Here is a 57,671-nt window from a genome sequence, read left to right as displayed (position 1 = left end):
CGGTCACGTTGCTGTAGTCCAGCGTCTGTCCCTGCGTGAGCGGGGGCAGCAGTCCGGCCACGTCATCGCCTTCGGCCTCGTCGTCGTGCGACTCGCGGTACACGCGCAGGAAGCCGTCAAACTTCACGACTTCGCCCACGGCGGTAAATTCTTCGCCGGTGTTGCTAAGGCCGATGGTCACCGTCGTCTTTTCCAGTTCGGCTTCGGCCATCTGCGAGGCCAGCGTGCGTTTCCATATCAGGTCGTAGAGGCGGCGTTCCTGGGCGGTGGCCTCTATCTTGACGTGCTCCATGTAGGTGGGGCGGATGGCTTCGTGAGCCTCCTGTGCACCCTTGGTCTTGGTGGTGAAGTGGCGCGAGTGCAGGTAGCGTTCACCCATCTTGGCGGTGATGGTCTCGCGGGCGGCGTTGATGGCCAGTTCGGAGAGGTTCACCGAGTCGGTACGCATGTAGGTGATGTGTCCCGATTCGTAGAGGCTCTGTGCCACCATCATCGTCTGTGCCACGGAGAAGCCCAGCTTGCGGGCGGCCTCCTGCTGGAGGGTCGAGGTGGTGAAGGGGGCGGCGGGGCTTTTCTTCAGCGGGCGCGTGGCGACGTCGCGGATGGTGAAGGTGGCGTCCTTGCAGCTTTCCAGGAAGCGGCGTGCCTCTTCCTTGGTCTTGAAGCGGTGCTCCAGTTCGGCCTTCATCTCCACCGGCTTGCCGTTGGCGTCGGGTACGGGGAAGACGGCTGTCACGCGGTAGGCCGCTTCGCTGTGGAAGGCCTGTATCTCGCGTTCGCGCTCGGCGATGAGGCGTACGGCCACCGACTGTACGCGGCCGGCCGAGAGGGCGGGCTTCACCTTGCGCCACAGCACGGGTGACAGCTCAAAGCCCACGATGCGGTCCAGGATGCGGCGTGCCTGCTGGGCGTCCACCAGGTTCAGGTCGATCTGGCGCGGATGCTCGATGGCGCGCAGGATAGCGTTCTTGGTGATTTCGTGGAAGACGATGCGCCGCGTGTGTTCAGGCTTCAGTCCCAGCACCTCGTACAGGTGCCAGGCGATGGCCTCTCCCTCGCGGTCCTCATCGGATGCGAGCCAGACGGTTTCGGCTTTGGCCGCTTCTTCCTTCAGGTGGGCGACGAGCTTCTTCTTGTCTGCCGGAATTTCGTATTGCGGCTCGAAGTGGTTGTTGATGTCGATGCTGAAATCTTTTTTCCGTAAGTCCCGGATGTGACCGTAGCTGGAGAGCACTTCGTAGTCCTTCCCCAGGAACTTCTCGATGGTCTTGGCTTTGGCCGGTGACTCGACTATGACTAAATTCTTCTGCATAAGTTCTTGCTTTGTTGCGGACATGCCCCGCGGATTTTGCCCGCAAAAGTAGGAAAAAACAATTTCTCCACCTTCAATTAATATAAGAAAAAAAACTAAAAACGGAAACTGACGCCTCCCAGGAAGTTGAACCCTTGGGTGGGACAGCCTTCGTAATATTGGTAATTCTTGTTCAGCAGATTGTTGAGGCGGGCATACACCAGGATGTTGCGGAACAGCTCGTAGTGGGCCGACACGTAGAGGTCGCTGACGGCGTCGGCACGTTCGCCTTCCACCTTCGTGCGTCCGATGTGGCGGTAGCCCAGCGAGAAGCGCAGGGCCGACAGAGGCTGTACGTCTATCCGTGCATCGGTTTCGAGGGCGGGTTTGAAGCCCAGTATCGTGCTTTCGGCATAGGCGGCGTTTTCTTCGGTCGGGGTGCTCCAGTTGCGGTAGATGGCCGAGGCATGGAAGCCGAACAGCTGCTTGTAGTCGTAGTCCACTGTACCGCCCACGTAGACATTGCGGGCATCGGCCTGGCCGAGAATCAGGCGCGACAGCGGGGAAGTGCCTCCTGTGATGATGTCGGGCGCGATGAAGAGGTCCCCCTTCAGGTCCTGATACCCACCATACACGTGGAACCAAAGCTCGTCGGCAGGGCTGGCCTTGAAGCCGATGGCGGCGTTCAGCTGTTCGTAGGTGGCGTCGAGCTGGTTGAAGAGCTGTCCGTAGGGGTTGTAGCTTTCCAGCTGGCGGAAATCATTCTGCCGCTTGCCGCCGGTGGCCTGGGCGTAGAGCAGGTAGCTGTCCGAGAAGTTGTACTGCACCTGCACGTCGGGGGCGGCGCGGAACTGCTTGCCGAAGCCGAAGGCCATGTCGACGTGTGCGCCCAGCGTCAGCTGCCAGTCGTCGTTGTGGAAGCGGTAGGCCGGGTTCAGTCCGACGGATGTACAGTTGTCGAATTGGGCTTTCCGGTAGAAGGCATTGTCCATGTAGAAGCCGATGCGGATGAGCTGCTCGTCGGAGATGTCGCCGCTCACTTCGGCCTTGGTGCGTACCAGGTTCTCGCCGGCATCGGCGGCCACGGGGTCGTGCTGGCGCTGGTAGAGCAGCAGGTTGGTCTCCAGGGCATAGTCCAGCACGAGGTCCTTGTTGCGGTTCCGGAGGCCGAGGTGCACGTCGCCGGCGGTGAACTTCTGTTTGCTGTCCTCCCATCCGGGCATGAAGTTGAAGTTGCTCAGTCCGAAGTGTCCGCCCAGGTCGAAGTCCAGGTTGCGGAAGCGGTGCTGGTAGTCCACGCCCGCACGGGTGCGGTAGTAGCGCGACTTCCACTTCTCCAGCCCTTCGCCCCTGTCGAGCTTGCCGTTCATGCCGTCCATGCCCAGGTGCAGGTTCAGGCGGTCGTTGTCCGTCAGGGTGAACTGGTAGGCGGCTTGCAGGTCCAGGTTATTGTTGTTGCCATAGCCCAGGCGTGCATAGCCGGCGGGTGTCTTGGACAGGGTTTCCCGCCCGGTATAGGGCTGCATGAGGCCGGCAGGGATGCGGGTGGCGGGTGTCAGCTTTTCGTCGTAGGCCACGGCTTTCTTGCTGACCGTGGGCGGTTCGACGCGGGGCAGCACGTTGACCTTCGCCGCATCCAGGATGTCGGGGTTGTATTCCTGCTCCACCACCACGGTGCGGGTCAGGGTCGTGTCCTTCTTCTGTTCCTGTGCCTGCAGGGCTACGGGCAGGGCGGCCAGGCACATGCCTCCCAAGAGATATTGTATTGCTTTCATCTTTCCAAGGGGTTTATTTCAGTTTTTCCAATCGTTCTTCAATCATACCGGCAATGTCGTCGTCGGCCTGGTAGTTCTGCTGCAGGCTGAGGAGGTACTGGCGGGCGTCGAGCTTCTTGTCCATCGCCACATAGACGTCGGACAGGAGGACGAAGCTGCGGGCCAGCCAGTAGGCGTGCGGGGTACTCTGCTCGATGAACTGGAGCACTTCCTTCTCGGCCGCCGCATAGTCGCCGCTGTCGTAGAGGTGCTGGGCCAGCAGGTATTTGGCCTCGGCGCCGTAAAGGGTACGGGTGTCTTCGGACAGGGGCTTCAGGTCGGCCACGGCCTTCTGCCAGGCTTTCTGGTTGAGGTAGGCCTTGGCCCGGTAGTAGAGGGCTTCGTTCTTCAGCTCGGGCGACAACTTGGCCTCGTCGAGCAGGGCGGTGGCGGCGTGGATGGTCTCCACGTCGTCCTTCAGCAGCACGGCGCAGCGCAGTACGCCGGTGGCGCCCAGCTGGCGGCGGCTGTCGTTGGTGGCACGGGCCTGCAGCAGCTTGTAGTCGGCCAGGGCCTGGTCGTACTGCTGACGGTTGAAGAGGATTTCGGCGTGCATGGGCAGGGCTTCTTCGGCATAGGGGCTGTCGGGATATTCCAGCAGCTTGCCCGCATGGAGCAGCACGGCCTCGTCGTCTTTCTGTTCCTTGCCGATGAGGCACAGGTAGTAGTGGGCATTCAGGCGGAAGGCGCCTTCGGGATAGCTCTGCAGGTAGCGTTCGAAGCTGGTCTTGGCCGGCTGGATGTCGCCTTTCATGTAGACCTTCTCGGCGGCGATGTAGGTCAGCGAGTCCTGTTCGCTGGCTTCGAAGCGGATTTGTCCGGGCATCTGGGCGGCCAGGGCGGCAAACTCGTCCACGCGGTTGGCGTCGACGTAGATGGACTTCAGGTCGCGCATGGCCAGGCGGGCTTCCTCACTGCCGGGATAGCGGGTGATGACGTGCTTGTAGGCCTCGATGGCGCGGTTGTAGTCTTCGCTCTGGTAGTAGAGCAGGCCGATTTCGGCAGCTGCCTTGCGGGCTACCGGGCTGTCGGGATACTTGGACAGCAGTTCGCTGAAGGTGGCGATGGCGTTGGCGGTCTCCTGATTCTGCACATACGAGCGTCCCTTCTCGTAGAGGCCGTTGACGGCATAGGGCGAGTTGGGGTACTTCTGTGCCAGGCGGTTGAGCAGGTCTACCTTGATGCTGTAGTTCTTCTGCAGGCCGGCCACCAGGGCCATCTGATAATAGGAATAGTCGCCCGAGGCGGTGCCCATGCTTTCGGCGCGTGAGTAGTAGCGGTTGGCTTCGTCAAAGCGGCGTGCATGGAGGCAGCAGTCGCCCAGGCGGTTGCAGGCGTCGGCCAGGGCGGCGGGGTTCTCACCTTTCTCCAGCTGGATGTAGCTGCCGAAGCGGCTCTCGGCGGTGGTATAGTCTTTCTGGTGGAAGGCGATGTAGCCCAGGTTGTAGTAGGCCAGCGCATACATCTCGCTGCTGCGGTCGGGCGATGACTTCAGGTAGCGGTTGAAGTCGTCGGCCGCCTGCCGCATGCGGCCCAGGCGGTAGTAGGACTCGCCGCGCCAGTAGGCTGCCTCGCCCTGCTCCTGCTGCAGTTCGCGCCCGAAGCGGGTGCTGTACTGGAGCGATTGGCTGAAGTAGTCGATGGCCGTCGGGAAGTCGGCGTTGGCAAAGGCCTGCGTGCCCAGCTGGAACAGGATGCGTACCTTGGCCTTCTGGATGGCCGGTGTGGGCGACTGGATGCGGTTGATGGACTTCAGGGCGGCATCGTAGCTGCGGGTTTCCATGTAGACCTCCACCAGATAGTCGCTCACGCGGTCGGCGTATTGCGAGTGGGGGTAGTCGTTGAGGAACTTCTCGAACACGGTGACCGATTCGCCGAAGGCGGAGTAGGACGTCTCGTGGATGCACAGGGCGTAGTTGTAGGCGGCCTGTTCCCGGACGGCGGCATCGGCGCTGGAGGCGGCGGCCTGTTCGAAGGCCATGCGGGCCTTGTTCTTGTCGGCCATCTTCAGGTAGGCCATACCCATGTGCAGCCAGGCGTTCTGCGACAGGGCGTCGTCGGTCGTGGTGACGTCGCCCAGCAGTTCGGGCACGCGGCTATAGACTCCGCAGTGGTAGCACGACAGGCCGTACATGTACTGGGCGTCGCGCCGGGGCTTCTCGTCGCGGAGGCTGCCCGTATAGGCTGCGAAGCTGTCCATGGCCTTCTGGTAGCGGCCCGTGTAGTAGTCGGCGGAACCTTCGATGCGGTGCATCTCGGCTGCGTAGGGGGCATCGGGATGGGCCGACAGGTAGTTCTGCGCTACAATCTCGGCCTTGTCGTACTGCTGCTTCAGCAGGTAGATCTCGGCGATGTAGTAGGGGGCCAGCGTTTCGTATTTGGCGTTGCCCTGTGAGGCGAGGAAGCCTTTCAGAGCCTCGTCGTAGCGTCCCTGCGTGTAGCGGATGTAGGCCAGGTAGTAGGTGCAGTCGGCTTCGTAGCGCGGGCTGGTGCTGCGCAGGGTTTCGAACCAGATGGCGGCTTCCTGCACATTGCCCGTCTTCAGGTAGCAGGTGGCCTTGCGGTAGGTCATGTCGTCGCGCTCGTCATTGGCCAGCTTTTCCAGGTCGGCGGAGTTGAACATGGCCAGGGCGTTGTCGTAGTCCTGCCGGAAGAAGTAGTTGGAAGCCACGAGGGCGGAGATGCGGTTGGCATGGGGCGTGTCGGGATGTTCTTCCAGGAAGGCCAGCAGCAGCTCGTTGCTCCGGGGGTCGCGCGTCTCGTAGGCGGCGCACACCAGCATGTATTCGGCTTCCTGGCGGTCGCCGGCCTGGGGGGCCAGGTTGCGGTCGGCATCGGTCAGGCGGATGTAGGACTGCAGGGGGGCGATGGCGGCGGAGTAGGCCCGCTGCTCGAACAGGTTCTTCCCTTCACGGAAGAGTTGTTGCGGCGTAGTGCCTTGCCCGTGTGTCTGCGCCGCGGCCAGCAGCGGGGCGCAGCAGAGGGCTGTGCATAATATGCGTGAAAAGCGGTGTTTCATTGTCTCTCACAAATAGAAGTTAATATATCAGGGCCCCTGTTGCGGGGCCTTCTTATACAAAAGTACGTTTTTTGCCCGTCAAATGTTGGCTTCGTTGAGCTTTTTTAGTATCTCATGGCCTGTTTTCCAGGAAAATCTGCAGGCCGCGGCGGATGGAGCCGAGCCCGAATTCCTCGGGACGGATGTCCTTCAGCGGCACGAAGAAGAGGTCGGCGGCGTCGTCCATGGCGGTGTAGTGGAGCGTGTCCTCGACCTCGCAGCGGAAGAACATGTCGAGCGTATGGACCGTGAAGCCGGAGTACACGTAGAGGTTGGGCAGGGAGAAGAGGTAGTGCGTGCGTACGACGTGGAGCCCCGTCTCTTCCCGCACCTCGCGGGCCACTCCCTCTTCCCCCGTTTCGTACAGGTCGACGAAGCCTCCGGGCAGGTCGAGCGTACCTTTGGCGGGTTCTTTGGCCCGGCGGCACACCAGCAGCTCGTCCCGGCTGTTGACGATGAAGGCTACCGTGGCCGAGGAGGGATTGAAATAGTAGACAAACCCGCAGTCGGCACATTGTTTGGACTTTTCGTTGTGTATCCCGAAGCGGGGAGAGCCGCACTTGGGGCAATACTTGAATTGGGAAAGGGGATGATCTGCCATTGAATATCAGTCTTTAAGTTCCATATCGGACACAAAGGTAAACAATTCGCAAAATCTTCTTCCATTTTCTTTGGTAAATGTAAGCGAAACCCGTACTTTTGATTGTTTTTTAGCAGAACAGGACGGAATGTATCCGCCGGAAGGAGGTATGGAAACATGGAAAACATGGAATCATTGGTCGCGGACGTGTGCCGGGTGGCACGCGAAGCCGGACATTTTTTGAAGGAAGAACGGAAGAATTTCAGCCGGGACGCCGTGCAGGCCAAGCGTGCCCACGACTATGTGTCCTACGTCGACCGCGAGTCGGAGCGGCGGGTGGTGGAAGCGTTGAGGCAGCTGTTGCCGGAGGCGGGGTTCATCACCGAGGAAGGCTCGGCCGGCTGGCAGGGTGAACGGTATAGCTGGGTGGTCGACCCGCTGGACGGCACCACGAACTACATCCACGACGTGGCGCCCTACTGTGTGAGCATTGCCTTGCGGAGCCGCGACGAACTGTTGCTGGGAGTGGTCTACGAGCCGGTGCGCGACGAGTGTTTCTATGCCTGGAAGGGCGGTGGCGCCTACGTGAACGGCGTGCGGATGCACGTTTCCGACGTACCTTCGCTCGACGAGGCCTACCTGGTGGTGGAGCTGCCTTACGATGCCGAACGCTATGCCCGCACGGGCGAGCACCTCATCCACCGGCTGTATGGCCGGGTGGCGGCCATCCGTATGAACGGTTCGGCGGCTCTGGCGCTCTGTTATGTGGCTGCCGGACGTTACGATGCCTGGCTGGAGGCGTTCATCGGCCGCTGGGATTTCTCGGCGGCGGCGCTGATGGTGCAGGAGGCCGGCGGGCAGGTGACCGATTTCTATGGCAGTCCGTCTTTTCTGGAAGGACATCACATCGTGGCGACCAATGGTGCCCTGCACGGTCCGTTGTTGGAGATACTCCGGGAGGCGCTTCCCGCAGGCATGTAAGGAGGGAGGCGTGAGATGACGAGACATTCAATCGGCCTTTGGTTCCGTTCGGCGGCCCGGCTGCTGTTTCCGCGGCGGTGCGTCGTGTGCGGAGCCCGTCTGGTGGAAGGCGAAGAGGGCATCTGCCTCCGCTGCAACATGGACATGCCCCGCACGAACTGGCATCTGTTGCCCGACAATCCGGTGGAGAAGGAGTTCTGGGGCAAGATACCGCTGGAGCGTGCCACTTCCTTTTTTCTGTATCACAAGGGCAGCGACTTCAGGCACGTGCTCCACCTGCTCAAGTACGGCGGGCGGAAGGACATCGGGCGTATTATGGGACGTTTCATGGCCCAGGAGCTGCAGGACAGCGGCTTCTTCGAGGGTATCGACCGCATTGTCCCCATCCCGCTGCATCCGCTCAAGCGCAAGGAGCGCGGCTATAACCAGAGTGAATGCCTGGCCCGGGGACTGTCGGCGGTGACGGGCATCCCGGTGGACACTTCGGGCGTGAAGCGGGTGGTGCATACGCAGAACCAGACCCGCAAGTCGGCCTACGAGCGGTGGGAGAACGTGGCGGGCATTTTCCGGGTGGAGCACCCCGAACACTATGCGGGGCAGCACATCCTGCTGGTGGACGATGTGCTGACTACCGGTTCCACCATCACGGCCTGTGCCGATGCCTTTGCCGGTGTCGAGGGCCTGCGCATCAGTGTGCTGACGCTGGCCAAGGCGGGGGTATGACCTGCTTCTTTCTTCCTTTCTGACGAAGTGCTTCCTTGCCTTCCGACACAGTGCTTCATGAGGTCGTCACACAGTGCTTCGTCAGGGTGTCATGCAGTGCTTCGTCAGGGGGTGACGCAGTGCTTCGTCAGGGAGCCATGGAATATAACATGAAGCAGAGTGGGAAAAGTTTGGCTCATGCTATATGGGATGGAAACGTACAAAAACAAAAAAGTCCGCTGTTGCGGACTTCTGCTCTTCGTCTTGGACTTGAACCAAGGACCCTCTGATTAACAGTCAGATGCTCTAACCGACTGAGCTAACGAAGAATGTTGCATTTGAAGGAGCTCTTCGTCTTGGACTTGAACCAAGGACCCTCTGATTAACAGTCAGATGCTCTAACCGACTGAGCTAACGAAGAGTGTTGTTTTTTCTCAAATGCGGTGCAAAATTAATAGGATATTTTGAAATATGCAATATCTTTGCAGAAAAAAATATCGAAATGGACAAAATAATAGGATTAGGCAACGCTTTGGTCGATGTTTTGGCTACTTTTGAGAGCGATGAGGTCCTTCAGCAGATGGGACTTCCGCGCGGCAGCATGACGCTCATCGACGAAGAACGCCTGCATCTCATTACAGCATATTTCAAGGACTTGAAGACGCACAAGGCGGCCGGAGGCTCGGCGGGCAATGCCATCGGGGCCCTGGCCAGTCTGGGCGCGAGTACGGGATTTGTCGGTAAAATCGGCAACGACGCCTACGGCGATTTCCTGAAGCGGACCCTGAAGCGGAAAGGCATACACGACTGTCTGCTGGTATCCCCTTCTCTGCCCACGGGGGTGGCTTCCACCTTCGTGTCGCGGAACGACGGCGAACGGACCTTTGCCACATATCTCGGGGCGGCCGCCTCGCTGAAGGCCGAAGACCTGTCGCTGGAAGTGTTCAAGGGATACTCCTACCTGTTTGTCGAAGGCTATCTGGTGCAGGACCACGACATGATTCTGCATGCCGTCGAGCTGGCCAAGGAAGCCGGCCTGCAGGTTTGTCTGGACATGGCCAGTTATAATATAGTGGAAGAAGACCGAGACTTCTTCACCTTGCTGCTGACCAAGTATGTGGACATCGTCTTTGCCAACGAAGAGGAGGCCCGTGCGTTCACAGGAAAGGAACCTGACGAAGCACTGGCGGAGTTGTCGCGCCTGTGCAGCATTGCCGTCGTCAAGCTGGGCGCACGGGGCTCGCTGGTGCGCAAGGGCACGCAGACGCTCTGTGTAGAGCCGGTGGCGGTGCGCAAGGTGGCCGACACGACGGGGGCAGGCGACTATTTTGCCGCCGGATTCCTGTACGGACTGGTGTCCGGCTGTTCGCTGGAGAAGTGTGCGCGCATCGCGTCCATCCTTTCCGCGGCAGTCATCCGCGTGGTGGGGGCCGAACTGTCGGCCGCCCGCTGGAAGCAGGTCAGGGAAGAGATAGAGAAATTATAAACCATGAATATTGAATGACAGATACAGATATGAAAAGATTGTGTAAAGTACGTTGGATAGCCCTGTTGCTGCTGGTGGTGGCCGGCGCGGCATTCGTGGGCTTCAAGAACAGTGACGACCGCAGCTTCCGGCTGGCCAAGAACATCGACATCTTCAGCTCGATTGTGAAGGAGCTGGACATGCTCTATGTCGATACCATCGATGCCGACAAGACCATCCGCGAGGGCATCGATGCCATGCTCTACTCGCTCGACCCCTATACGGCCTATTACCCCGAGGACGACCAGAGCGAGCTGGAGCAGATGCTCAAGAACTCGTATGGCGGCATCGGTTCCGTCATCACCTGGAACACGAAGCTGAAGCGCTCCATGATCGGCGAGCCCTACGAAGGCATGCCGGCTGCCAAGGCCGGACTGAAGGCGGGCGACATCCTGATGGCCATCGACGGACAGGACCTGGCCGGGAAGAACAACCAGGAGATCAGCGAGATGCTCCGCGGACAGGCGGGCACCAGCTTCAAGCTGACGGTGCAGCGTCCGGGCGTGGAGAAACCGCTCGACTTCGAGCTGGTGCGCCGTGCCATCGAGCTGCCCATCATACCTTATTATACGAAGCTGGAGAACAACGTGGGCTACATCAACCTCAGTACCTTCTCCGGCAAGCCGGCGCGCGAGTTCAAGCAGGCCTTCCTCGACCTGAAGAAGCAGGGCATCACCTCGCTCGTCATCGACCTGCGCAACAACGGCGGCGGTCTGCTGGACGAGGCAGTGGACATTGCCAACTACTTCCTGCCGCGCGGCAAGACGCTGGTCACCACGCGGGGAAAAATCGCGCAGACCAATCTCTCCTACAAGACCTTGCGCGAGCCCATCGACCTGGACATCCCGCTGGCCGTACTGGTGAACAGCTCGACGGCCTCGGCCTCGGAAATCCTGGCCGGATCGTTGCAGGACCTGGACCGGGCGGTGATTGTCGGTACCCGTACCTATGGCAAGGGACTGGTGCAGACCACCCGCGACCTGCCCTACGGCGGACAGATGAAGATCACAACCTCCAAATACTACATCCCCAGCGGCCGTTGCGTGCAGGCCATCGACTACAAGCACCGCAATGCGGACGGCAGTGTGGGCCGCATCCCCGACAGCCTGACGACCGTCTTCCATACGGCGGCCGGACGCGAGGTGCGCGACGGGGGCGGTGTGACGCCCGACGTGCAGGTGGAGCAGGAGAAGCTGCCCAACATCCTGTTCTATCTGGTGAACGACAACCTGATATTCGACTATGCCACCCAGTATTGCCTGAAGCACAAGACCATTGCCGACGCGCAGCACTTCGAGCTGACCGATGCCGACTATGCCGACTTCAAGGAGATGGTGCGGAAGGCCGACTTCAAGTACGACCAGCAGACGGAGAAGATGTTGAAGAGCCTGAAGGAGATGGCCGAGTTCGAAGGCTACCTGAAAGATGCCTCCGGCGAGTTCGAGGCCTTGGAGAAGAAGCTCCAGCATAACCTGGACCACGACCTGGATTATTTCTCGAAAGACATCAAGAACATGATATCCATCGAGATCCTGAAGCGTTACTATTACCAGAAAGGCAGCATCATCCAGCAGCTGAAGGACGACCCCGACCTGAAGGAAGCGCTGAAGGTGCTGGGCGATACGGACAAGTATCACGCCCTGCTCCGTCCGAAGGCTGCGGCCGACTCGGTGGCAGTGAAGTAGGATTGTACGTAGTCGGACTCCACATGTCGTTTGATGTTACGATCCCAGCATTCTACATAGTTTTCTATGGTACTTTAGTAGAAATCAGTTTTTCTTTTGGATGTGAAAAGATTACTTTTGTTAAAGCACTGTTTTGTTCATTGCAAAGCAGTGCTTTCTTTTGTCGAAAGCAGTGTTTCCCAACAATCGTTTGGGTAGGGGAGGATATACGAAGATGCTTGGTGTAAACATCTACTTGGTGATTGTAAAGAGGGACTTGGCGGATATAACTATGGACTTGGTGAGAGTGAAATGCATCTGTGACCAGAAAAATGGCTGAGGTATGCAACGTTCTCTTGCTTTAAAACGTCTAACCTGTATAATTGCTAACCCTAAAAAGACAACAACCATGAAACAAATGCTTTTCATTTTCAATTTATTATTCATTGCTTCGCAAACCTATGCACAAAACTGCATCACCGGCAAGGTTGTAGCATCGGATAATGAAGCCATTATTTATCGCATCGGAGTGTCCTACAACGATTCTATCCAAAACATGACAGGAAGTTTCTACGAATCCGACTTTGCTTTTGAAATAGATAGTTTATGCAAAGCATGGATAACGATTGAGTCCGACGGATATGAAAGTATAAAAATAGAAAAGGAACTGCAAGCCGGACAAAACGAAATCGGAGAAATCATTCTCTATAAGAAAGCTGTAGAGTTAGAGGAAGTTGTGGTAAAAGCCGAAGGACCGAGTATTTCACGTGACGGTGGCAACTACCTTATTCAAAACATACACAATTCACAAATAGGCCAAGCGGGTAATTTTTTGGACATGTTAAAGTTTACACCTGGTGTCTTGGTTACCAATGGTACAGACATCACTGTATTAGGGGAGGGAAAACCTGTGATATACATCAACGGACGTGAAGTGAAGAACTTGGAAGAACTTCGTGCTTATCAATCGACCAATGCAAGCAGCATTGAAGTAATACGTCAGCCTGACGCACAGTATGATGCCTCGGTCTCCTGTATCATTCGCATCACCTTACGCGAAACATACAAAGATTACATGGGGTTGAATGTATCAAACGCTACCGAGGTTAAGAACCGTATAAGCAATACAACCAATCTTAATTATCTGGTAAATAAAGGCATTTTTTCAGGTATGGCCTCACTGGGATACGGCCGTATCAATGAACATGCACAGGACTACTCAAAATCCATCATCACTCACACCGATGGAAGCATTTTCGAGAACAATGGCAATAGTGTGAGCCGGAATAAAGGCAATCTATATAATGTTTTTACAGGCATCAATCTTGACTTGAAACAGAAAGGCAACATAGGCGTACAATATGTAGGCAGTTTTGCCAAACTTGGCACAACCGGTCATAGCCTACAAGACATTTTGGAATCCGGTAATATACACAACAAAGAAAACAGTACAGACCACAGTTCGGACATCGGTCTGCATAGTCTGTCACTCTCTTACGTACATCGGTCAGAAGCCGGAAATACCTTTAGTTTGATTGCCGACTATGCCACCAAGCACACCCGCTCAGAACAACAAACTTCAGAAAACTACCTTTCAGTAGATAATAGAATAAATACTTCCATGAACAATGATGTACGTTACGATATTTATACGATAACCCCTACCTACAAATTCAAGTTTGCTAAAAACGACAATGAACAAATTGGTATCAACAGTGGCTATATCCGTAACACAGGGGACAACTATATTAACCAAATTCCACAACTAACTTCCCGTCAGGACTATTACTTTGCTCCTTATTACAGTTATAGTCAATCGTGGGATAAATGGTCTGTCAACATTGGATTACGCTATGAATATGAAAAAATTAAAACGACCTTAAAAGGAGAAAACGCATTAGATATGGAACGTACCTACTCTAACTTTTTTCCGAATGTTCGATTAAAATATAAAGCAAGTAAGCACATAAACTTAGATTTATATTACCGAAGAATAGCATCGCGCCCATCATTTAGCGACCTTGACCCTACCGTGAACTATGAAGACGAATATAATTATTCCATGGGAAATCCCAATTTGAAGCCCACGTTTAAAGATAACATAGAGTTGAACTTCAACCTATACAAAGTGGGGCTTTCTCTGCGTTACAGTCAAATAAAGAACATGACGCAATGGGTGACACAAACTCAAGACGGTCAGTCAAACATCTTATTCATGCAGCCTGTCAACATACGGCGCTCACACGAATGGAGATTTACAGCCGACTACTCGTGGAGTAAAAATTGGTTTCGCATGTATCTGGCTGGAGCATTAAAGAAACCATATATAAAGTTTCCTTATCTGGAAGAAACTAAAATCAACGACCGACTTTCTTGCGAATTACAGACACGATTTACCTTCAACCTTTATAAAAGTTTGTCATTCTACACTCATATATCCTATACCAGCCGTGAAGAAAGGGGCATTTCGCTATATGCGGCAAAAACCGTGATTGATGCAGGATTATCAGCTTCTTTTTTCAAAAACAGACTTTACGTAGCTGTTGACGGCAGTGACTTCTTACGGAAAAGTGTCAGTCCAGAGTGGGAAAAAAAGTATCTGAATACCTATCGCTGGCAAAAGAACGAATACGATACACGGGGCGTAAGATTCACTTTACGCTGGACGTTTAATAATATTCAATCCAAATTTATGCCACGCTCAGGAAATATGGAACAAATCTCAAGAACTATGTAGTAATAGACACAAATTCTATCCTTCATTCTTGCCATGTATGGATAAAAATCATGGACCTGACACAACGACACACCCCGGTTTGAGCATGCCTTTGTGTCAGGTCCGCAATGTTTACTGCCAGTCGCCATTCGCTTTGATGAGCTCGATGAGCTTCTCCACCGCCTCTTCTTCGGGAATGTTCTTCTCGATGCATTCCTTCTTCTTGTAGAGACTGATTTTGCCGCGTCCGGCACCTACGTAGCCGTAGTCGGCATCGGCCATCTCGCCCGGGCCGTTGACGATGCAGCCCATGATGCCTATCTTCAACCCCTTCAGGTGCGACGTGGCGGCCTTGATGCGGGCGATAGTGCTCTGCAGGTCGTAGAGCGTGCGTCCGCAGCCGGGGCAGGAGATGTATTCCGTCTTGCTGGTGCGCAGGCGGCCTGCCTGCAGGATGCCGAAGGCGGTGGCGTCCAGCGTGGTGGCGGGGATGCTGCCCTGGTTGTAGAGGAAGATGCCGTCCGTCAGGCCGTCGAAGACGAGGGCGCCCATGTCGGCTGCTGCCTTGATCTGCAGGTCTTCCTTCTCCTCTTCGGCATAGTGCTGGAAGAAGACAACGGGATTGGACAGACCTTCCTGCATCAGCTGGTGGACCAGCGCACGCTGTTCGCCCAGCCGGTTGGGATGGTTGCTCTGTACGATGAGCACAATTTCGGGGTGGTACTTCAAGCAGGCCAGCGCTTCGTCGTTCAGCCCCATGTAGGTGATGAAGAGGAACTTCAGCGCGGCGTTGCAACCGCTCACGAAGGGCAGCTGGTCGCCCTTGAAGGCGGGCCAGGTATCGGGTTTCCCTTCCCACACGTCGGCATCGACGATGTACTGCACGCCCTTTTGCGGGGTGGCGGGCAGTTGGCGGCCCGTATAGATATACTCGGGAACGAACTGTGGGTCGGTCGTCAGGTCACCGTCCAGACGGGCAGCAATGACGACGGGCACGTTGTCGCCGCCGATGTTGCGTACGGCCACGGTCTGCCGGCGCGAGGGAGCCAGGTAGTTGAAGGTCGGGACGTTCGGGCCGGGGATGTAGGGATGGTCCTTGCGGCGCGTCACGTAGTCCACCAGCTTGCGGGCCACAGGAATTTCGGCCTCGGGAGCCTCGCTCAGCGATACGCGGATGGTGTCGCCCAGTCCGTCGGCCAGCAGGGCACCGATGCCCAGGGCCGACTTGATGCGTCCGTCCTCGCCATCGCCTGCCTCGGTCACGCCCAGGTGCAGGGGGAAGTGCATGCCTTCCTTTTCCATGACAGCCACCAGCAGGCGGACCGTCCGCACCATGACGACCGTGTTCGAGGCCTTGATGGAGATGACCACGTCGGTGAAATGCTCGTCTACGCAGATGCGCAGGAACTCCATGCACGATTCTACCATGCCCTCGGGCGTATCACCATAGCGCGATAGGATGCGGTCGGACAGCGAACCGTGGTTCACGCCGATGCGGATGGCCGTATGGTTCTCCTTGCAGATGTTCAGGAAAGGCACGAAGCGGTCGCGTATCTTCTGCAGCTCCTGTGCATACTCCTCGTCGGTGTACTCCAGGTGCTTGAAGGTGCGGGCGGCATCCACGTAGTTGCCGGGGTTGATGCGTACCTTCTCGGCATAGAGGGCGGCCACGTCGGCCACGTGCGGATTGAAGTGTACGTCGGCCACCAGCGGCGTCAGGTAGCCGTCGCGACGCAGGGCAGCATTGATGTTGCGGAGGTTCTCGGCTTCCTTCACGCCTTGTGTCGTGAGCCGCACGTATTCTCCGCCCGCATCGGCTATGCGTTTGGCCTGTGCCACGCAGGCGTCCGTGTCCTGGGTGGCGGTGTTGGTCATGCTCTGTATGCGGATGGGGTTGTCGCCTCCCAGCGGAGTGTTTCCGATGTTGACTACAGATGTTTCCCTGCGGGAATAGTTGAATAAATCCATAATGAATGAAGAATTGAGAATGAAGAATTAAGAATGGGGATGCGGGGACCGGTTCTTCCTTCCTGATTCTTCATTCTTCGTTTTTTAGTTCGTCTTGTATTCGTATTTCACTTCCTTCAGGTCTTCGTTGGCCTTGGTGATTTTCTTCTTCAGGCCTTCCTTGTAGGCGGCGAAGGCTTGTGCCAGTTCGTCGTCGGCCAGTGCCAGCATCTGTACGGCCAGGATGGCGGCATTCATGGCACCGTTGATGGCTACGGTGGCTACGGGGATGCCAGGAGGCATCTGGATGATGGAGTAGAGAGCGTCTACGCCGTCGAGCACGGCACCCTTGACGGGTACGCCGATGACGGGCAGGGTGGTGTTGGCGGCAATGACACCCGGCAGGGCGGCAGCCATTCCTGCGGCGGCGATGATGACCTTGATGCCCCGCTTGCGGGCATTTTTGGCAAACTCTTCTACGGCCTCGGGCGTGCGGTGGGCCGAGAGTGCGTTGATTTCAAATGGAATGTGGAAGTCATTGAGCAGTTGGGCGGCCTTCTCCATAACGGGGAGGTCGGACGTGCTGCCCATGATGATGCTTACGATTGGAGTCATGATGATAAGTGGTTAGTAGTTAGTGGTTAGTGATAAGTGGTTAGTGGTGAACGGTTAGCGGTTAGTGATTGGTGTCCGTCCGCATGGAATACTAACCGCTCACCACTAACCGTTAACCGCTACGTATCATTCATTGACCAGTGCCTTGTAGGCTTCGGCGTCGAGCAGGCAGTCGAAGTCGGCATCGGCGGCAGGCTTGATCTTGATGAGCCAGCCTTTTCCGTAGGGATCCTGGTTCACCAGTTCGGGCTGGTCGGCCAGATCGGCATTCTGCTCCAGCACTTCGCCGGCTACGGGGATGAAGAGGTCGGAGATGGTCTTCACCACTTCGATGGTGCCGAACGTCTCGCCAGCCTCCAGTGTCTCGCCTTCGGTCTGGATGTCTACGAATACGATGTCGCCCAGCTGTTCCTGTGCATAGTCGGTAATGCCTACATAGGCTACGTCGCCTTCCTGGCGGATCCATTCATGGTCTTTGGTGTACTTTACGTTGCTTGGAAAGTTCATGATTCTTTAGTTTTAGAGGTTAATAATATGATTGTACATTGTATTTTAATAATTGAACAACAATTGTCTGAAGAAGAAGTACAGGCTGTTGGCAATGGGGTGGAGCACCATCAGCGAACAGACGAAGCCCACACCGAAGCCTCCCATGACTTCGCCCAGGGTATGATGCCCCAGGATGATGCGGGCCGTGCCCAGCACGCCGGCCACCAGGATGAAGAGGCAGAGCCACCACACGGGGTTGTAGCCGAACAGGGCACTGAAGGCCACCAGTCCGCCCACCACGGCACCGGCGCCGGCCATGTGTTCGCTCAGCTTCCACTTCAGGTTGACGACGACGCAGATGACCATCATGATGAGGGCGGCCAGGATGATGCCGCTCATGTACCAGGGGATGTTGAGGCGGTTCATCATCATCAGGCAGAAGACGTAGGAGATGATGGTGAGGAAGAAGGGAACGTACCGTTTCTTGCGCTCGCCCAGCTCCTGTGCGCTGAATCCGTTGATCTTCTTGAAGATGAAGATGGTGAGGACCGGCATCATGATGGTGAAGCAATAGACGATGCCCAGCACGATGAGCTTGTACTGGATGGGCATGATGCTCAGGTACGAGAACAGGAAGAGAATCAGAAAAGCCAGGAAGGGAATGGAGAACGGCGTGAATATGGCCGATACCAGGCGGGCTATCCGAATCAATGTCTTGTCTTCTATGAGGTGTACTTCCATCTTTCTTATTTATATAGGTATATTCAAGTTGTCTATTTCCGCAGGCGGGCCACGGGAATGTTCAGTTGCTGGCGGTATTTGGCCACGGTGCGGCGGGCTATCGGGTAGCCCTTGGCGGCCAGCATCTCGGTCAGCTCGTCGTCGGTATAGGGGTTCTTCTTGTCCTCGCTGTCGACACATTCCTTCAGGGCCTTCTTGATTTCGCGTACCGACATCTCTTCGCCGTTTTCCTTCGTATAGCCGTCGCTGAAGAAGAACTTCAGCGGGTAGATGCCGTAGTTGGTCTGCACGTACTTGCTGTTGCTCACGCGCGACACGGTCGAGATGTCGAGCTTGGCCCGCTCGGCCACGTCTTTCAGAATCATGGGGCGGAGCAGCGACTCGTCGCCCTCTTCGAAGAAGGGGCGTTGGAGGTCGATAATGGCCTGCATGGTGGTCAACAGGGTGTTCTGCCGTTGCTTTATGGCATCAATGAAGCCCTGTGCGGCATCCATCTTCTGCTTCAGGAAGAGCATGGCTTCCTTGGATTCCTTTGACTGGTTGGCCTTGTTCTTGGTGTGTTCCTCCACCATCTCCGTGAAGTCGCGGCTGATGCGCAGCTCGGGTACGTTGGGGTTGTTGAGCGAGAGGTGGATGGTGCCGTCGTCCTCGGTGTCGACGATGAAGTCGGGCACAATCTGCTGCATGCTGCGTCCCACGGCTTCGCCCAGCGAGGCACCTGGACGCGGGTTGAGCTTGCACAGCTCCTTGATGGCCAGGTTGAGCTTGTCCTCGTCGATGCCGAGCTTCTGCTGTATCTTGTCCCAATGCTTGCGGGTGAACTCTTCGTAGCATTCGTTGACGATGTCCGTCTCCAGCTTGAGCAGGCTGTCGTCGGCTTTGGGCGGCAGCTGCTCCTTCTTGTGGCGCAGCTGGATGAGGAGGCATTCGCGCAGGTCGCGGGCACCCAGTCCGGCGGGCTCGAAGTCCTGTATCACCCGCAGGGCTTCTTCCAGCTGTTGGGGAGTAGCCTCGATGCCCGAGTAGATGGCCAGTTCGTCACTGATGCTGTCCAGTGGCTTGCGCAGGAAGCCGTCGTCGTCGAGCGAGCCGATGAGGTATTCGGTCAGCTCGCGCTGGTGGGGGCTGAGGTTGCGTTCGCCCAGCTGCTCCTTCAGGGTCTCGTAGAAGGAGGTGGAGTCGGAGAAAGGGATTTCCTCCGCCCGTTCCTCGGGGCTGCGGTTGTTTTCCTGCAGCTTGTAGTCGGGGATATCGTCCTCGCTGAGGTAGTCGCTCAGCGAGTCATAGTCGGTGTTTCCGCCATCCTCTTCGCTGATGTTCGATTCCTCGGCCGTACGGACATCCTCATCCTCTGCATGGTTGTCCTCATGTCCTTCTTCGAGGGCTGGGTTCTCCAGCAGTTCGGCGCGGACGCGGTCTTCCAGCTCCACGGCGGGGAGCTCCAGCAGTTTTACTGCCAGAATCTGTTGGGGCGACAGCGTCTGTATCTGCTGTTGCGCCTGGGTTTGTATCTGTCGGGAGCTTTGTGCCATATCCTTTTCTTGAATGTCAGCGCAAAAATACGGAAAGGTGCGCGCATAGGCAAATGAAAAACGATGTTTTTCGTTTGTTGCTTCGCTCGCCTTTCACAATCTTTTCATAAGATAGGATGCGGCTCGGCATAGTCAAATTGAAAAACTTTGTTTTTCATTTGCCTCTGCTCTCGCCTTTCACTATCTTTGCAATCAATCAACCTTTAAAGCAAGATACGTCATGTTTGCGAAAGAAACTTATGTACAGCGCAGAGCCCAGCTGAAGAAAACTGTGGGCTCGGGTGTCCTGTTGTTCCTGGGGAACGACGAACAGGGACTGAACTACGAGGACAATACATTCCGCTATCGTCAGGATTCTACCTTCCTTTATTATTTCGGTCTTTCGTTTGCCGGCCTTTCGGCCATCATCGACATCGATGAGGATAAGGAAATCATTTTCGGCGACGAACTTTCCATAGATTACATCGTCTGGATGGGTACGCAGCCCACGCTTCGTGAGAAGGCGGCAGCCGTGGGCATTGCCGATACGCGTCCTGCGGCCGACATCGTCAGCTACCTGCACGGGGCCGTACAGCGCGGGCAGAACATCCATTACCTGCCGCCTTACCGTGCCGAGCACAAACTGAAGCTGATGGACTGGCTGGGCCTGCCGCCTGCACACCAGGAAGGTTCCATCCCCTTCATCCGTGCCGTGGTGGCGCAGCGCAACTACAAGACGGCGGAGGAAATCGAAGAAATCGAGAAGGCCTGCAACGTGACGGCCGACATGCACATCGCTGCCATGAAGTTCATCCGTCCCGGCATGTACGAGTACGAAGTGGTGGCCGAGATGAACCACGTGGCTGAGAGCCAGAACTGCGAGCTGTCTTTCTCCACCATCGCCACCATCAACGGGCAGACGTTGCACAACCACTATCACGGTAACAAAATCAAGTCGGGCGACCTCTTCCTCATCGATGCAGGTGCCGAACTGCCTTCGGGCTACTGCGGCGACATGTCGTCCACCATTCCTGTCGACAAGACCTTCACGCCCCGCCAGCGTGCTGTCTACGAGATTCAGAACGCCATGCACCTGGAGAGTGTCAAGGCTCTGCGCCCGGGCATTCCTTATATGGAAGTCTACGACCTGTCGGCCCGTGTCATGGTCGAGGGGCTGAAAGAACTGGGCCTGATGAAGGGCAACGCAGAAGATGCTGTCCGCGAAGGCGCCCACGCCCTGTTCTATCCGCATGGCCTGGGTCACATGATGGGGCTCGACGTACACGACATGGAGAGCCTCGGCGAGCAGTGGGTGGGCTACAACGGCCAGCCCAAGAGTACCCAGTTCGGTCGCAAGAGTCAGCGTCTGGCCATCCCCTTGGAGCCGGGCTTTGTGCATACTGTAGAGCCGGGTATCTACTTCATCCCCGAACTCATCGACCTGTGGCGCGGACAGAAGAAGTTCACGGACTTCATCAACTACGACAAGGTGGAGGAATACCGTCATTTCGGAGGTATTCGTAACGAAGAGGACTACCTTATTACCGCCGACGGTGCCCGTCGTTTGGGCAAGAAGATTCCCCTGACGCCCGACGAGGTGGAAGCCCTGCGTTGATATGTTCCGATAATCTTAAATATTAATTATGACTGCTGCATGAAGACAAACATCTACAGAAACCTGTGCATGGCTGCCCTGCTGGGTGCTTCGATGGCTGCCTACGGCCAGGCTGACGCTGCACGGACGAACCCTTTCCTCACCGAGTACACTACTCCCTACGGCGTGCCGCCCTTTGAGCAGATTACGGTGGCCGACTACCGCGAGGCCTTCCTCAAGGGGATGGAGGAACAGAAGCGGGAAATCGACGCCATCGTGCGCCAGCGTTCCGTGCCCGACTTCGACAATACCATCGCCGCTCTCGACCGTAGCGGCGCGCTGCTCACGCGCGTGTCCCTCGTTTTCGGTGGACAGAACAGTTGCAACACTTCGCCCGAGCTGCAGGCCTTGAGCAAGGAGCTGTCGCCCCTGCTTTCGGCTCACCGCGACGATATCTCGCTCAACGCCGGACTCTTTGCCCGCGTCAAGCAGGTGTACGACAACCGCGAACGCCTGGGGCTGGACAAGGAGCAGACGAAACTGCTCGAAGAAACCTACAAGGACTTTGTGCGCAGCGGAGCCAACCTCAGTGAGGCCGACCAACAGAAATTGCGCGAACTGAACAGCCGTATCGCCCTGCTTCAGCTCACCTTCGGGCAGAACATGCTGCAGGAAACGAATGCCTACAAGCTGGTCATCGACAACGAAGCCGATCTCTCCGGTCTGCCCGCCACGCTGGTGGCATCGGCCGCCGAGACAGCCCGCCAGCAGGGACTGGAGGGCAAGTGGGTGTTTACTCTGCAGAACCCCAGCGTGATGCCTTTCCTGCAATATGCCGACAACCGTGCCCTGCGCGAACAGATCTTCAAGGCGTACACCAACCGCGGCAACAACGGCAATGACGCCGACAACAAGGCCGTGGTGCGCGAACTGCTGGAGGCCCGCCTGGAGAAGGCCCGCCTGATGGGGTACGAAGACTATGCCTCGCTGGCACTGGAGACACGCATGGCCAAGACACCCGACAAGGTGTATGCCCTGCTCGACCAGATTTGGGAACCGGCGCTGGAGAAGGCCAAGGAAGAGCTGAAGGACATCCAGGCCGAAATCAAGAAGGACGGCAAGAAGTTCAAGGCCGAAGGCTGGGACTGGCGCTACTACTTCGAGAAAGCCAAGAAGGCCAAGTTTGACATCGACGAGAACGAGGTGCGCCCCTATCTGGAGCTGAACCACGTGCGCGAGGGAGCTTTCTATGTGGCTACCCGCCTGTATGGCATCCGTTTCCGCCCGCTCACCTATATGCCGCTACCCCATCCCGAGGCGCAGGTCTTCGAGTGCATCGACAAGGACGGCAAGACGCTGGGAATCATTTATTTCGACTTCTTCCCCCGTGCCAGCAAGCGCGGTGGAGCCTGGTGCGGCAGCTATCGTCCGCAGAGCTACGACCGGCATGGCAGCCGCATCATCCCTGTGGTGACCATTGTGTGCAACTTCACCAAGCCCACCGAAGGCCAGCCCGCCCTGCTCAGTGCCGACGAGGCTACGACCCTCTTCCATGAGTTCGGCCACGGGCTGCACAGCCTCTTCCGCGACGTACACTATGCCGGGGTCAGCGGCGTGCCCCGCGATTTCGTGGAGCTTCCTTCGCAGATCAACGAGCACTGGGCCTTCGAACCCGAAGTGCTGAAATACTATGCCCGTCACTATCAGACAGGTGAGATGATGCCCACCGAACTGGTCAAGAAGCTGGCCAAGAGCGGTAAGTACGGACAGGGCTTCGCCACGGTGGAATACCTGGCCGCCTCGTATCTCGACATGGACTTCCACACCTTGAAATCCATCCCCGATGATATGGACGTGATGGCCTTCGAAGCCAAGACACTGGGCAAGCGCAAGCTGCTGAAGCAGATTCCTTCGCGCTACCGCACCACCTACTTCAACCACACGATGGGCGGCGGCTATACGGCAGGTTACTACAGCTACATCTGGGCCGAGGTACTGGATTGTGATGCTTACGGTGCCTTTACCGAAAGCGGCAACATCTTCAACCCCGAACTGGCCGACTGCTTCCGCCGCTATATTCTGACGCCCGGCGGCATCGACGACGCCATGGACATGTACAAGAACTACCGAGGCCAGGAACCCGACGTGAAGTGGCTGCTGATCAACCGCGGTCTGTATCAGGCAAAGAAGTGAAAAGGTGAACGGAAAACAGTCTTTTATCCGAAACAAACCAATGGAACAACAGACGCAACAGATACAGAAACATGCGCGGGTCGATGTGGCCGACGTGCTGCGCGGATTGGCGGTGATGGGCATCATCCTGCTGCATTCGATCGAGCACTTCAACTTCTACTCCTTCCCCGACGAAGCCGGGCGAAGTGCCTGGCTGGCCTTCACGGACCGTGCCGTGTGGGACGGCCTCTTCTTCCTGCTGGGCGGCAAGGCATATGCCGTGTTTGCCCTGCTCTTCGGCTTCAGCTACTTCATCCAGTACGACAACCAGCGGCTGCGCGGGCGCGACTTCCGCCTGCGTTTCTGCTGGAGGCTGGTGCTGCTGTTCCTCATCGGCAACCTGAACGCTTCGTTCTTCACGGCCGAGGTACTGGTGCTTTATTCACTGGTGGGCTTCATTCTGCCGCTGGTGTGCCGCCTGCGCGACAAGTGGATTTTCGTTCTGGCCTGTGTGCTGCTCATCCAGCCGTTGCCGCTCTACTACGTTGTCCGTGCGGCCCTGGACCCGGCGTTCGTGACGCCTGCCTTGCCTACGGGCAGCCTGTGGGCCGCTACGTTCGAGGCGCAAAGTCATGGTACTTTCCTCGACACCCTGCGTGTCAACCTGTGGGAGGGGCAGTTGGTCAGTCTGGCTTGGGCATGGGACAACGGACGTGTGTTCCAGACGGCGGCCCTCTTCCTTTTCGGCTACCTGGTAGGCCGTCGGGGCTTGTTCCTGAAGGACAACTTGAAGTTCTGGAACAAGGTGCTGTGTGGTTCGCTGGTGGCTTTCTTCCCGCTTTACGGCCTGGGCAACATGCTGCCGGACTTTGTGGAGAATCCTTCGGTGCGCACGCCGCTGCTGCTTGTGGTATCCTCGCTCTATAAGTTTGCCTTCATGCTGCTGCTTGTATCCGCTGTGCTCAACGGCTACTACCGCACCCGCCTGCGTGAACGTCTGAACATCCTTATTCCCTATGGCCGCATGAGTCTGACCAATTACATCACGCAGAGCATCATCGGCTCCATGTTGTTCTACAACTGGGGGTTCGGCCTGCACGACAACCTGGGTATCACGGCCAGTGTGCTGGTCGGTGCCCTGATCTTCGTGGTACAGCTGGCCTTCTGCCGTTGGTGGATGCGCCGTCACAGCCACGGTCCGATGGAGTATCTGTGGAAGCGGGCCACGTGGTTGAAGTAGTGGCCCGCGTTATCTATGCGCTTATGCGTGCAGCTCCAGCACGAAGCGTGCGCCTTTCGTATAGCTTTCGTCCAGCGTCAGGTTGCCGTTCATGCGGATGGCAATGAGGGCACAGATGGGCAATCCCAGTCCGTCGCCTTGCGTCAGGTCCTTGATTTCACTGAAAGGCTTGAAGAGGTTCCCGCGTTGTTCCTCGGGGATGCCGCAGCCGGTATCCGTTACGATGAACTGGTGCGTGTGCGCGCCGCGTTTCTTGAAGTCGAGGGTGATTTTTCCACCTTCCGGCGTGTGGACAACGGCATTCTCCAGCAGATGCAGCAAGATCCGTTCCAGTTGCTCGGGACAGATTTTGATGCCCAGTTTCGGGGCATTGACCGTCAGCGTAAGGTCTTTCTTGTGGGTTTGCTGTATCTTGTCCATCACTCCTTCGCAGAAAGTGTTGACATTCTTTTCCTCAGTTTCATAGGGCTCGGACAGCGACTGCTCCAGGTCGGACAGTTCCTGAATGTGCTGGGCGAAGGTGCGCAGGGCTTGTACACCCGGCTGGCGGTCGTCCAGTGTGGCCAGTGTCGGCTCCATCTGTGCCGAGATGTTCTGGATGAACTGTGTCTTCAGTGCGTTATGCTCGTTGGCGATGTTGATCGCCTTCTTCTGCTTGCGTGTCAGCAGGATGAAGCGGAGCAGGATGACGACGGCGACTACCAGGGCAGCCGCTAAGATAACAGACAGGATGCAGAGACCGACAATGAGGCATTGCTTGGCAGAGATTGAGCTGTCTTTTTCGTCGATGGTCTGCAGGCTTGTGTCGTATTGCTGCTTCAGGGAGTCGTACTTGCTTTGCGCTTCGGCAGCCTGTATGCGGCTGCTCTCGCTGATGAGCTGGCGGACGGTGGCGTCTCCCTTGTCGTTTTGGCGTAGTGTGTAGAAGTAGGCGGCTTTGGTGTAGAGCAGGTCGGTACCCAGGGAGTCGCTGGCAGCTTTCTTGGCCGATTCTTCCAGCAGATCCAGTTGTGTTTTGGCGTTGCCGGTCTTGCCGATGTTCAGATACATGCGCATCCGTTCCTTAATGATGGGGTAGCGCAGGGCAGGCAGTTGTTTGCCGGCTTTCTTTTCACCGTCGGTCACGGTCTGGTCGGCACGTCCGAGCAGTTCGAAGGCCTCCTTGTAGTAGTTCTCGCGGTAGTAAAGGGCACAGGCTTTGACGTTGCAGGCAACGGCCTGTTCGTATTTGCCTTCGGAGGCAAAGGCGTTGTAGGCTTGCAGGAAGAGGTAGCGTGCCTTGATGTACGACTGGCTGTCCAGGCTTTCCTGGGCCTGTTTCATCAGGTCGGCCGCACGGTCTTGTGCATGGCTGTGGCCGCATAGACAAAAGACAGCCACAAGTCCAATCAGAAAATACTTTTTCATATTGATGTTGCTTTGTTTGGTGCAAAGGTAAGCAAAATCGTCTATTCTGTATAAAAATGTCGGGAAAAGATGAACTTCCCTTCTTCTTAATCTTTTAATATTTGAAGCTGCTTCCTCCCAGGAATTCCCTCAACAGCGAGGTGGGCGGAATTTCCTTGTCCTGTACAGGGGTGAAGTACTTGATGAACTTCAGGAGGCGGTAGGCTTCGGAATATTCGGGACAGTTGCGCGGCACGCTGTTCAGTATCGGTTCGACATGGCAGCGCAGTACGGCCAGTTCGAACAGCAGGGCTGAATTGAACATGACGTCGGCGTTCTCCTGGTAGGGGAAAATCCATTTCTCTTCGCCTGCCCGTACGCTGGGCCAGCGGGAGATGGTCTCCTGGGCCGAATAGCCGCGGTAGTTGAAGTCGCGGATGATGCGGCGTATCAGTCGGTTGTCTGTGGTAGGTATCCAGTTGTGGTCGTCCAGCGAAATGGTAGTGAGGGCCGAGACGTAAATCTTGTATTTGTTTTCGGCCGGAATCTGGGGTGTCAGTTCGGGGTTCAGGGCATGGATGCCTTCCAGGATGAGGATGGTATGCTCATCGATGCGCAGCTTGTCGCCCTTGAACTCTTTCCTGCCGGTGGTGAAGTTGAAACGGGGCAATTCCACCTCCTCGCCGTGCAGCAGGGCCTGGAGCTGTTCGTTGAACAGCTTGAGGTCGAGGGCGTAGAGCGATTCGTAGTCGTAGTTGCCCTTCTCGTCGCGTGGGGTCTGTTCGCGGTCCACGAAGTAGTTGTCCAGCGAGATGGGATAGGGGTGCAGCCCGTTGGTCATCAGTTGTACGCTGAGGCGTTTGCTGAAGGTGGTTTTGCCCGAGGACGACGGTCCCGAGATGAGCACCAGCTGTGCGCGGGTGCCGTTCTGTGTCCGCTGGAAGATGTCGTCGGCAATCTGTGCAATCTTCTTTTCCTGCAGGGCTTCGGCCACGTTGATGAGGTCGGTGGCATGTCCGTCCAGGCAGGCCTGGTTGAAGTCGCCCACGTTGCTCAGGCCCATGATGTGGTTCCAGCGCAGGTGCTCTTTGAAGACGTCGAGCATCTTTTCCTGCTTGACCACGTCTTCCAGCACGTTGGGGTTCTCCTTGTTGGGGATGCGCAGCAGCAGGCCGTCGTAGTATTTCACGATGTCGAACAGCTTGATGAAGCCGGTGCTGGGTAGCAGGTTGCCATAGTAGTAATCCACCGTGTCGCCCAGCGTATAATAATAGGTATAGAGCGAGCCCGATGTCTCCAGCAGCTTCACCTTGTCGTCCATGCCCCGTTCGCTGAACACGCGGACGGCTTCGGTCGTATGGCACTCGGTGCGGTGGAAGGGAATGTTCTCGTCGATGATTTCCTGCATGCGCTTCTTAATGGCCTGCACGTCTTCCAGTTCGATGGGGCGGCCGATGCGCAGGTTGCAGAAGTAACCCTTGGACACGGGGTGCTCCACGTAGAGCTTGCCTTGTGGAAACAGCTCGCTGACAGCCTTGTAGAGAATGAAGCAGAGCGAACGGACATAGGTGCGCATGCCCGACGGGTCGCGTACGTCAAGAAACTCGACATCCTTGTTGTTGTATACCAGAAAGCTGAGGCCTTCGGAACGGTTGTTGACCTTGGCGCTGACCACCTGATAAGGGAAATTGAGGTTAAGACCGGAATAAATATCCAAAAGTGAGCTTCCGATAGGGAAATCTTTATAAATATTATTATTTTTGCAACAGATTTGTAACATGTGTTTCATGAGCTTTCTTTTTTGGGTTTAGACGGCATTAAAGATAGTCGGAATAACAGATGGAGCAAAGAAACCCCTTAAATAATTAAAGATGGAGTATTCTTTTTATGATTTTTTAAAGCTACTCGGCTCCTTGGCTCTTTTCCTTTATGGAATGAAGGTGATGAGTGAAGGCCTTCAGAAGTTTGCCGGCGACCGGCTCAGGAAAATTCTGACAGCGATGACCACCAATCGGGTGACGGGCGTATTGACCGGTGTACTGATCACCGCCCTGGTGCAGTCCTCTTCCGCAACGACCGTCATGGTGGTGAGTTTCGTGAACGCGGGGCTGCTGACCCTCTCCCAATCCATCGGCGTCATCATGGGTGCCAATATCGGTACGACGGTCACGGCGTGGATTATCTCCGCTTTGGGCTTCAAGGTCGACATTGCCGCCTTTGCCCTTCCGCTGCTGGCCTTCGGCATTCCTCTCCTCTTCTCCCAGAAAAGTAACCGCAAGTCTCTCGGCGAGTTTATTTTCGGTTTCTCCTTCCTGTTCATGGGACTCTCCTACTTGAAAAACAACGCTCCCGACCTGAGCCAGAACCCCGACATGCTGGCCTTCGTACAGAACTATACGGACATGGGCTTCCTGTCCATCCTGCTTTTTGTCTTTATCGGTACCATCCTCACCATGATTGTGCAGGCTTCGGCCGCCACGATGGCCATCACGCTGATCATGTGTGCCAACGGCTGGATCAGCTTTGAGCTGGGTGCCGCTCTGGTGCTGGGCGAGAACATCGGTACCACGATTACGGCCAACCTGGCGGCACTGACGGGAAACACGCAGGCCCGACGGGCGGCGTTGGCCCACCTGGCCTTCAATGTCTTCGGTGTCATCTGGGTGCTCTGTCTGTTTGTGCCCTTCACGGAGGCTGTGTCCTGGTTTGTCGAGAACGTGATGGGCTCTACCGATCCGGCTGTGGCCGTTTCGTTCAAGCTTTCCGCCTTCCACACGGCTTTCAATATCTGCAACGTCTTGATTTTGATTTGGTTCGTACCCTTCATCGAGCGCACCGTCTGTGCCATCATCCCGCTCAAGGAGCAGGACGAGGAATATCGTCTGCGCTACATCTCGGGCGGTATGCTCTCTACGGCCGAGCTTTCCATCCTGCAGGCCAGTAAGGAAATCCATCTCTTTGCCGAGCGTACGCACCGCATGTTCGGCATGGTGCGCGACCTGCTCCACACGGAGAAGGACGATGACTTCAACCGCGTGTTCAGCCGGGTGGAGAAGTACGAGAATATCAGCGACAGCATGGAGCTGGAGATTGCCAACTACCTGAACAAGGTGTCCGAAGGCCGTCTGAGCTCGGAAAGTAAGCTGCAGATACGCGGCATGCTTCGCGAGGTGACCGAGATAGAGAGTATCGGTGACAGCTGTTACAACCTGGCGCGTACGATGAGCCGCAAGCGGCAGGCCAACGAGGACTTTACCGAGAAACAGTACGACCACATCCATTGCATGATGAAGCTGACGGACGAGGCGCTCTCGCAGATGATTTCGGTCGTGGAACGCATGGATCATCATCCGGAAGACGTGAACAAGTCCTATAACCTGGAGAACGAAATCAACAACTACCGCAACCAGCTGAAGAATCAGAACATCATCGATGTGAACAACAAGGAATACAGCTATCAGATGGGCGTCTACTACATGGACATCATCGCCGAATGCGAAAAGCTGGGCGACTACGTGGTGAATGTGGTGGAGGCCAGCTGCGACATCAAAGAAAAGAAGGCTTCGTAATCACGAAGCCTTCCCCTTGTCTCTTTGGATCAGTGAGTCACCTCAAAGTCCTCTTTGCCTACGCCACAGAGGGGGCATACCCAGTCGTCGGGCAGGTCTTCGAAGGCAGTGCCGGGCTGGATGCCGTTTTCGGGGTCGCCCAACTCGGGGTCGTAGATGTATTCACATACGGTGCAGATGTATTTGTCCATACTTTTTTCGTTTTTAAGGGTGGATGATTGTTTTCTGTTTCTCTCTGTAAAATAAACACGGATGAGGCCCGAATTGTTCATGCGGACCTGCCCCTTCTCTTTCCTAAAAAGATTTAATACTGCTTAACTGTCTGAATTATTGTTGTATTTTTGTGCTCAGTTAATTAAAACATGAACAATCTGCATGAGCGCAATGAAAGAAAATGCCAATCATGTCGGGCTGACCGACGAAGAGGTGCGCCGAAGTCGTGCCGAACATGGGGTGAACCTGTTGACTCCGCCCAAACGTCCCTCCCTTTTCAAACTCTATTTGGAGAAATTCCAGGACCCCGTGGTCAAGGTACTGCTGGTGGCCGCCCTGTTTTCACTGATTATTTCGATTGTCGAGAACGAATACGCCGAAACCATCGGCATCATCGCCGCCATCCTGCTGGCTACGGGTATCGGCTTCTTCTTTGAATACGATGCCAACAAGAAGTTCGACCTGCTGAATGCCGTCAATGAAGAGACGCTGGTCAAGGTAATCCGCAACGGGCATGTACAGGAAGTGCCCCGCAAGGATGTGGTGGTGGGCGATGTCGTTATTCTGGAGACGGGCGAGGAGATGCCGGCCGACGGCACGTTGCTCGAGGCTGTTTCGTTGCAGGTAAACGAGTCCAATCTGACCGGCGAACCGGTGGTTTCCAAAACGACCGTTGAGGCCGATTTCGACGAAGAGGCCACGTATGCCTCCAACCGTGTGTTGCGCGGCACGACCGTGGTCGACGGCCACGGCATGATGCGTGTCGAGGCTGTGGGCGATGCGACCGAGATTGGTAAGGTGGCCCGTCAGAGTACGGAGCAGACCACCGAGCCTACACCTCTTAATATACAGCTCACCAAGCTGGCCAACCTGATCGGAAAGATCGGCTTTACCGCTGCCGGACTGGCTTTCGTCATCTTCTTTGTGAAAGATGTCATCCTCTTCTACGACTTTTCTTCCTTCCATACCTTTGCCGACTGGCTGCCCGCCCTGCAGGCCACGCTGAAGTACTTCATGATGGCCGTCACGCTGATTGTGGTGGCTGTGCCCGAGGGACTGCCCATGAGCGTCACCCTGAGCCTGGCGCTGAACATGCGCCGCATGCTCTCCACCAACAACCTGGTGCGCAAGATGCATGCCTGCGAGACGATGGGTGCCATTACCGTCATCTGCACCGACAAGACTGGTACGCTGACACAGAACCAGATGCAGGTGTACGAGCCCAGCTTCTACGGACTGAAGAACCGGGGCGAGCTGGCCGACGACGAGCTGAGCCGCGTGGTGAAGGAAGGCATCAGTGCCAACTCTACCGCCTTCCTCGAAGAAGCCGCGCCCGACGGCAAGGTGAAGGGGGTGGGCAATCCCACCGAAGTGGCCCTGCTCCTGTGGCTCAACAAGCAGGGACAGGACTACCTGAAGCTGCGTGAGGCGGCGCAGGTGGTAGACCAGCTGACCTTCTCGACCGAACGCAAGTACATGGCTACGCTGGTGCAGTCTCCGTTGCTGAACAGGAAAGTGCTCTACGTGAAGGGTGCTCCCGAGATTGTGCTGGGCAAGTGCAAGGACGTGGTGCTGGACGGCAAGCGCACCGATGCCGCCGCCTACCGTTCCACGGTCGACGCCCAGCTGCTGGACTATCAGAACATGGCCATGCGTACCCTGGGCTTTGCCTATAAGGTGGTGGCCGACGACGATACGCGCGACTGCGCTTCGCTGGTGGCCGACGGCGACCTGTCGTTTGTGGGCGTGGTAGCCATCAGCGACCCCATCCGTCCCGATGTGCCTGCCGCCGTGCAGAAATGCCAGTCGGCCGGCATTGCCGTGAAGATCGTGACGGGCGACACGCCGGGTACCGCTACCGAGATTGCCCGCCAGATAGGCCTGTGGAAGCCCGAAGACACCGAACGCAACCGCATCACCGGTGCCGACTTTGCCGCCCTGACCGACGAGGAGGCTCTCGACCGGGTACTGGACCTGAAGATCATGTCGCGCGCCCGTCCCACGGACAAGCAGCGCCTCGTGCAGCTGCTCCAGCAGAAAGGGGCCGTCGTGGCCGTGACGGGCGACGGTACGAACGACGCACCTGCCCTGAACCACGCCCAGGTGGGCCTCTCCATGGGTACGGGTACGTCCGTGGCCAAGGAGGCCAGCGACATCACCCTGCTGGACGACTCGTTCAACAGCATCGGCACCGCCGTCATGTGGGGCCGTTCGCTCTACAAGAACATCCAGCGTTTCATCGTCTTCCAGCTCACCATCAACTTCGTGGCCCTGTTCATCGTGCTGCTGGGCTCGCTGGTAGGCACCGACCTGCCCCTCACCGTGACGCAGATGCTGTGGGTGAACCTCATCATGGACACCTTTGCCGCCCTGGCACTGGCCTCCATCCCGCCCAGCGAGAGCGTGATGAAGGAGAAGCCCCGCAAGCCGACCGACTTCATCATCACCCGGTCCATGCAGCGGATGATATTCGGCGTGGGCCTGGCCTTTGCCTGCGTACTGATGGGCATGCTGCTCTATTTCGAAGGGAACGGCATGACGGTGCGCGAGCTGACCATCTTCTTCACCTTCTTCGTGATGCTCCAGTTCTGGAACCTCTTCAACGCCCGTGTGTTCGGTACGACCGATTCGGCCTTCAAGGGCCTCTCCAAGTCCTACGGCATGGAGTTCATCGTGCTGGCCATCCTGGTGGGACAGTTCCTCATCGTGCAGTTTGGCGGGGCCGTGTTCCGCACCGAGCCGCTCGACGGACCGATGTGGCTGCTGATCGTGGCTTCCTCGTCGCTGGTGCTCTGGGTAGGCGAGCTGGTGCGTTGGGTGCAGCGTTTGCGGAAGAAATAAAGAACAACAAATGTAAGAATGATGGATTTACAAGGAATAGATACATTGATTGTAGACTTTGGCGGTGTGCTCATCGACCTCGACCGTCAGCGATGCCTCGACCGCTTCAACGCGCTGGGCATTCCCAACGTGCAGGCCATGCTCGACGTGTGCCACCAGCAGGGCTTCTTCCTGCTCCATGAGAAGGGACTGATTACCGATGCGGAGTTCCGCGACGAGATCCGGAAGATGGCGGGTGTCTCCGTGACCGACGCCCAGATAGACGATGCCTGGAACAGTTTCCTGGTGGGCATTCCTGAGTATAAGCTCGACCTGCTGCTGGAGCTTCGCCGCCGCTACAAGGTCTATCTGCTGAGCAACACCAACGATATCCACTGGCAGTGGTCGCTCCGCCATGCCTTCTCCTGTAACGGCCATCGGGTGGACGACTTCTTCGACCGCATCTTCCTTTCCTACCGGATGAAGCTGGCCAAGCCCGATGTGGCCATCTTCAGGCAGGTGTTGGCCGAGACGGGGGCCGATCCGTCCCTCTCGCTCTTCATCGACGATGCCGAAGCCAACTGCCGGGCCGCCGAAACGCTGGGCATACGCACCTATACCCCCAAGGCCCACGAAGACTGGAGCCACCTGTTCAAAAACTGAGAAAGAACGTGCAACAGATTTCCGATATACCCGCAGACCGGATTCGCCCCAGTGTGGCGACCATCGGTTTCTTCGACGGCGTGCACCGCGGCCACCGTTACCTGCTCAGTCAGGTACAGGCTGCGGCGGCGCAGCGTGGGCTGGCCTCGACGGTCATCACCTTTCCCGTTCCTCCGCGCAGCGTGATGCAGCCCGACTTCCGGGCCGAGCTGCTGACTACCTGCTCCGAGAAGCTGGCGTTGCTCGACGGGCTGGGGCTGGACTGTTGCCTGCTGCTCGACTTCACCCCTGCGCTGGCCGCCCTGTCCGCCCGTCAGTTCATGGAACTGTTGGCGGGGCGCTATAACATCCGGGTACTCTTCATTGGCTATGACCACCGCTTCGGCCACGACCGTCGCGAGGGATTCGGCGACTACGTGCGCTATGGCCGCGAACTGGGTATCGAAGTCCTCCCCGGTGAAGCCTGCCTGCCCTCGTCGCTGGGCGTTTCGGATGGAAGCAGCGAAGACCTCCGTGTCGGCTCGTCCAGCATCCGCCATCTGCTTCACGAGGGTGAGGTAGCCCGTGCGGCTGATTACCTGGGTTACCCTTACTTCCTGAACGGCACGGTGGTGAGCGGTTTTCAAGTAGGTCACAAACTGGGTTATCCGACGGCCAACCTCGAAGTGGACGACCCCTGCAAGCTCATTCCTGCCCGCGGCGTCTATGCCGTCGAGGTACTTGTGGACGGGCATTCTTACGGCGGCATGCTGAACATCGGCTGCCGTCCTACGCTGGACAACGGCACCAACCGCACCATCGAGGTGCATATCTTCGACTTCGATGCCGACATCTACCACCATCCCCTGCGCCTCACCTTCGTGCAGCGCATCCGTCCCGAACGCAAGTTCGACTCGCTCGACTCACTGGCCGCACAGCTTCACCGCGATGCCGCCGAGGCCCGTGCTTTGCTTTCCCTTTCCCGCTGACGTTTCAGAGCGTGTGTTGTGGCGCTGTCACACGGTGCTTCGTGAGGGTCTGACACAGTGCTTCGTCAGGTCGTCATGCAGTGCTTCCTGAGGGTGTCACGCAGTGCTTCGTCTCACCCTCATGCAGTGCTTCGTCGGAGTGGCAGAAATTGGATTTATCGTTTTTCGATAATTTTTTATCGTTTTATTTGGTAGTATCAGAAAAACATTCTTTCTTTGCATATCGAAAAACGATAAATGCTTATTGAAAAACAGAAATTGTATCATCTAAAAAAGGTTTGAGTTATGAAAGCAGTTAGCATGTGTATCACGGTCTTGGTTATGTTGTTCACCATTTTGGTAGCGTTTGTTAGCGGGCTGATAGCCGGCATTTAATAATGGATGGAGGAGAAATACGCCATGAAGACCGTTGTCAAATTAATCCTGATTTATTATCTGTTGCAGATATTGGGCTCGCTGGTGGCCGCGCCCTGCGTGATGATTTATGAGTTTGCCACGACGGGCACGCTCGATATGGCTGCGGCACAGGCTCAGGTGATGGCTCCGGCCATGCTGCTGGGCTTTGTGTTCATTGCCGTCTTCGTGTGGAAGGCGGGCTATCTGACGGACCTCGGCCGGATGTTCTCGCCCGTCTCTGCGGGCTGGACGGCAGGCGCCCTGCTGGCGGGCGTTTCGCTCATCGTGTGGGCCGACTTCCTGGTGGCACAGCTCACGTTCTTGCCCGACTGGATGGAGCAGACGTTCCAGACGCTTCAGACCGGTTGGTTGGGCGTGCTCTGCATGGCGGTGCTGGGACCGGTGGTCGAAGAAGTGTTCTTCCGCGGCGTACTGACCCGCGAATTATTGAAACGATATAAGCCCACGACGGCCATACTGGTTTCGGGCCTGGTGTTCGGCATCATCCACATCAATCCGGCACAGGTGGTGGGAGCCTGCATCTCGGGGTTCTTCTTCGCCTGGCTGTACGCCCGTACACGCAGCATTCTGCCGGGTATTCTCATTCATATCCTGAACAACGGCTTGTCGGTCTATCTGATGCGTGCGTATCCCGAAGTGGAGACGGCGGGCGAGCTGCTGGGCAGTACGGGTTATGCGGTGCTGCTGGCTGTGTCGGCAGTGGTACTGATACTTTCGATGGCCTGGCTGTTGCGCAGGCAGAATCATTTTAAACCGGAGGAATTATGAAAAGAAGATTGAACATACTCTGTGCCATCGTCCTGCTGGTGATGGGCTGGTCGGTAGGCGTGTCGGTCTATTACATGGGGCTGGGCATGACAAAGGGTGTCCAGATGGGGATGGACGCTGCGCGCGAGAAGCTGGAAGGCGGAAACAGCGTCCAGTTGGAGCGGGTGAGCAACCTGCAGACGGTCTCCGTGCTTCCCAAGTTTCTGGATGAATGGGAGGGAGACCTGTTCACCGACTCGGTACGCAACGAGAAGACGGGCTGCTACGTCCCGATGGCTTATACCAACCTGATGGTCAGCGTACCGGTTGAGACGCCTGTCTGGCAGAAGGTGGCATCCACGCTGATGGGTCTCCTGGTGCTGGTGGCGAATGTCTGGGCACTGGTACTGTTCATCCGTCTGGTGGTGTCGGTCAACCGTTCGGACATCTTCAACTGGCGCAACGTCCGTCGCCTGCGCCGTCTGGGCGTGCTGCTGATTGTGGGCTTTGTCTGCGTGCTGCTGCCCGAATATCTGTCGCTTTGCAGCCTGCGCGAGGCCTTCGCGCTGAAGTCTTATGACCTGATACTCTCCGACTCGGTCAAAGTCACGAACCTGTTGCTGGGACTGATAGCCCTCATCGTGGCGGAAGTCTTTGCCATCGGGCTGAAGATGAAGGAAGAGCAGGATTTAACAATTTAAGGAAGGAGGAGATAGGAATATGAAAGGTATATTCGGAATAAAGAAGAATTCGAAAGGAGAACTGGAGTTTGTGATGTACTGTCTGATGGTAGTGTGCATCAGCTGTCTGCTTTTCGTCTTTTTCCGCAATTTGAACTTATGCTATGATTTGGGGAAGGACGATACCGACAACCTGATTGTAAAGCTGCTGCCCGAGAATGTGACGTTGTTGGCGATGGCCATATGCAGCGTACTCATTTATCTGATGCTGCGCAACGTGCAGAAAGGGTTGGTCTTCACCAAACGGAATTCAAATCTGATTATGACCATCGGGGTAGTGCTGGAATGCAACGGCATCTTGCAGATGATATTCAATGCCTTTTTGTCCGATACGCAGGCTGGGAATACCATTCCGATGATTTATCTGTTGTTAGGCGTATTCTTCCTTTTCATCGCCTGCCTGTTCAAGGTCGGCATACGGATGAAGGAAGAACAGGACTTGACCATTTAAAGTAGGAGGCACGCATGAGCAGTATTTTTCATACAGACCGCAAATGGGTGGCAGGTATCTGCTACATCGGTTTTCTTCTGTTGACGTTGATGGTTGCGTCGTTCGTGTTTTTTCTGGTGATGAACCTGTGGGTAGATAAAGACGCCAGGTTTATCCGTATTTTCGGAGCGGTGGTCTGGATTTATGGTTGGTCGTATTTGTATCACCGCTGGGCGAGGCGCCACACCACGTGGTTGGCATAATAAAAAAGGAGAACTACAGTTATGAAGAGATTAAAGAGTTGGTATCAGCGTTACAAGGGCATGGGCACCCTGTTTTGGGTAGTATGTATTGTATTGTTTGCAATCGTTTTATTACTATCGGATATAATTGACCTGATACAGGCAGAGGGTGATGGACGGCTGCAGGGTTGGGCATATGTCTGCAACCTGCTGGCTTTGGTGGTGCTTTGCGTGAACATCCTGAGACTGGATTGCCGCAATCTGTTGAGCCATAAGACTGCCAATTCGTTGGATTTCAGTGGCTATTTCATCATTCTGATGATGCTGATACGCAACTTTATTGTTCGCAAGAGTGATGCTTTGAGCGACAGTTGGAACTATTCGTTGGACTGGATGACCATCCTGCTGTTCGGTTTCCTGTTGCAGTTTGTCGGCAAGATTGTCCGCCGTGCGGTGAAGCTGAAGGAAGAACAGGACCTGACCATTTAATTTCTCTTGCCTATGCCGATTGTAGTGAATTTGGATATTATGATGGCCCGCCGGAAAATCACGCTGGGCGAGCTGGCGGAGAAGATTGACATCACTCCCGCCAACCTTTCCATCCTGAAAACAGGCAAGGCGAAGGCCATCCGCTTCTCCACGCTCGAAGCCATCTGCAAGGTGCTCGACTGCCAGCCGGGAGATTTGTTGGAGTACAGGGAGGAGGAATAGGCAGCCTCGAAATAGAAAAGTGTTAGCATTTTGTCATTCGTAGTGAAGAATCTCGAAATCAGTTGTTTGTGTATTGAGATCCTTCACTACGTTCCCTTAGATTTGCGCAATAAAAGGAAATACGGTTGGAATGATTACTTTTGTTGTGTGAAAGAAACAGACCAGCCAACTGCAAGGTAAACCATGCTCGTTCCAGATAAAATCTATATTCTGTTTTGGACCTTGCAGTTAACAGTCAAAAAGCCACATAGAAAACTTTGCCTTTTTACCCTAAAGGTAATGGTAGTTAAGGGAGATGGCTCACGGCTGTTGTAGCTGACCTGTTTAAAAATTAAAGAATATGGCAAAGTTAATCATTGGAATTGATTTCAGCAAGGAAAAAATGAATTACTGCTGCATGGAAAGTGAAAGTATGTCTATCCTTCAGGAAGGCGAGGTAGAAAACAGCCGCAAGGGATGTGCCCAGATGACAGGCCGCCTACGTAGTCTGTACAAGGGGCTGAAAGCGGCCGATTTCCTGTTCTGCGGTGAAAATACCGGGATGTACAGCATGGAGGTCGTTGAATGCTTCACCCAAAGGAAATATTTGTTTTGGCTGGAGAATCCGCTTCAGATCAAGTTGAGCAGCGGCATACAGCGCAGCAAGACGGACAGACTTGATGCGCGCATGATTGCCGAATACGCCTGCCGGCACCGTGACAAGGCAAAGGGATGCACCCTTCCCGACAAAGGTCTGAAAAAATTGCGGGAACTCCATCTGACAAGAAGAATGCTGAAGGAATGTGAGGTCAAATTACGCAATTTCTCCGGCAGTACGTCAAAGGCCTCCTCCGAAGCATCCAAAGCCCTTCGGAAAGTGATGAAAGCCATTATGGAGTCCGTCAAGTCCTTGGAGAAAGAGATACGTGAAACTCTAATGGAAGAAGACGAGTTCAAGGAAAATACGGAACTGGCGCTCAGCGTCCCCGGCATATCGTGGGTAACAGCATCAGCCATCATTCTGGATACGAGAAACTTTACGAGATTCGATAGCGCCCGCCAGTATGCCAACCATACGGGATGTGTTCCCCATGAACATTCATCCGGCACAAGTATCAACAAGAAGCCCAGAGTGAGCAAGGCATCGAACCGTTATGTCAATTCCCTGCTCACACAAGGTGCACTCTCGTTGTTAACACATAATCCCCGGACAAAGGAGTATGCACAGAGAAAAAAAGCGGAAGGAAAACCCTTCGGATTCATAGTCAATAACATACGCAATAAAACAATACATCGACTGTTCGCTGTCATACGCAACAAAACACCTTTCTGTTGGGACTATGTGAAGGGAAGTCCTACAAGTTGTGTTAACTTATTGCAAAAAGATGTTGTTACATTTGCGTAAATCATAGAAAACAGGATGATATTGTGTTTTGTATGCCTTTCTATTTTGAGACAGTTTATTCCTCCTCCATTTGTCAGCTTTCCTTTGCCTTGAACGCCAGTGCGTACATGCGCATCTGCTTCACCATGGCCAGCAGGCCGTTGCTGCGGGTGGGCGAGAGGTGCTCCTGCAGTCCGATGCGGGGAATGAAGTAGAGGTCGGCTTCCAGTATTTCGTCGGGAGTGTGGCCCGAGAGCACCTTGATGAGCAGGGCGATGATGCCTTTCACAATCAGGGCGTCGCTTTCGGCCTGGAAGATGACTTTGCCGTCCTTTTCGTCGGCCTGCAGCCACACGCGGCTCTGGCAGCCTTCTATCAGGTTCTGGTCGGTCTTGTACTTTTCGTCCAAGGATGGCTGTTCGTTGCCCAGGTCGATGAGCAGCTGGTAGCGGTCCATCCAGTCGTCGAAGTCGCTGAACTCAGCGATGACTTCGTCTTGCATTTCGTTGATGGTCATATCTTTAGCTTTTAAAGTTTATTTCTCGTTGTAAATCACTTCCAGCACTGTCTGCCCCACGGCCGTCAGGGTACTTTTGTCTATCACGTCCATGTTGTCGTCCGTGGTGTGCCAGAAGTCGCCGAAGCCCGTGTCGCACTTCGGGTCGTAGTTGATGATGTCTACGCAGGGAATCTTGCGCAGGTTGTACACGTAGAGGTGGTCGTCCGTCACCTCCGTCCCGTCTTCCTTGGGGAAGAAGCTGCTGAAGCCCAGCCGGTGGGCGGCGTCCCAGATCTTCTTCACTTGTTTGCCGGCCGTGCGCTTGGAGAAGCCTTCCTGGTAGAAGGTGGCGTTCTTGCCGCCTACCATGTCCAGCAGGATGCCGAAGCGGGCGTTGTAGTTGTTCACGTGGGGCACGCGTCCCCAGTATTGCGAACCCAGGCACCAGGTATCCGGCTTGTAGCGGCCCTTGTAGAAGGTGGGTGTGCCGTAGTCTTCGGCGTCGAAGAAGATGATGTCGATGCCGATAGTCGGTGCCTGCTGTTGCAGCTGGCGGGCCACTTCGAGCAGCACGCCCACGCCGCTAGCCCCGTCGTTCACACCCAGGATGGGCGTCTGGTGCTTCGCCGGGTCCTTGTCCTCGTCGGCATAGGGACGGCTGTCCCAGTGGGCGCAGAGCAGCACGCGGCGGCGGCTGTCGGGGTTGTAGGCGCCGATGATGTTGCGGGCCTTCAGGATGGTGTTGTCGTAGGCCACGAGGTCGGCATACTGGTTGTAGACCTTGGCGCCGAACTGCTCCAGCTTGGCGGCCAGGTAGTCGCCGCAGGCCCGGTGGGCGTCGGTGTTGGGTACGCGGGGGCCGAAGTCGGCCTGTGCCTGTACGTAGGTGTAGGCGCTGTCGGCGTTGAAGTGGGGGACGTTGACGGTAGAGGTCTCGGCCGTATCTTCGTCCCGGCTGCCGGAGTTGCTCTTGTTGCCGCAGGCCACAGCGGCCACGACCATGAGCAGGAGCAGGGAGGCGAGGGTGCATTGTTTTCTTTTCATCTTGGGATATTCTTTTTTTCTGATTGGGGAAATCTTGTTGGCTGACTGGAGAAAAACGGGGGGCTACAGCTTGAAGGTGAGTTTCACTCCCTTCCTGTCGACGTCCAGCCGGACGGGCGCGCCGTTGATGAGGGGCAGGTTCATCGGGACGTGGCCCACGGGGAAGTTGAAGCAGACGGGATAGTCGTACTCCTTCACCAGCTCGGCCAGGGCGCCGTAGAGCTCCTTGCCCAGCTGTTTCTTCTCCTCGTATTCGGTGAACTGGCCGATGATGAGGCCCGACAGGCGTTCGAGCACGCCGCCCAGCTTCAGGTTGTACATCATGCGCTCGATGGCGTGCGGTCGTTCGCCCACATCTTCTATAAAGAGCACGGTGCCGTCGGCGGGGATGTCGTAGGGTGTGCCGCGCAGTCCGTTAAAGACGGCGAAGTTGCCTCCGCGCAAGGTGCCTTCGGCTGTACCGCGGCGGTTCAGCTTGTGGGCGTCGCAGGTATAACTGAAGCTTCCTTCAGGCGCGACGATGGCTCCGGTCAGTATGTCTCGCAGGGCCTGGGTGCAGAAATCATCTTCGGGTTCCACGGTGAGGTGGCGTGCCATGGGCGCATGCAGCGAGGCGAAGCCCTCCCGCTGCCACAGGTTGTGCAGGGCGGTGATGTCGCTGAAGCCGATGAGCCACTTGGGCGACTCCCGGAAGCGGCTGAAGTCCAGCTTGCCCACGAGGTGCACCGCTCCGTATCCGCCGCGGCTGCACAGGATGGCCCGCGTGTCCGGGTCGTCCATCGCTGCCTGCAGGTCCTCCAGCCGCTGGCCGACGGTGCCTGCATACGTGCCGTGGGAGCTGCCCGCGTGGCGTGCCAGTACGGGGCGCAGTCCCCACGAGGTCAGCCGCTTGACGGCTCCCTTCAGGAATGCCTTGTCTATCTTGCTGGAGGGCGACAGGATGACAACCTTGTCGCCTTCGTGCAGGTAAGGGGGAATAATCAGCTTGTCCATATACGTTCATCAATCTATGTCGCTGCAAAAATAGCGAAAGGCGAGCGGAGAGGCAAACGAAAAACATAGTTTTTCAGTTTGACTATCCCGAGCCGTATCCTATTTTATTTAAAAATAGCGAAAGGCGAGCGGAGAGGCCCGAAATGAAGGAGCACTGGCATATCGTCATCCCGCACCTGATGCGGGATCCAATACACACAAGCAAAAGCAAGGGCCTGGATCCCGGCTCAAGGCCGGGATGACGCTGTATCTGCTTCTTTTTTTGTGGTGACAGGCTCGAACTTTCTTCATAATCTGTGGTCACTCCTGGTGCAAATTCTGAGGTGAAAAAGAGAGGCTGTTGTCAAAATGTTATGTAGCAACTGCAAAAACAGGTGAACAGATGCTGGATTTCTCGACATTTTTTCAGATATTTGCTGAAAATCTAACGTCATGAAACCTATACGAAACTTTAACCAACTGACGGAACACCTGAAGACACTGAACCGCAGGAAGCGCGTTGCCGTGGTTTGCGCCAACGATCCCAATACCGAGTATGCCATCGCCCGGGCGCTGGAAGAGGGCATTGCCGAGTTTCTGATGATCGGCGATTCGGCCATTCTCGAGAAATATCCCTCGCTGAAGCGGTATCCCGACTACGTCCGCACCATCCACATCGAGGACTCCGACGAGGCGGCCCGCGAGGCGGTGCGCATCGTGCGTGCGGGAGGGGCCGACATCCTGATGAAGGGCATCATCAACACTGACAACCTGCTCCGGGCCATCCTCGACAAGGAGCACGGCCTGCTGCCCAAGGGCAAGGTGCTGACCCACCTGGCCGTGATGCAGATACCGACGTACGACAAACTGCTGTTCTTCTCGGACGCCGCCGTCATCCCGCGGCCCACGTTGCAGCAGCGCATCGAGATGATCTGGTATGCCATCCGCGCGTGCCACCATTTCGGCATTGAACAGCCCCGCATCGCCCTGATACACTGCACCGAGAAGGTCAGCGCCAAGTTCCCCCACTCGCTGGACTACGTGAACATCGTCGAGCTGGCCGAGGCGGGCGAGTTCGGCAACGTCATTATCGACGGTCCGCTGGACGTGAAGACAGCCTGCGAGAAGACCAGCGGCGACATCAAGGGCATTGTGTCACCCATCAACGGCGAGGCCGACGTGCTCATCTTCCCCAACATCGAGTCGGGCAACGCCTTTTACAAGGCCGTCTCCCTCTTCTCGCATGCCGACATGGCCGGACTACTCCAGGGCCCCGTCTGCCCCGTGGTGCTGCCCTCGCGCAGCGACAGCGGCCTGTCCAAGTATTACAGCCTTGCCATGGCATGCCTCACGAGCAGCGGACAGGACATGAATGAACCATAGGAAGTGACTCACGTTGCCGCATTTGTCATTCAACATTCACCATTCTTATGAAGATATTAGTCATCAACCCCGGCTCTACCTCGACCAAGATGGCCGTTTTCGAGGACGAAAAGCCTGTATTTGTCAAGACGCTGCGCCACTCCGTCGACGAGCTGGTGCACTTTCCGCGTGTCATCGACCAGTTTGAGTTCCGCAAGAACCTGGTGCTCGCCGAGCTGGAGCACGAGGGCATTCCCTTTGCCTTCGACGCCATCATCGGGCGGGGCGGCCTGCTGAAGCCCATCCCCGGCGGCGTCTACGAGGTGAACGATGCCATGATCAACGACTGCATGCACGCCATGCGTACCCATGCCTGCAACCTGGGCTGCCTGATAGCCTCCGAACTGGCCCATGCCCTGCCCGGCTGCCGGGCGTTCATCGCCGACCCCGGCGTGGTGGACGAGCTGGACGAGGTGGCCCGCGTCACGGGTTCGCCCCTCACGCCCCGCATCACCATCTGGCATGCCCTGAACCAGCGTGCCATTGCCCGCCGCTATGCCGCCGAGCGGACGGCGGAGCAGCCCGACAGGCCCGTGCGCTACGAAGACCTGAACCTGATTGTCTGCCACCTGGGTGGCGGCATTTCCGTGGCAGCCCACCGCAAGGGCCGCTGCGTGGACGTGAACAACGCCCTCGACGGCGAAGGTCCCTTCTCGCCCGAGCGGGCCGGTACCCTGCCTGCGGGCGACCTCATCGACCTCTGTTTCTCCGGTAAGCTCTCGCAGAGCGAGCTGAAGAAACGCATCTCGGGCCGTGCGGGTCTGGCGGCCCATCTGGGCACGACCGACGTGCAGGCCGTGGTGAAGCGCATCGAGGAGGGCGACGAGCATGCCCGGCTGGTGCTGGACGCCATGATCTATCAGATTGCGAAGAGTGTGGGGGCGGCGGCGGTCGTGCTCTACGGACAGGTGGACGCCATCCTGCTGACGGGCGGCATCGCCCATTCGGACTACATCACCTCGCGCCTCCAGGAGCGTGTGTCCTTCCTGGCGCCCGTCCGCGTCTATCCCGGCGAAGACGAGCTGGAAGCCCTGGCCCTGAATGCACTGGGCGCGTTGCGGGGCGAGCTGGAGGTGCAGGTGTATCAATAGAAGGAATTTTCCCAGCTTAAAGCGTCTGTTTGCCCAGCTTAAGTGAACCGTTTAAGCTGGGCAAACGGGTTGTTTGGGCTGGGCAAACGAATGGTTTGCGCAGGGTAAACAGATTGTTTCTTTTCATTTCACTACTAGCATCAGCCCCACGCCGCGGACGGTCTTGATTTCAATGTCGGCGTCAGCTTCGAAGAGCTTGCGCAGCTTGGAGACGAAGACGTCGAGGCTGCGCGAGGCGAAGTAGTCGTCCTCCGTGTTCCAGCAGCGGCTCAGGATGGCTTCGCGGCGCACGGTTTCGTTCTTGTTCTGGGCCAGGATGTGCAGGAGTTTGGCCTCGGTGACGGTCAGCGTCTGGCTGCGGCCGGTGCGGTCGTCGCGCAGGGTGTTGTGCTCGGTGTCGAGCGTGTAGGGGCCGAACTGGCAGAAACCGGTCTCGGGGCGCATGTGTGTGCCCTGCGTCATCTTCAGGAGGGCGTGGATGTGGGCATCCAGTTCGTCGGCGATGAAGGGCTTCTTCACGTAGTTGTTCACGCCCACCTGGTAACCGTACCTCACGTCTTTGGGCGAGGTGAGGGCCGAGGCGAACAGGATGGGTGTCTCGGTGTCGGTCTCGCGGATGCGGCGCACCATCTCGAAGCCGTCCATCACGGGCATGTCGATGTCGCTGATGATGATGTCGGGCTTGAAGGCGGCCCACACTTGCAGGCCCTCTTCGCCGTTGGTGGCTGTCTGTACGTCGTAGCCGCCGATGATGTCTACCAGTCCGCACTGCACCACGTAGCGCAGGTTGGGGTCGTTTTCTACCAGGAGTAGCTTGATCATGGTCTCTGTCTGTTTTTTTGGCAAAGATAATGAAAGTCGAAAGCAGAGGCAAATGAAAAGCGTGGTTTTTCAGTTTGACTATGCCGAGCCGCCTCCTGCAAGGGAGAAACGCTGACCTTTTGTCATCCCGCACTCGATGCGGGATCCAGCACACGCCAGCAAAAGAAAAACACGGGGGAATGTCACAAAATAGAGGTCTCTGCGACGAGGATGTGTCAAAATGAAGTGAGGCTATTCAACTCCCCTCCTTCCGGAAGGAGGGGTGCCCAAAGGGCGGGGTGGTAGGTTTTCTCGAAAGGTTATCAATCAACGCGTTATGTATTCACCTACCACCTCCCCTATCGGGTACTCCTCCTTCCGGAAGGAGGAGAGCCACAGATACCCCTATTTTGTCCCCCCCCCGTTGCAGAGACCTCTATTTTGAGACTCCCCGACGCTGTATCCGCTTTTGTTTTTGAGATACTGAAGCCGTGGCTTTCCTTGGACGGCAGCGGATATATATATATACCTATTATGTTTATTTAAATTACTTCCTGTTTCCAATGGTACGAGTGTGGAACTCCCCGACATCCCATTTTGTTTTTCAACAAGAGAAAATACTGTGATGATTTCGTATATATATGATTTACAGATTTATATCGTGGTATTGGAACGCTTTCTTCTAAAGGTTAGGGTTCAAATAGGTTCATGGGTTCACTTAAACCCTGTTTTTTGCGTAAAAAGTCTTCGGAAAATGATTTTGTGTAAAGAAAAATCTTTTTCTTTCTTGGGAGAAGCTGTTTGGCAGTAAGGAATGTTGTGGCAGGTCTGTACTCCGGTTGTCTTGAATCGGAGGGTGGATGAGAATGGGTAGCGAAAGATATGGGAGAAAGAAGGCTCCGTATGGGAGGTAGAGCGGAGGCGATATGAATATTTATTTACATTCATCGGCTGTTTCCATTGATTTTTTATAGGTTCATGCATACCCATGGCTATTGGGGATGGTATACGTGATGATATTTCTTAATCATCTGAATATTAGTATTTTAATCCTTTTCTGAATGGGCTTTTGCGCGCTCGGGAAGGCTTAAAAGAACCCTGGACCCAAAGTAGAACCCAAATACGCCTGTTTTCCTCCCTTGCGGGAGGTAAAAAATTGTAACTTCGAGAATCCGTGCGTCTGTTTCCTCGCTTTGTTGCGGCATAGTTTTGCCTGGGAAGCGGGCTTGTTCTTGGCAGGAAGCGGCCTTGTTCGGGGAAGGAACTATGCCGCTCTTGCAGTTTGGGGAACGTCATTTTAGGGGGAGTGTGTGGTCGTCTATCTCACAAATTCCCAAAAATGACCGGGGGTTATCACTTCGTAGGTGACATGCTGATAGGTTGCTGCAAACGATTTTGGCAGAGAACTTTTGGCATGGGCATTCCATTTGAATTCAAACGTGCGCAGCTTGCCGTCTTCTTCTTCGATCAGGTCGATTTCCTGTTGTTCGTGGGTACGCCAAAAATAAAGATTTGCAAAGTTGGAGGCGTATGAATTGTGCTTCACCCTTTCGCTGACCATCAGATTCTCCCACAGAGCTCCTGCGTCTGTTCTTAGCTCCAGCGGTGCGAAGTTGGAGATGACGGCATTTCTGATGCCATTGTCGTAGAAGTATATCTTCTTTCCTTTTTTGATTTCATTCCGCATGTTGCGGCTGAAGGAGTCGAGGCGGAATATGACGAAACATTTCTCGAGCAGGCTGATGTAATTCTCGACGGTTCCTTTGTCCACGCCCAGCAGGTTGCCCAGTTCGTTGTACGAGACTTCGCTGCCCAGTTGCAGGGCCAGTGCCCTTACCAGCTTTTGAATGACGTCCGGCTTTTTGATGCCTTTGTAGGCGAACAGGTCTTTGTAGAGGTAATTGTTGGCCAAAGTCACCAGTGTCCGCTTGGCGTCCGACGGTTCGTTCACCACCTCGGGATACAGACCATAAATCATGCGTTGCTCCAACAGTCGCTGTTCTTCTCTCTCCGAAGAACTCTGGGCTAATTCGGACAGAGAAAGAGGATAGAGGTTGTGCTCCAGCAATCTTCCGGTTGCGGGCTCGTTGATTTCATTGGCCATGTCTAACGACGAAGAGCCGGTTACGATGACTTGCGTATCCATTTTCAGATCACCGATTATTTTTAGGGTCAGTCCGATGTTTTTCACACGCTGGGCTTCGTCTATGAATACAATGTCGTATGCCGACAACAGCATTTTCAGTTCCGTTGAAGTTTTACCTTCAAGATCCATCACGTCGTCGATGTTGTCACAGTTCAGAAAGAGAACCTTTTGGCGTTCGTTGTGCAGTCGGGAAAGCAGCGTCGTTTTACCCACTTGTCTGGCTCCGAGTATGACAATGACCTTCTTCCGGCGGAAGTCCGCTATGATTTTGTCTTCAAGAATTCTTTGTATCATGGGCTGGCAATTTTTGCAAATATAGGTCTTTTTCGGATATAATCGCCAATTTTGGCCGAATTTGGTGATTGTAATCGCTAAATTCGGTTGAATTTGATGATTTCCCGGACTTGGGGATGCCGCGGACATTGCCTATACAAGAAGAGGGTGCTCCGCCGTAGCGGGCACCCTCTTGCGTTGGGTTATAGAAAAGGAATTCTATGGTTAGTTGTTGGATTTCTTTTCTCTTCTGGGTCTTTCGGGACGTTCCGTGTAGCCTTCGGGTTTCGGGATAAGCACCTTGTGCGACAGCTTGAACTTGCCCGTCTTCGGGTCGATGTCCAGCAGCTTCACGTCGATGTCGTCGCCTTCCTTGATACCGGCTTCCTCGACCGTCTCGAGGCGCTTCCAGTCGATTTCGGAAATGTGGAGCAGACCGTCCTTGCCCGGCAGGAATTCAACGAACGCACCGTAGGGCATGATGGACCGTACCTTGCCTTTGTAGACTTCGCCTACTTCGGGTACGGCAACGATGGCCTTGATCATGCGGATGGCATCGTCGATGCACTTCTTGTTGGTACCGGCAATCTCGATCTTGCCCACGTTGTCCTCTTCCTCGATGGTGATGGTGGCACCTGTCTCTTCCTGCATGCCCTGGATGATCTTTCCGCCCGGGCCGATGACAGCACCGATGAACTCCTTGGGGATGGTCATGGTCTCGATGCGCGGAGCGTGCGGCTTCAGGTCGGGACGCGGTTCGGCGATGCACTCGGTCAGTTTGCCCAGGATGTATTCGCGGCCTTCCTTGGCCTGCAGCAGGGCTTTCTCGAGGATGTCGTAGGACAGACCGTCCACCTTGATATCCATCTGGGTGGCGGTGATACCGTTCTTCGTACCGGTTACCTTGAAGTCCATGTCGCCCAGGTGGTCTTCATCGCCGAGGATGTCGGAGAGGACGGCATATTTCTCTTCGCCCGGGTTCTTGATGAGGCCCATGGCGATACCCGATACGGGGTTCTTGATCTTCACACCGGCGTCCATCAGGGACAGCGTGCCGGCGCATACGGTAGCCATGGAGGAAGAACCGTTGGATTCGAGGATATCGGAAACGACGCGTACCACGTACGGATAGTCGGCGGGAATCTGTCCCTTCAGCGCACGCCATGCCAGGTGGCCGTGGCCGATTTCACGACGGCCTACGCCGCGCTGTGCCTTGGCTTCGCCCGTAGAGAACGGGGGGAAGTTGTAGTGCAGCAGGAAGCGTTCCTTGCCGTGAACCAGTACGTCGTCGATAATCTTTTCGTCGAGCTTGGTGCCCAGGGTAGTGGTAGCCAGCGCCTGCGTCTCGCCGCGGGTGAAGATGGCCGAACCGTGAGGGCCGGGCAGGGGACTCACTTCGCACCAGATGGGGCGGATTTCCGTGGTCTTGCGGCCGTCCAGACGCTTGCCTTCGTCGAGGATGCAGCGGCGCATGGCCTCTTTCTCCACGTCGTGGTAGTAGCGGTCGATCATCGGGCCTTTTTCTTCGAGCTCCTCTTCGGTGAACTGAGCCTTGAACTCTTCGCAGATGGCGTTGAAGGCGTCTTCACGGGCGTGCTTGTCGCGGTTGCCTTCGCTGGCGATGGCGTAGGCCTTGGCGTAGCAGGCATCGTGTACGGCCTTGCGCAGGTCTTCGTCGTTCACCTCGTGGCAGTATTCGCGCTTTACGGTGGAACCTACCTCTTCGGCCAGTTCGATCTGTGCCTTGCACATGGGCTTGATGGCCTCGTGGGCAGCCTTCAGGGCAGCCAGCAGGTCCTGTTCGGACACTTCCTTCATCTCGCCTTCCACCATCATGATGTTCTCGTAAGTGGCGCCTACCATGAGGTCCATGTCGGCCTGTTCGAGCTGTTCGAAGGTGGGGTTGATGACGAACTCTCCGTTGATGCGCGCTACGCGTACCTCAGAGATGGGGCCGTTGAAGGGGATGTCCGATACGGCCAGTGCGGCCGAAGCAGCCAGACCGGCCAGTGCGTCGGGCATGTCTACGCCGTCGGCCGAGAAAAGTATAATGTTCACATATACTTCGGCGTGGAAATTGTCGGGGAAAAGGGGGCGGAGAGCACGGTCTACCAGGCGGCAGGTCAGGATTTCGTAGTCCGACGCGCGTCCTTCACGCTTGGTGAAGCCGCCGGGGAAACGTCCGAATGCGGAGAATTTTTCTTTGTACTCTACCTGAAGCGGCATGAAATCTGTTCCGGGAACTGCGTCTTTTGCGGCACAAACAGTAGCCAGCAGCATGGTGTTTCCCATGCGGAGCATTACAGAACCGTCTGCCTGTTTTGCCAGCTTTCCCGTTTCGAGCGTGATGGTTCTGCCATCAGGAAGCTCGATCGTCTTAACAATTGGGTTAATCATAAAAAAACTTTTATATCTATTTTCTTTCAAAATTCGCGCAAAGATAGTGAAATAATTCACTTAACGCGGTGGAAATGAGTATAAAAGTTTGCATTTCTACTTTTTTTTAAGGTTTTGGAGCGGAAGATGGGCCGAAAATGCTTTGACTAACGGCGAAAACAAGTATATTTGCACGTTCATTCTGAAAAATAAACGCACTGACTATATGAAGAAATTATTCGTGATGGCACTCGTGGCCGCTGCCCTGGGTGCATGTGATTCTGAACCGAAATTCAAAGTGGAAGGCGATGTGAAGGACGCCGACGGCAAAATGCTCTATCTGGAGGCTTCGGCCCTCGAAGGGATTGTTCCCCTCGACTCGGTGAAGCTGGGTTCGGCCGGTTCCTTCAGCTTCAAGGGAGCCCGTCCCGAGTCGCCCGAGTTCTACCGCCTGCGCATAGACGACAAGATCATCAACTTCTCCGTCGACTCGACCGAGATCATCCGCATCCACGCCGCCTATCCCGACTTCGCCACGGGCTACACCGTAGAGGGCTCGGCCAACAGCGAGAAAATCAAGGAACTGTCGCTCAAGCAGCTGGACCTGCAGAACAAGGTGGACGGACTGTACCAGGCCATGCAGAACCATACGCTGGGCGTGGACGTCTTCCAGGACAGCCTGACGTCGCTGATGAAACGCTACAAGGACGAGGTGAAGATAAACTATATCTTTGCGGCCCCCAACACGGCAGCCGCCTACTTTGCCCTGTTCCAGAAGGTGAACAACTACCTGATATTCGACCCGCTGAACAGCCGTGACGACATCAAGTGCTTCGCCGCCGTAGCCACGAGCCTGAACAACTTCTATCCGCACGCCGACCGCTCGAAGAACCTCTACAACATCGTCATCAAGGGCATGAAGAACACGCGCACGCCCCAGCAGCAGACGGTGGAACTGCCCGACGAGGTGCAGGTGACCGAGACCGGTGTGATCGACATCAACCTGCGCGACATGAAGGGCAACGCCCACAAGCTGACCGACCTCAAGGGCAAGGTGGTGATTCTGGACTTCACCGTCTACCAGAGCGCCGTGTCGGCCAGCCACAACTACATGCTGCGCGACCTCTATGACAAGTACGCTTCCCGCGGACTGGAAATCTACCAGGTGTCGCTCGATGCCGACGAACACTACTGGAAGACCACGGCCGACAACCTGCCCTGGATCTGCGTGCGCGACGCCAACGGCATCTACTCGTCCATCGCCACTTCCTACAACGTGCAGAACCTGCCCACGCTGTTCCTCATCAACCGCAACAACGAGCTCAGCGCCCGCGGCGAGACCATCAAGGACCTGGATGCGGCTGTACAGAAGCTGTTGTAATGTGTTATAAAATGGAGAGAACTCCATTAAATATGTTACAAAACAGCGTTTACGACTTGACGCATATTGTTTAAAGCACTATCTTTGCAAAGAAAATAGGAAAAGAGGGTTCCAGCATGGCAAACATGTTGGAATTCTTTTTTGTTTATATGATACCTAATAAAACCAAACTATCAATTTAGAATAATAAAAGGAGGAAAAAGTATGGCTTATATGTCAGAAGAAGGCTACAACAAGCTGTTGGCCGATTTGAAACAGTTGGAGACGGTAGAACGTCCGAAGGTGGTGGCAGCCATTGCCGAAGCACGCGACAAGGGCGACCTGTCCGAAAATGCCGAGTACGATGCCGCCAAGGAGGCGCAGGGACTGCTCGAAATGAAGATCAGCAAGCTGAAGGCTGTCATTGCCGACGCCAAGATCATCGACGAGTCCAAGCTGAAGACCGACTCCGTGCAGATTCTGAACAAGGTGGAACTGAAGAACGTGAAGAACGGCATGAAGATGACCTACACCATCGTGTCCGAGAGCGAAGCCAACCTGAAGGAAGGCAAGATTTCGGTGAACACCCCCATCGCACAGGGACTGCTCGGCAAGAAGGTGGGCGAGGTTGCCCAGATCAAGGTGCCGCAGGGCATGATCGAACTCGAAGTAGTGAACATATCATTTTAAACGGAAGGCAGGCCATGCAGATGGCTTGCCTTGTTTTTTATAAATAAGTATTGTTATGGCAAGTATATTCAGTAGAATTGTAGCGGGCGAGATACCCAGCTACAAAGTGGCCGAGGACGACCGCTTCTTCGCATTTTTGGATATCAATCCGCTGGTAAAGGGACACACGCTGGTCATCCCCAAGCGGGAGGTGGACTACATCTTCGACCTGCCCGACGAGGAGCTGGCCGCCCTGCATGTCTTCGCCAAGAAGGTGGCGCTGGCCATCGGCAAGGCGTTCCCCTGCAAGAAGGTGGGCATGGCCGTACTGGGACTGGAAGTGCCTCACGCACACATCCACCTCATCCCCATGCAGAGCGAGAAGGACATGCTCTTCTCCAACCCCAAGCTGACATTGACGGATGAAGAGTTCAAGGCTGTGGCCGAGGCCATCCGCACAGCGTTCTGAGACTCCTAACCTCCTTCGACGATAACCGAAAAAAGGGGCGGCCCGCATGAGGGCCGCCCCTTTCCTGTAGGTATCGGTTTGTTCTTTTTCCCTTAGATATAGTCTTCGCCCATCTTGATCTGGGCATCGTTCACGTACTTGCGGATGGCGTGCTCCTCGTCCTTCTTGCAAATCAGCAGGACGTTGTCCGACTCGGCGATGAGGTAGCCCTCCAGGCCTTCGACCACAGCCAGCTTGTTGGCGGGCAGGGCGACGATGTTGTCGTGGCTGTTGTAGAACAGCGAGTTGCACTTCAGCGTCACGTTTCCTTCCTCGTCCTTTTCAGAGAGGTCGTAGAGCGAGCCCCAGGTGCCGAGGTCCGACCATCCGAAGTCGCCCAGCGACACGTAGACATTGTCGGCCTTCTCCATGATGCCGAAGTCGATGGACACGTTGGGGCAGGCGGGGAAGTTCTCGTCGATGAAGCGTTTCTCGTCCGGCGTGCCGTAGACATCCTTTCCCGGCTCCAGCTTGGCGGCCAGTTCGGGCAGCAGCTCTTCACCGGCCTTGATGATGCTGTTGACGTTCCACATGAACAGGCCCGAGTTCCAGTAGAACTCACCGCTTTCCACAAACACCTTGGCCAGCTCCAGTTCGGGTTTCTCGGTGAAGGTCTTCACCTTGTAGAAGTTCTCTCCGGCCGGTTCGGCTATCTGTATGTAGCCGTATCCTGTTTCGGGGCGGTTGGGCTTGATGCCGAGGGTCAGCAGCTTGTTGTCTCCGGCCACGAAGTCCAGTCCCTTCTCGATGGCGGTCAGGAATTCCTCTTCCTTCAGGATGAGGTGGTCCGAGGGAGCCACCACGATGTTGGCGTTGGGGTTGATGGCGCGTATGTGGTACGAGGCCCAGGCGATGCAGGGAGCCGTGTTCCGGCGGGCCGGTTCCAGCAGAATCTGTTCCGCTTTCAGTTCGGGGAGCTGCTGCCGCACGAGGTCGGCGTAGAGGGCGTTGGTGACAACGATGATGTTCTCGGTCGGTATGATTTTTTTGAATCGGTCGAACGTCTGCTGGAGCAGCGAACGGCCTGTTCCGAAGAAGTCGAGGAACTGCTTGGGCAGCGTCTTGCGGCTGAACGGCCAGAAGCGGCTGCCGATTCCTCCACCCATGATGACGCAGAAGTTGTCTTTGTTTATTGCCATGATTGTTGTTGTTTTTAAAGTTTCCGCTAAAGTACACTATATTTTATAAACAACGAAGGTTTGCAGGATGTTTTCTGTTTTTTCTTGATTTTTTTCATCAAAGTATTGGCGGTAACGAAAAAACTCGTATCTTTGCACCGCAATTGAGAAATCAATGGCATGCCCAGATGGCGGAATCGGTAGACGCGCTGGTCTCAAACACCAGTGGATTCACTTCCATCCCGGTTCGACCCCGGGTCTGGGTACATAGAAAGGCTGATAATCGACTGATTATCAGCCTTATTTGTTTTCCCAGGGCGTACTAAAAGCGTACTTCCTGACGAAAAGAAAGGAAACGTGTACTTTCGTGGTTTTGGCACTCCTTATTTATGTTTTCTTAACGAATATGCTGCATATTTCTTCCTTTCTCCTGCTTTTGTTTGCGCTGAAAACGGTATTCAAGCCTTATCTTTGCGACCTGAACCGATTTTAATGCACAAATGAGTATGGAAGATATAAGAGAAGCCAATTTCAGAAAGATACAACAGATACTTGACCGATGTGTTGCGCATGAATATGGGATGAAAACCAGTGCGCTTGCCCTAAAACGCGAATACCTGACGGAAGAACAAATGAGAGACCACATCCGTCAGGAGATTTTCAATGCTACGGAAAGCATTGTGTCCCTATGTCAACAGAACCGGGCTTTGCACAATATCCGCTCCGACATTCAGATGCCCGATTTCCTGTGGGAAAGCGGATTCTTTGAAAACCTCCCCTTTGAAGGGCGGAAAAAGTACATATCCTTTCAATGCTCCTCTTTCAATATAGATGAATACCTGCAATCACCTACATGTTACGATGAACAGCTTCCGTTCTTTTCCTCCCTTGTGCGCTTTGTCGTGCAAACCCAATATTTGGAGTACCTCCAACAGTTAGAAAACAAGTATGCCGCAACATCCGTACCTTCGACCGAACAGGAAGGACAGCCTAAGGAAGAAGCACAGGCACAATCCGAGCCGATTAAAATAGTGGGGAAATCCAATCCTTTCAAATCCGTCCTCACCCCGAAACAAATCAAGCTGCTGGTCGAATGCGCCAACGAAGCGCATATATTCACGACAACTGTCACACAGAAAATCCTTTCAGACTTCTTCGCCTGCAAGCTGAACGGGGTCTTGAAGTCCAACAACAACCGCCTGCTGGCTTATCTGATGATGCAGCTTAGCTGCTACAACTACATCGCTTACGAATGGCAGTCCGTCATTGCCAACAACAGGCTGGTACTTGCCAAGATAAAGGACAAGCACCTCACACGCAGCGACTTGTCGAGCGCGACAGACAACGTGAAGTGCATCTACCCGAAAGGATACGAAATCATAGACAAGTACATCAAGCAACTGCAAAAAGGTTGAGCATAGTCTGAGCGGTCAAACAAAGCTCAATTAGTCTTCATTTCCAAGCCCTTAACTTTGCCCCCGTTAACAAAACGATGCGGTACGTCTGCATAGGTCAAAACAGAAAATATTTCACGTGAGTTACCCGTAACTTGTGTGTTGAAGTTTTGGAAGATGCCGATTTTTGCCCCATCAAAAAAGAAACGAGGGTGCGCACCTTCATATTGTATCACCGAAAAGTTAAAGACAATATGGAAAAGACTTTGGAAATGCGAGTGGAAGAACTCGAAAGAATGTTGTTTATGACCAAGAATGTGCTTAGCTTCGACGAAGCGAGCGCATTCCTCTGCCTGTCGAAAAGCTATCTCTACAAGCTGACTTCGGGCAACCTGATTCCCCACTACAAGCCGCAGGGGAAGATGCTCTATTTCGAGAAGTCCGAACTGGAGGCATGGCTACGCCAAAACCCGGTAAAGACCAAGGGGCAGATAGAACAGGAAGCGCAGAAGTATGTCCTTAACCGTCCATTAAAGAAATAACGGTTATGGAAGGTACAAGAAAGACAGAAGCCATGCAGCCCTCCGCCATGAAGAAGGAGGACTTCGCAGCCCTTTGGAAGAGCATCCACCTGAAAGTGACGGACACCTACGACGTGCCGCCCGAAATCCTTTGGGTGAATGGCTCCACCATTGGGACGCTGGGCAATTTCAGCGCGTCCACAGGCAAAGCCAAGAGCAAGAAGACGTTCAACATTTCCGCCATCGTAGCGGCGGCACTGACCAACGACGAGGTGCTGCACTACTCGGCGTGCCTGCCGCCGAACAAACGGAAGATACTCTACGTGGACACCGAGCAGAGCAAATACCACTGCCACAAGGTGATGGAACGCATCCTGCGGCTTGCCGGACTGCCTACCGACCAAGACCGGGACGATTTTGTATTCATCGTGCTCCGGGAACAGACACCCGACATGCGGAAGCGGATTATCGGCTACATGCTGGAGAACATGCCCGACGTGGGGCTGCTCATCATTGACGGCATCCGCGACCTGATGTACGACATCAACAGCCCGGGCGAATCGACCGACCTGATAAACCTGCTCATGCGCTGGTCAAGCGGGTACAACCTGCACATCCATACCGTGCTGCACCTGAACAAAGGGGATGATAATGTGAGAGGACATATCGGCACGGAACTGAACAACAAGGCGGAAACCGTCCTGCAAGTCACCAAGAGCGCACAGGACAGCAACATCAGCGAAGTGAAGGCGATGCACATCCGCGACCGTGACTTCGAGCCGTTTGCCTTCCGCATCAACGACAGCGCACTGCCCGAAGTCGTGGAGGGCTATGTGTTCCAGCAGTCCAAGCCGGACAAAACTTTCCCGCTAACGGAACTGACCGAGCAGCAGCACCGCACGGCGTTGGAGAACGCTTTCGGCAAACGCACCGTGCAGGGCTATGCCAATGTCATAGCGGCATTGAAGCAGGGTTACGCGAGCATCGGCTATGAGCGCGGGCGCAATGTCCTCGTGTCGCTGAACCAATTCCTTGTAAAAAAGCGCATGATTGTGAAGGAGGGCAAGGGCTACCGCTATAATCCCGACTTCCACTATTAAGCGCAGGTCCGGTTTAGTCCGGGCATATATATAAGCGGAACGGACTGCTTGTTTCCCGGTATCGGCAGCAGGCAGGTTTGGTATGGTACGGGCATATATATGACGGACTAAACGGGACTGCCACTTTTCAATGATTCCTTCAACGGACACTCTAAAAGACTATGGTATGAACATCGAAGAAGCAAAGAAAATATCCATTGCAGACTATCTGCACAGCTTAGGCTGTTCCCCCGTCAAGCGGCAGGGGGCAAACCTTTGGTACAAGTCACCGCTACGGGAGGAAACCGAAGCGTCCTTCAAGGTCAATACCGACCTTAATAAATGGTATGATTTCGGGCTGGGCAAGGGCGGCAACATCATTGCGCTGGCAGGGGAACTCTACGGCTCCGACCATGTGCCGTACCTCTTGGAACGGATGGGGGAACAGGCTCCGCTCGTCCGCCCGGTCAGTTTCTCTTTTCGGCAGCAAAGGTCAGAGCCGAGCTTCCGGCAGTTGGAAGTCCGCGACCTCACCCATCCGGCATTGCTCCGTTACTTGCAGGGGCGAGGCATCGACACCGAACTGGCGAAAAGAGAATGCAGGGAACTGCGCTTCACCCACAACGGCAAGCCCTACTTCGCCATCGGTTTCCCGAATGTGGCGGGTGGTTATGAGGTGCGCAACTCCTTCTTCAAGGGCTGCATCGCGCCGAAGGACATCACCCACATCCGGCAACAAGGGGAACAGAGGGAAAAATGCCTGGTGTTCGAGGGGTTCATGGACTACCTCTCGTTCCTCACGCTCCGGGTGAAGAACTGCCCCGTCATGCCCAACCTTGACAGGCAGGACTACATCATACTCAACTCCACCGCCAACGTGCCGAAAGCCATTGACGCATTGGGGCTGTATGAGCGCATCCACTGCCTGCTCGACAACGATGCGGCAGGCTTCCGGGCAACGCAAGCCATCGCTGCGGAATATACTTGGCGGGTGCGTGATTTCTCGCACAACTACCGGGGATATTCCGACTTGAACGACTACTTGTGCGGCAGGAAGCAGGAGCAGAAAAACGGACAGAATCCGGCGCGGGAGCGGAAGAAAGGCAGGGGAATCTAAGCCCTGCGGAGTGAGGCGAGGCTTCCGGCGGTGCATCGGTTTTCTGGGGAAGCAAGGTTATGTTTCGGTAGACCGAAACTGCCTTGCTTTGCCCCGGCAAAGGGGAAACCGCTCCCGTCGGTCGCAATTTTCAAGACAACTTCTAAAGACAAGAGTGTATGACAGATACAAGGAACAAACCGGGCGGTCGTCCGGCAAAGAGCCGGATAGACAAGCAGAGAAGGGTGGTCAGCACGAAGCTGACCGAATTGCAGTATTACGCTGTCAGGAAACGGGCGGGCGAAGCCGGGATGCGTGTCAGCGAATACGTGCGGCAGGCGGTCGTGGCGGCGCAGGTGACGCCCCGGCTGAACAGGCAGGACGCGGACACCC

At 55.5% G+C, this 57,671-nt stretch carries 48 protein-coding genes and 3 tRNA genes (1 of these 51 running past the window's edge); 30 read left to right on the top strand and 21 right to left on the bottom strand.

Annotated elements, in window-relative coordinates; all coding sequences use genetic code 11:
- The 4 genes from topA to BQ7483_RS14230 all read right to left on the bottom strand — a co-directional run.
- Positions 1-1,312 carry the 5' portion of a type I DNA topoisomerase gene (gene topA / locus BQ7483_RS14245; protein ID WP_072546343.1) on the bottom strand. Its footprint begins 1,040 nt before the window's first position, so only the first 1,312 of its 2,352 coding nucleotides appear in the window; the start codon lies at positions 1,310-1,312; the stop codon falls past the left edge of the window.
- Between the two features lie 95 nt (positions 1,313-1,407).
- Positions 1,408-3,066: a TonB-dependent receptor gene (locus BQ7483_RS14240; protein WP_072546342.1), complete on the bottom strand. Its 1,659-nt coding sequence runs from the start codon at positions 3,064-3,066 to the stop codon at positions 1,408-1,410.
- Positions 3,067-3,079: 13 nt separating this feature from the next.
- On the bottom strand, positions 3,080-6,124 hold the full coding sequence (locus BQ7483_RS14235; RefSeq protein ID WP_072546341.1) for a tetratricopeptide repeat protein: 3,045 nt from the start codon (positions 6,122-6,124) through the stop codon (positions 3,080-3,082).
- A gap of 112 nt (positions 6,125-6,236) precedes the next feature.
- A complete protein-coding gene (locus tag BQ7483_RS14230) occupies positions 6,237-6,764 on the bottom strand; it encodes an NUDIX domain-containing protein (protein ID WP_022020247.1) in 528 nt (175 codons plus the stop codon).
- A gap of 156 nt (positions 6,765-6,920) precedes the next feature.
- Here BQ7483_RS14230 and BQ7483_RS14225 point away from each other — a divergent pair, with 156 nt between their 5' ends.
- Entirely contained in the window at positions 6,921-7,724 is an 804-nt protein-coding gene (locus BQ7483_RS14225; protein ID WP_072546340.1) for an inositol monophosphatase family protein, read from the top strand.
- A 15-nt stretch (positions 7,725-7,739) separates the two neighbouring features.
- Positions 7,740-8,447 (top strand): ComF family protein, encoded by a 708-nt coding sequence (locus tag BQ7483_RS14220; RefSeq protein WP_072546339.1) that lies wholly within the window; start codon positions 7,740-7,742, stop codon positions 8,445-8,447.
- Positions 8,448-8,681: 234 nt separating this feature from the next.
- Here the strand turns inward: BQ7483_RS14220 and BQ7483_RS14215 are convergent.
- Both BQ7483_RS14215 and BQ7483_RS14210 read right to left on the bottom strand, forming a co-directional pair.
- Positions 8,682-8,755: transfer RNA gene (locus BQ7483_RS14215), tRNA-Asn, on the bottom strand.
- 18 nt (positions 8,756-8,773) lie between these two features.
- Positions 8,774-8,847: transfer RNA gene (locus BQ7483_RS14210), tRNA-Asn, on the bottom strand.
- 81 nt (positions 8,848-8,928) lie between these two features.
- On the opposite strand from BQ7483_RS14210, the gene BQ7483_RS14205 reads away from it, so the two are divergent.
- From BQ7483_RS14205 to BQ7483_RS14190, 3 genes are all read left to right on the top strand, one after another.
- Positions 8,929-9,912 (top strand): adenosine kinase, encoded by a 984-nt coding sequence (locus tag BQ7483_RS14205; RefSeq protein ID WP_072546338.1) that lies wholly within the window; start codon positions 8,929-8,931, stop codon positions 9,910-9,912.
- A gap of 29 nt (positions 9,913-9,941) precedes the next feature.
- Positions 9,942-11,636, top strand: a complete 1,695-nt coding sequence (locus tag BQ7483_RS14200) for a S41 family peptidase (protein WP_072546337.1) — start codon at positions 9,942-9,944, stop codon at positions 11,634-11,636.
- Positions 11,637-12,024: 388 nt separating this feature from the next.
- Positions 12,025-14,352, top strand: coding sequence for an outer membrane beta-barrel family protein (locus BQ7483_RS14190; RefSeq protein ID WP_072546335.1), 2,328 nt, complete (start codon positions 12,025-12,027; stop codon positions 14,350-14,352).
- A 111-nt stretch (positions 14,353-14,463) separates the two neighbouring features.
- Here BQ7483_RS14190 and BQ7483_RS14185 read toward each other — a convergent pair whose 3' ends face one another.
- The 5 genes from BQ7483_RS14185 to rpoN form a co-directional block, all read right to left on the bottom strand.
- Positions 14,464-16,299 carry a 4-hydroxy-3-methylbut-2-en-1-yl diphosphate synthase gene (locus tag BQ7483_RS14185; RefSeq protein WP_072546334.1) on the bottom strand — a complete coding sequence of 612 codons (1,836 nt, stop codon included), beginning with the start codon at positions 16,297-16,299 and terminating at the stop codon, positions 14,464-14,466.
- A gap of 84 nt (positions 16,300-16,383) precedes the next feature.
- On the bottom strand, positions 16,384-16,893 hold the full coding sequence (gene purE / locus BQ7483_RS14180; RefSeq protein WP_072546333.1) for a 5-(carboxyamino)imidazole ribonucleotide mutase: 510 nt from the start codon (positions 16,891-16,893) through the stop codon (positions 16,384-16,386).
- 126 nt (positions 16,894-17,019) lie between these two features.
- Complete coding sequence (gcvH, locus tag BQ7483_RS14175) at positions 17,020-17,400, bottom strand: glycine cleavage system protein GcvH (RefSeq protein WP_022020255.1); 381 nt, start codon at positions 17,398-17,400, stop codon at positions 17,020-17,022.
- A 45-nt stretch (positions 17,401-17,445) separates the two neighbouring features.
- Complete coding sequence (locus BQ7483_RS14170) at positions 17,446-18,123, bottom strand: phosphatase PAP2 family protein (protein ID WP_022020256.1); 678 nt, start codon at positions 18,121-18,123, stop codon at positions 17,446-17,448.
- A gap of 32 nt (positions 18,124-18,155) precedes the next feature.
- Entirely contained in the window at positions 18,156-19,655 is a 1,500-nt protein-coding gene (gene rpoN / locus BQ7483_RS14165; RefSeq protein WP_072546332.1) for an RNA polymerase factor sigma-54, read from the bottom strand.
- Between the two features lie 220 nt (positions 19,656-19,875).
- Here rpoN and BQ7483_RS14160 point away from each other — a divergent pair, with 220 nt between their 5' ends.
- The 3 genes from BQ7483_RS14160 to BQ7483_RS14150 all read left to right on the top strand — a co-directional run bounded on the left by BQ7483_RS14160 (position 19,876) and on the right by BQ7483_RS14150 (position 24,640).
- Entirely contained in the window at positions 19,876-21,249 is a 1,374-nt protein-coding gene (locus tag BQ7483_RS14160; RefSeq protein ID WP_022020258.1) for an aminopeptidase P family protein, read from the top strand.
- Positions 21,250-21,318: 69 nt separating this feature from the next.
- Entirely contained in the window at positions 21,319-23,421 is a 2,103-nt protein-coding gene (locus BQ7483_RS14155; protein WP_235847396.1) for a M3 family metallopeptidase, read from the top strand.
- Positions 23,422-23,461: 40 nt separating this feature from the next.
- Positions 23,462-24,640: a DUF418 domain-containing protein gene (locus tag BQ7483_RS14150; RefSeq protein ID WP_022020260.1), complete on the top strand. Its 1,179-nt coding sequence runs from the start codon at positions 23,462-23,464 to the stop codon at positions 24,638-24,640.
- Positions 24,641-24,661: 21 nt separating this feature from the next.
- On the opposite strand, the gene BQ7483_RS14145 is transcribed toward BQ7483_RS14150, so the two are convergent.
- On the bottom strand, positions 24,662-26,047 hold the full coding sequence (locus tag BQ7483_RS14145) for a sensor histidine kinase (RefSeq protein WP_072546330.1): 1,386 nt from the start codon (positions 26,045-26,047) through the stop codon (positions 24,662-24,664).
- 94 nt (positions 26,048-26,141) lie between these two features.
- Positions 26,142-27,815 (bottom strand): nucleoside kinase, encoded by a 1,674-nt coding sequence (locus BQ7483_RS14140; RefSeq protein ID WP_022020262.1) that lies wholly within the window; start codon positions 27,813-27,815, stop codon positions 26,142-26,144.
- Positions 27,816-27,897: 82 nt separating this feature from the next.
- On the opposite strand from BQ7483_RS14140, the gene BQ7483_RS14135 reads away from it, so the two are divergent.
- On the top strand, positions 27,898-29,595 hold the full coding sequence (locus BQ7483_RS14135) for a Na/Pi cotransporter family protein (protein ID WP_022020263.1): 1,698 nt from the start codon (positions 27,898-27,900) through the stop codon (positions 29,593-29,595).
- A 29-nt stretch (positions 29,596-29,624) separates the two neighbouring features.
- On the opposite strand, the gene rd is transcribed toward BQ7483_RS14135, so the two are convergent.
- Positions 29,625-29,786 carry a rubredoxin gene (gene rd / locus BQ7483_RS14130; RefSeq protein WP_022020264.1) on the bottom strand — a complete coding sequence of 54 codons (162 nt, stop codon included), beginning with the start codon at positions 29,784-29,786 and terminating at the stop codon, positions 29,625-29,627.
- A 184-nt stretch (positions 29,787-29,970) separates the two neighbouring features.
- Here rd and BQ7483_RS14125 point away from each other — a divergent pair, with 184 nt between their 5' ends.
- The 10 genes from BQ7483_RS14125 to BQ7483_RS14080 all read left to right on the top strand — a co-directional run bounded on the left by BQ7483_RS14125 (position 29,971) and on the right by BQ7483_RS14080 (position 38,930).
- Positions 29,971-32,649: a calcium-translocating P-type ATPase, PMCA-type gene (locus BQ7483_RS14125; protein ID WP_072546329.1), complete on the top strand. Its 2,679-nt coding sequence runs from the start codon at positions 29,971-29,973 to the stop codon at positions 32,647-32,649.
- 21 nt (positions 32,650-32,670) lie between these two features.
- Positions 32,671-33,291 (top strand): HAD family hydrolase, encoded by a 621-nt coding sequence (locus BQ7483_RS14120; RefSeq protein ID WP_072546748.1) that lies wholly within the window; start codon positions 32,671-32,673, stop codon positions 33,289-33,291.
- Between the two features lie 8 nt (positions 33,292-33,299).
- On the top strand, positions 33,300-34,259 hold the full coding sequence (gene ribF / locus BQ7483_RS14115) for a riboflavin biosynthesis protein RibF (RefSeq protein ID WP_072546328.1): 960 nt from the start codon (positions 33,300-33,302) through the stop codon (positions 34,257-34,259).
- Positions 34,260-34,640: 381 nt separating this feature from the next.
- Positions 34,641-35,444, top strand: coding sequence for a CPBP family intramembrane glutamic endopeptidase (locus tag BQ7483_RS14110; RefSeq protein ID WP_235847372.1), 804 nt, complete (start codon positions 34,641-34,643; stop codon positions 35,442-35,444).
- On the top strand, positions 35,441-36,124 hold the full coding sequence (locus BQ7483_RS14105) for a DUF2975 domain-containing protein (RefSeq protein ID WP_072546327.1): 684 nt from the start codon (positions 35,441-35,443) through the stop codon (positions 36,122-36,124). The genes BQ7483_RS14110 and BQ7483_RS14105 overlap by 4 nt, the downstream gene beginning before the upstream one ends.
- A 19-nt stretch (positions 36,125-36,143) precedes the next feature.
- Positions 36,144-36,614 (top strand): DUF2975 domain-containing protein, encoded by a 471-nt coding sequence (locus tag BQ7483_RS14100; RefSeq protein ID WP_072546326.1) that lies wholly within the window; start codon positions 36,144-36,146, stop codon positions 36,612-36,614.
- A 14-nt stretch (positions 36,615-36,628) separates the two neighbouring features.
- Entirely contained in the window at positions 36,629-36,856 is a 228-nt protein-coding gene (locus BQ7483_RS14095; RefSeq protein WP_021848834.1) for a hypothetical protein, read from the top strand.
- 21 nt (positions 36,857-36,877) lie between these two features.
- A complete protein-coding gene (locus tag BQ7483_RS14090) occupies positions 36,878-37,324 on the top strand; it encodes a hypothetical protein (protein WP_139247668.1) in 447 nt (148 codons plus the stop codon).
- 12 nt (positions 37,325-37,336) lie between these two features.
- On the top strand, positions 37,337-37,546 hold the full coding sequence (locus tag BQ7483_RS14085; RefSeq protein WP_021848832.1) for a helix-turn-helix domain-containing protein: 210 nt from the start codon (positions 37,337-37,339) through the stop codon (positions 37,544-37,546).
- Positions 37,547-37,886: 340 nt separating this feature from the next.
- Positions 37,887-38,930, top strand: coding sequence for an IS110 family RNA-guided transposase (locus BQ7483_RS14080; protein WP_072544395.1), 1,044 nt, complete (start codon positions 37,887-37,889; stop codon positions 38,928-38,930).
- A gap of 73 nt (positions 38,931-39,003) precedes the next feature.
- On the opposite strand, the gene BQ7483_RS14075 is transcribed toward BQ7483_RS14080, so the two are convergent.
- The 3 genes from BQ7483_RS14075 to BQ7483_RS14065 all read right to left on the bottom strand — a co-directional run bounded on the left by BQ7483_RS14075 (position 39,004) and on the right by BQ7483_RS14065 (position 41,445).
- Positions 39,004-39,426, bottom strand: coding sequence for a SufE family protein (locus tag BQ7483_RS14075; RefSeq protein WP_072546324.1), 423 nt, complete (start codon positions 39,424-39,426; stop codon positions 39,004-39,006).
- A gap of 18 nt (positions 39,427-39,444) precedes the next feature.
- The gene (locus BQ7483_RS14070; protein WP_022020277.1) at positions 39,445-40,452 is read right to left on the bottom strand and encodes a M20 family metallopeptidase; all 1,008 of its coding nucleotides are present in this window, start codon (positions 40,450-40,452) and stop codon (positions 39,445-39,447) included.
- Between the two features lie 63 nt (positions 40,453-40,515).
- On the bottom strand, positions 40,516-41,445 hold the full coding sequence (locus tag BQ7483_RS14065) for a S66 peptidase family protein (RefSeq protein ID WP_072546323.1): 930 nt from the start codon (positions 41,443-41,445) through the stop codon (positions 40,516-40,518).
- A gap of 432 nt (positions 41,446-41,877) precedes the next feature.
- Between BQ7483_RS14065 and BQ7483_RS14060 the strand changes: the two genes are divergently transcribed.
- Together BQ7483_RS14060 and buk are read left to right on the top strand one after the other, a co-directional pair.
- A complete protein-coding gene (locus tag BQ7483_RS14060) occupies positions 41,878-42,807 on the top strand; it encodes a phosphate acyltransferase (protein ID WP_022020279.1) in 930 nt (309 codons plus the stop codon).
- Positions 42,808-42,854: 47 nt separating this feature from the next.
- Entirely contained in the window at positions 42,855-43,937 is a 1,083-nt protein-coding gene (buk, locus tag BQ7483_RS14055) for a butyrate kinase (RefSeq protein WP_072546322.1), read from the top strand.
- 123 nt (positions 43,938-44,060) lie between these two features.
- Here buk and BQ7483_RS14050 read toward each other — a convergent pair whose 3' ends face one another.
- The 3 genes from BQ7483_RS14050 to pnp form a co-directional block, all read right to left on the bottom strand.
- Positions 44,061-44,759: a response regulator transcription factor gene (locus BQ7483_RS14050; protein ID WP_072546321.1), complete on the bottom strand. Its 699-nt coding sequence runs from the start codon at positions 44,757-44,759 to the stop codon at positions 44,061-44,063.
- A gap of 1,297 nt (positions 44,760-46,056) precedes the next feature.
- Positions 46,057-47,178: an ATP-binding protein gene (locus BQ7483_RS14045; RefSeq protein WP_022020283.1), complete on the bottom strand. Its 1,122-nt coding sequence runs from the start codon at positions 47,176-47,178 to the stop codon at positions 46,057-46,059.
- A 204-nt stretch (positions 47,179-47,382) separates the two neighbouring features.
- The gene (pnp, locus tag BQ7483_RS14040; protein ID WP_022020284.1) at positions 47,383-49,554 is read right to left on the bottom strand and encodes a polyribonucleotide nucleotidyltransferase; all 2,172 of its coding nucleotides are present in this window, start codon (positions 49,552-49,554) and stop codon (positions 47,383-47,385) included.
- A gap of 205 nt (positions 49,555-49,759) precedes the next feature.
- Here pnp and BQ7483_RS14035 point away from each other — a divergent pair, with 205 nt between their 5' ends.
- The 3 genes from BQ7483_RS14035 to BQ7483_RS14025 all read left to right on the top strand — a co-directional run bounded on the left by BQ7483_RS14035 (position 49,760) and on the right by BQ7483_RS14025 (position 52,031).
- Positions 49,760-50,914, top strand: a complete 1,155-nt coding sequence (locus BQ7483_RS14035; RefSeq protein ID WP_022020285.1) for a thioredoxin-like domain-containing protein — start codon at positions 49,760-49,762, stop codon at positions 50,912-50,914.
- Positions 50,915-51,118: 204 nt separating this feature from the next.
- Positions 51,119-51,583 (top strand): transcription elongation factor GreA, encoded by a 465-nt coding sequence (greA, locus tag BQ7483_RS14030; protein ID WP_022020286.1) that lies wholly within the window; start codon positions 51,119-51,121, stop codon positions 51,581-51,583.
- A 55-nt stretch (positions 51,584-51,638) separates the two neighbouring features.
- The gene (locus tag BQ7483_RS14025; protein WP_022020287.1) at positions 51,639-52,031 is read left to right on the top strand and encodes an HIT family protein; all 393 of its coding nucleotides are present in this window, start codon (positions 51,639-51,641) and stop codon (positions 52,029-52,031) included.
- A 92-nt stretch (positions 52,032-52,123) separates the two neighbouring features.
- Here BQ7483_RS14025 and BQ7483_RS14020 read toward each other — a convergent pair whose 3' ends face one another.
- On the bottom strand, positions 52,124-53,209 hold the full coding sequence (locus tag BQ7483_RS14020) for a mannose-1-phosphate guanylyltransferase (protein ID WP_022020288.1): 1,086 nt from the start codon (positions 53,207-53,209) through the stop codon (positions 52,124-52,126).
- Positions 53,210-53,370: 161 nt separating this feature from the next.
- Between BQ7483_RS14020 and BQ7483_RS14015 the strand changes: the two genes are divergently transcribed.
- The 6 genes from BQ7483_RS14015 to BQ7483_RS13990 all read left to right on the top strand — a co-directional run.
- Positions 53,371-53,454: transfer RNA gene (locus BQ7483_RS14015), tRNA-Leu, on the top strand.
- Positions 53,455-53,694: 240 nt separating this feature from the next.
- Entirely contained in the window at positions 53,695-54,603 is a 909-nt protein-coding gene (locus BQ7483_RS14010; protein WP_072543642.1) for a hypothetical protein, read from the top strand.
- A 233-nt stretch (positions 54,604-54,836) separates the two neighbouring features.
- The gene (locus BQ7483_RS14005) at positions 54,837-55,124 is read left to right on the top strand and encodes a helix-turn-helix domain-containing protein (protein ID WP_072543640.1); all 288 of its coding nucleotides are present in this window, start codon (positions 54,837-54,839) and stop codon (positions 55,122-55,124) included.
- A 5-nt stretch (positions 55,125-55,129) separates the two neighbouring features.
- Positions 55,130-56,203, top strand: a complete 1,074-nt coding sequence (locus tag BQ7483_RS14000) for an AAA family ATPase (protein WP_072543639.1) — start codon at positions 55,130-55,132, stop codon at positions 56,201-56,203.
- A gap of 166 nt (positions 56,204-56,369) precedes the next feature.
- Entirely contained in the window at positions 56,370-57,299 is a 930-nt protein-coding gene (locus BQ7483_RS13995; protein ID WP_072544091.1) for a toprim domain-containing protein, read from the top strand.
- A gap of 158 nt (positions 57,300-57,457) precedes the next feature.
- Positions 57,458-57,671 (top strand): plasmid mobilization protein (locus tag BQ7483_RS13990; protein WP_407657222.1); only part of this gene is annotated, 214 nt, incomplete at its 3' end.

The organism is Mediterranea massiliensis, from assembly GCF_900128475.1.
Taxonomy (GTDB): domain Bacteria; phylum Bacteroidota; class Bacteroidia; order Bacteroidales; family Bacteroidaceae; genus Bacteroides; species Bacteroides massiliensis_E.
This window is presented reverse-complemented; position numbering and strand designations above follow the sequence as displayed.

Bases quoted from the DNA above. Each gene is read 5' to 3' on its own strand.
- BQ7483_RS14240 (WP_072546342.1), bottom strand. From the start codon at position 3,066: ATGAAAGCAATACAATATCTCTTGGGAGGCATGTGCCTGGCCGCCCTG.
- BQ7483_RS14235 (WP_072546341.1), bottom strand. From the start codon at position 6,124: ATGAAACACCGCTTTTCACGCATATTATGCACAGCCCTCTGCTGCGCC.
- BQ7483_RS14230 (WP_022020247.1), bottom strand. From the start codon at position 6,764: ATGGCAGATCATCCCCTTTCCCAATTCAAGTATTGCCCCAAGTGCGGC.
- BQ7483_RS14225 (WP_072546340.1), top strand. From the start codon at position 6,921: ATGGAAAACATGGAATCATTGGTCGCGGACGTGTGCCGGGTGGCACGC.
- BQ7483_RS14220 (WP_072546339.1), top strand. From the start codon at position 7,740: ATGACGAGACATTCAATCGGCCTTTGGTTCCGTTCGGCGGCCCGGCTG.
- BQ7483_RS14205 (WP_072546338.1), top strand. From the start codon at position 8,929: ATGGACAAAATAATAGGATTAGGCAACGCTTTGGTCGATGTTTTGGCT.
- BQ7483_RS14200 (WP_072546337.1), top strand. From the start codon at position 9,942: ATGAAAAGATTGTGTAAAGTACGTTGGATAGCCCTGTTGCTGCTGGTG.
- BQ7483_RS14190 (WP_072546335.1), top strand. From the start codon at position 12,025: ATGAAACAAATGCTTTTCATTTTCAATTTATTATTCATTGCTTCGCAA.
- BQ7483_RS14185 (WP_072546334.1), bottom strand. From the start codon at position 16,299: ATGGATTTATTCAACTATTCCCGCAGGGAAACATCTGTAGTCAACATC.
- purE (WP_072546333.1), bottom strand. From the start codon at position 16,893: ATGACTCCAATCGTAAGCATCATCATGGGCAGCACGTCCGACCTCCCC.
- gcvH (WP_022020255.1), bottom strand. From the start codon at position 17,400: ATGAACTTTCCAAGCAACGTAAAGTACACCAAAGACCATGAATGGATC.
- BQ7483_RS14170 (WP_022020256.1), bottom strand. From the start codon at position 18,123: ATGGAAGTACACCTCATAGAAGACAAGACATTGATTCGGATAGCCCGC.
- rpoN (WP_072546332.1), bottom strand. From the start codon at position 19,655: ATGGCACAAAGCTCCCGACAGATACAAACCCAGGCGCAACAGCAGATA.
- BQ7483_RS14160 (WP_022020258.1), top strand. From the start codon at position 19,876: ATGTTTGCGAAAGAAACTTATGTACAGCGCAGAGCCCAGCTGAAGAAA.
- BQ7483_RS14155 (WP_235847396.1), top strand. From the start codon at position 21,319: ATGGCTGCCCTGCTGGGTGCTTCGATGGCTGCCTACGGCCAGGCTGAC.
- BQ7483_RS14150 (WP_022020260.1), top strand. From the start codon at position 23,462: ATGGAACAACAGACGCAACAGATACAGAAACATGCGCGGGTCGATGTG.
- BQ7483_RS14145 (WP_072546330.1), bottom strand. From the start codon at position 26,047: ATGAAAAAGTATTTTCTGATTGGACTTGTGGCTGTCTTTTGTCTATGC.
- BQ7483_RS14140 (WP_022020262.1), bottom strand. From the start codon at position 27,815: ATGAAACACATGTTACAAATCTGTTGCAAAAATAATAATATTTATAAA.
- BQ7483_RS14135 (WP_022020263.1), top strand. From the start codon at position 27,898: ATGGAGTATTCTTTTTATGATTTTTTAAAGCTACTCGGCTCCTTGGCT.
- rd (WP_022020264.1), bottom strand. From the start codon at position 29,786: ATGGACAAATACATCTGCACCGTATGTGAATACATCTACGACCCCGAG.
- BQ7483_RS14125 (WP_072546329.1), top strand. From the start codon at position 29,971: ATGAGCGCAATGAAAGAAAATGCCAATCATGTCGGGCTGACCGACGAA.
- BQ7483_RS14120 (WP_072546748.1), top strand. From the start codon at position 32,671: ATGGATTTACAAGGAATAGATACATTGATTGTAGACTTTGGCGGTGTG.
- BQ7483_RS14110 (WP_235847372.1), top strand. From the start codon at position 34,641: ATGGAGGAGAAATACGCCATGAAGACCGTTGTCAAATTAATCCTGATT.
- BQ7483_RS14105 (WP_072546327.1), top strand. From the start codon at position 35,441: ATGAAAAGAAGATTGAACATACTCTGTGCCATCGTCCTGCTGGTGATG.
- BQ7483_RS14100 (WP_072546326.1), top strand. From the start codon at position 36,144: ATGAAAGGTATATTCGGAATAAAGAAGAATTCGAAAGGAGAACTGGAG.
- BQ7483_RS14095 (WP_021848834.1), top strand. From the start codon at position 36,629: ATGAGCAGTATTTTTCATACAGACCGCAAATGGGTGGCAGGTATCTGC.
- BQ7483_RS14090 (WP_139247668.1), top strand. From the start codon at position 36,878: ATGAAGAGATTAAAGAGTTGGTATCAGCGTTACAAGGGCATGGGCACC.
- BQ7483_RS14085 (WP_021848832.1), top strand. From the start codon at position 37,337: ATGCCGATTGTAGTGAATTTGGATATTATGATGGCCCGCCGGAAAATC.
- BQ7483_RS14080 (WP_072544395.1), top strand. From the start codon at position 37,887: ATGGCAAAGTTAATCATTGGAATTGATTTCAGCAAGGAAAAAATGAAT.
- BQ7483_RS14075 (WP_072546324.1), bottom strand. From the start codon at position 39,426: ATGACCATCAACGAAATGCAAGACGAAGTCATCGCTGAGTTCAGCGAC.
- BQ7483_RS14070 (WP_022020277.1), bottom strand. From the start codon at position 40,452: ATGAAAAGAAAACAATGCACCCTCGCCTCCCTGCTCCTGCTCATGGTC.
- BQ7483_RS14065 (WP_072546323.1), bottom strand. From the start codon at position 41,445: ATGGACAAGCTGATTATTCCCCCTTACCTGCACGAAGGCGACAAGGTT.
- BQ7483_RS14060 (WP_022020279.1), top strand. From the start codon at position 41,878: ATGAAACCTATACGAAACTTTAACCAACTGACGGAACACCTGAAGACA.
- buk (WP_072546322.1), top strand. From the start codon at position 42,855: ATGAAGATATTAGTCATCAACCCCGGCTCTACCTCGACCAAGATGGCC.
- BQ7483_RS14050 (WP_072546321.1), bottom strand. From the start codon at position 44,759: ATGATCAAGCTACTCCTGGTAGAAAACGACCCCAACCTGCGCTACGTG.
- BQ7483_RS14045 (WP_022020283.1), bottom strand. From the start codon at position 47,178: ATGATACAAAGAATTCTTGAAGACAAAATCATAGCGGACTTCCGCCGG.
- pnp (WP_022020284.1), bottom strand. From the start codon at position 49,554: ATGATTAACCCAATTGTTAAGACGATCGAGCTTCCTGATGGCAGAACC.
- BQ7483_RS14035 (WP_022020285.1), top strand. From the start codon at position 49,760: ATGAAGAAATTATTCGTGATGGCACTCGTGGCCGCTGCCCTGGGTGCA.
- greA (WP_022020286.1), top strand. From the start codon at position 51,119: ATGGCTTATATGTCAGAAGAAGGCTACAACAAGCTGTTGGCCGATTTG.
- BQ7483_RS14025 (WP_022020287.1), top strand. From the start codon at position 51,639: ATGGCAAGTATATTCAGTAGAATTGTAGCGGGCGAGATACCCAGCTAC.
- BQ7483_RS14020 (WP_022020288.1), bottom strand. From the start codon at position 53,209: ATGGCAATAAACAAAGACAACTTCTGCGTCATCATGGGTGGAGGAATC.
- BQ7483_RS14010 (WP_072543642.1), top strand. From the start codon at position 53,695: ATGGAAGATATAAGAGAAGCCAATTTCAGAAAGATACAACAGATACTT.
- BQ7483_RS14005 (WP_072543640.1), top strand. From the start codon at position 54,837: ATGGAAAAGACTTTGGAAATGCGAGTGGAAGAACTCGAAAGAATGTTG.
- BQ7483_RS14000 (WP_072543639.1), top strand. From the start codon at position 55,130: ATGGAAGGTACAAGAAAGACAGAAGCCATGCAGCCCTCCGCCATGAAG.
- BQ7483_RS13995 (WP_072544091.1), top strand. From the start codon at position 56,370: ATGAACATCGAAGAAGCAAAGAAAATATCCATTGCAGACTATCTGCAC.